The 57,671-nt window shown below is 67.7% G+C and carries 50 protein-coding genes; 18 read left to right on the top strand and 32 right to left on the bottom strand.

The features are described from left to right. Positions 1-45 precede the first annotated feature (45 nt). From tolB to LU699_RS12515, 13 genes are all read right to left on the bottom strand, one after another. The gene (tolB, locus tag LU699_RS12575) at positions 46-1,368 is read right to left on the bottom strand and encodes a Tol-Pal system beta propeller repeat protein TolB (protein ID WP_232137337.1); all 1,323 of its coding nucleotides are present in this window, start codon (positions 1,366-1,368) and stop codon (positions 46-48) included. A gap of 216 nt (positions 1,369-1,584) precedes the next feature. Further along, positions 1,585-2,562: a cell envelope integrity protein TolA gene (gene tolA / locus LU699_RS12570; protein WP_232137338.1), complete on the bottom strand. Its 978-nt coding sequence runs from the start codon at positions 2,560-2,562 to the stop codon at positions 1,585-1,587. A gap of 1 nt (position 2,563) precedes the next feature. Beyond that, positions 2,564-3,001: an ExbD/TolR family protein gene (locus LU699_RS12565; RefSeq protein ID WP_232137340.1), complete on the bottom strand. Its 438-nt coding sequence runs from the start codon at positions 2,999-3,001 to the stop codon at positions 2,564-2,566. 66 nt (positions 3,002-3,067) lie between these two features. Then, complete coding sequence (tolQ, locus tag LU699_RS12560) at positions 3,068-3,865, bottom strand: protein TolQ (protein WP_425491068.1); 798 nt, start codon at positions 3,863-3,865, stop codon at positions 3,068-3,070. A 6-nt stretch (positions 3,866-3,871) separates the two neighbouring features. Next, a complete protein-coding gene (ybgC, locus tag LU699_RS12555) occupies positions 3,872-4,321 on the bottom strand; it encodes a tol-pal system-associated acyl-CoA thioesterase (RefSeq protein WP_232137342.1) in 450 nt (149 codons plus the stop codon). A 19-nt stretch (positions 4,322-4,340) separates the two neighbouring features. Next, the gene (gene ruvB, locus LU699_RS12550; RefSeq protein ID WP_232137344.1) at positions 4,341-5,372 is read right to left on the bottom strand and encodes a Holliday junction branch migration DNA helicase RuvB; all 1,032 of its coding nucleotides are present in this window, start codon (positions 5,370-5,372) and stop codon (positions 4,341-4,343) included. 78 nt (positions 5,373-5,450) lie between these two features. Beyond that, positions 5,451-6,434, bottom strand: a complete 984-nt coding sequence (locus LU699_RS12545) for an LLM class flavin-dependent oxidoreductase (RefSeq protein WP_232580189.1) — start codon at positions 6,432-6,434, stop codon at positions 5,451-5,453. A gap of 783 nt (positions 6,435-7,217) precedes the next feature. Next, positions 7,218-9,143, bottom strand: a complete 1,926-nt coding sequence (locus tag LU699_RS12540) for a potassium transporter Kup (protein ID WP_232138222.1) — start codon at positions 9,141-9,143, stop codon at positions 7,218-7,220. Between the two features lie 37 nt (positions 9,144-9,180). Then, on the bottom strand, positions 9,181-9,771 hold the full coding sequence (gene ruvA / locus LU699_RS12535) for a Holliday junction branch migration protein RuvA (RefSeq protein ID WP_232138223.1): 591 nt from the start codon (positions 9,769-9,771) through the stop codon (positions 9,181-9,183). A gap of 115 nt (positions 9,772-9,886) precedes the next feature. Next, on the bottom strand, positions 9,887-10,411 hold the full coding sequence (gene ruvC / locus LU699_RS12530) for a crossover junction endodeoxyribonuclease RuvC (RefSeq protein WP_232138224.1): 525 nt from the start codon (positions 10,409-10,411) through the stop codon (positions 9,887-9,889). 8 nt (positions 10,412-10,419) lie between these two features. Next, positions 10,420-11,136 (bottom strand): YebC/PmpR family DNA-binding transcriptional regulator, encoded by a 717-nt coding sequence (locus LU699_RS12525; RefSeq protein WP_232138225.1) that lies wholly within the window; start codon positions 11,134-11,136, stop codon positions 10,420-10,422. A 36-nt stretch (positions 11,137-11,172) separates the two neighbouring features. Next, a complete protein-coding gene (locus tag LU699_RS12520) occupies positions 11,173-11,814 on the bottom strand; it encodes an esterase/lipase family protein (RefSeq protein ID WP_232138226.1) in 642 nt (213 codons plus the stop codon). Continuing rightward, positions 11,811-12,611, bottom strand: coding sequence for a helix-turn-helix domain-containing protein (locus LU699_RS12515; protein ID WP_232138227.1), 801 nt, complete (start codon positions 12,609-12,611; stop codon positions 11,811-11,813). The genes LU699_RS12520 and LU699_RS12515 overlap by 4 nt, the downstream gene beginning before the upstream one ends. Positions 12,612-12,725: 114 nt before the next feature. On the opposite strand from LU699_RS12515, the gene LU699_RS12510 reads away from it, so the two are divergent. Continuing rightward, positions 12,726-13,154, top strand: a complete 429-nt coding sequence (locus LU699_RS12510; RefSeq protein WP_232138228.1) for an organic hydroperoxide resistance protein — start codon at positions 12,726-12,728, stop codon at positions 13,152-13,154. Between the two features lie 79 nt (positions 13,155-13,233). On the opposite strand, the gene LU699_RS12505 is transcribed toward LU699_RS12510, so the two are convergent. The 6 genes from LU699_RS12505 to LU699_RS12480 all read right to left on the bottom strand — a co-directional run bounded on the left by LU699_RS12505 (position 13,234) and on the right by LU699_RS12480 (position 19,845). After that, positions 13,234-13,956, bottom strand: a complete 723-nt coding sequence (locus tag LU699_RS12505) for a hypothetical protein (protein ID WP_232138229.1) — start codon at positions 13,954-13,956, stop codon at positions 13,234-13,236. 24 nt (positions 13,957-13,980) lie between these two features. Next, positions 13,981-14,529, bottom strand: coding sequence for a GNAT family N-acetyltransferase (locus tag LU699_RS12500; protein ID WP_232138231.1), 549 nt, complete (start codon positions 14,527-14,529; stop codon positions 13,981-13,983). A gap of 317 nt (positions 14,530-14,846) precedes the next feature. Further along, entirely contained in the window at positions 14,847-16,643 is a 1,797-nt protein-coding gene (aspS, locus tag LU699_RS12495) for an aspartate--tRNA ligase (protein WP_232138232.1), read from the bottom strand. Between the two features lie 111 nt (positions 16,644-16,754). Further along, positions 16,755-17,102, bottom strand: a complete 348-nt coding sequence (locus LU699_RS12490) for an FmdB family zinc ribbon protein (RefSeq protein WP_232138233.1) — start codon at positions 17,100-17,102, stop codon at positions 16,755-16,757. Between the two features lie 121 nt (positions 17,103-17,223). Then, positions 17,224-17,919, bottom strand: coding sequence for a hypothetical protein (locus LU699_RS12485; RefSeq protein ID WP_232580188.1), 696 nt, complete (start codon positions 17,917-17,919; stop codon positions 17,224-17,226). A 60-nt stretch (positions 17,920-17,979) separates the two neighbouring features. Further along, positions 17,980-19,845 carry an ABC-F family ATP-binding cassette domain-containing protein gene (locus LU699_RS12480; RefSeq protein WP_232138235.1) on the bottom strand — a complete coding sequence of 622 codons (1,866 nt, stop codon included), beginning with the start codon at positions 19,843-19,845 and terminating at the stop codon, positions 17,980-17,982. Positions 19,846-20,053: 208 nt separating this feature from the next. Between LU699_RS12480 and LU699_RS12475 the strand changes: the two genes are divergently transcribed. The 4 genes from LU699_RS12475 (at position 20,054) to LU699_RS12460 (ending at position 28,015) form a co-directional block, all read left to right on the top strand. Next, on the top strand, positions 20,054-22,453 hold the full coding sequence (locus LU699_RS12475) for a TonB-dependent receptor plug domain-containing protein (protein WP_232138236.1): 2,400 nt from the start codon (positions 20,054-20,056) through the stop codon (positions 22,451-22,453). Between the two features lie 176 nt (positions 22,454-22,629). Then, the gene (locus LU699_RS12470; RefSeq protein WP_232138237.1) at positions 22,630-25,029 is read left to right on the top strand and encodes a TonB-dependent receptor plug domain-containing protein; all 2,400 of its coding nucleotides are present in this window, start codon (positions 22,630-22,632) and stop codon (positions 25,027-25,029) included. Between the two features lie 497 nt (positions 25,030-25,526). Next, positions 25,527-27,257: a YbaL family putative K(+) efflux transporter gene (ybaL, locus tag LU699_RS12465; RefSeq protein ID WP_232138238.1), complete on the top strand. Its 1,731-nt coding sequence runs from the start codon at positions 25,527-25,529 to the stop codon at positions 27,255-27,257. Positions 27,258-27,259: 2 nt separating this feature from the next. Then, positions 27,260-28,015 (top strand): SIR2 family NAD-dependent protein deacylase, encoded by a 756-nt coding sequence (locus tag LU699_RS12460; protein ID WP_232138239.1) that lies wholly within the window; start codon positions 27,260-27,262, stop codon positions 28,013-28,015. 10 nt (positions 28,016-28,025) lie between these two features. On the opposite strand, the gene LU699_RS12455 is transcribed toward LU699_RS12460, so the two are convergent. From LU699_RS12455 to clpB, 3 genes are all read right to left on the bottom strand, one after another. Next, positions 28,026-28,895 (bottom strand): AraC family transcriptional regulator, encoded by an 870-nt coding sequence (locus tag LU699_RS12455; protein ID WP_232138240.1) that lies wholly within the window; start codon positions 28,893-28,895, stop codon positions 28,026-28,028. 94 nt (positions 28,896-28,989) lie between these two features. Continuing rightward, positions 28,990-29,889 (bottom strand): TIGR01777 family oxidoreductase, encoded by a 900-nt coding sequence (locus LU699_RS12450; protein WP_232138241.1) that lies wholly within the window; start codon positions 29,887-29,889, stop codon positions 28,990-28,992. A gap of 142 nt (positions 29,890-30,031) precedes the next feature. Then, on the bottom strand, positions 30,032-32,629 hold the full coding sequence (gene clpB / locus LU699_RS12445; RefSeq protein ID WP_232138242.1) for an ATP-dependent chaperone ClpB: 2,598 nt from the start codon (positions 32,627-32,629) through the stop codon (positions 30,032-30,034). Between the two features lie 188 nt (positions 32,630-32,817). Here clpB and LU699_RS12440 point away from each other — a divergent pair, with 188 nt between their 5' ends. Together LU699_RS12440 and LU699_RS12435 are read left to right on the top strand one after the other, a co-directional pair. Further along, complete coding sequence (locus tag LU699_RS12440; protein WP_232138243.1) at positions 32,818-33,537, top strand: glutathione S-transferase; 720 nt, start codon at positions 32,818-32,820, stop codon at positions 33,535-33,537. A gap of 71 nt (positions 33,538-33,608) precedes the next feature. Beyond that, positions 33,609-34,013, top strand: coding sequence for a hypothetical protein (locus tag LU699_RS12435; protein ID WP_232580187.1), 405 nt, complete (start codon positions 33,609-33,611; stop codon positions 34,011-34,013). A gap of 89 nt (positions 34,014-34,102) precedes the next feature. Here LU699_RS12435 and LU699_RS12430 read toward each other — a convergent pair whose 3' ends face one another. Then, complete coding sequence (locus LU699_RS12430) at positions 34,103-34,537, bottom strand: thiol-disulfide oxidoreductase DCC family protein (RefSeq protein WP_232138245.1); 435 nt, start codon at positions 34,535-34,537, stop codon at positions 34,103-34,105. Positions 34,538-34,571: 34 nt separating this feature from the next. On the opposite strand from LU699_RS12430, the gene otsB reads away from it, so the two are divergent. From otsB to LU699_RS12415, 3 genes are read left to right on the top strand one after another with little or no spacing between them, the layout of a single operon-like run. After that, the gene (gene otsB, locus LU699_RS12425; protein WP_232138246.1) at positions 34,572-35,387 is read left to right on the top strand and encodes a trehalose-phosphatase; all 816 of its coding nucleotides are present in this window, start codon (positions 34,572-34,574) and stop codon (positions 35,385-35,387) included. Then, a complete protein-coding gene (locus tag LU699_RS12420; RefSeq protein ID WP_232138248.1) occupies positions 35,384-37,174 on the top strand; it encodes a glycoside hydrolase family 15 protein in 1,791 nt (596 codons plus the stop codon). Before otsB ends, LU699_RS12420 begins: the two co-directional genes overlap by 4 nt. Next, positions 37,171-38,544, top strand: coding sequence for an alpha,alpha-trehalose-phosphate synthase (UDP-forming) (locus LU699_RS12415; protein ID WP_232138250.1), 1,374 nt, complete (start codon positions 37,171-37,173; stop codon positions 38,542-38,544). Before LU699_RS12420 ends, LU699_RS12415 begins: the two co-directional genes overlap by 4 nt. Positions 38,545-38,952: 408 nt before the next feature. On the opposite strand, the gene gloA is transcribed toward LU699_RS12415, so the two are convergent. The 5 genes from gloA to LU699_RS12390 form a co-directional block, all read right to left on the bottom strand. Further along, positions 38,953-39,483 (bottom strand): lactoylglutathione lyase, encoded by a 531-nt coding sequence (gene gloA / locus LU699_RS12410; RefSeq protein WP_232138252.1) that lies wholly within the window; start codon positions 39,481-39,483, stop codon positions 38,953-38,955. 57 nt (positions 39,484-39,540) lie between these two features. After that, the gene (locus tag LU699_RS12405) at positions 39,541-40,098 is read right to left on the bottom strand and encodes a DUF4166 domain-containing protein (RefSeq protein WP_232580186.1); all 558 of its coding nucleotides are present in this window, start codon (positions 40,096-40,098) and stop codon (positions 39,541-39,543) included. Between the two features lie 54 nt (positions 40,099-40,152). Further along, a complete protein-coding gene (locus LU699_RS12400; RefSeq protein ID WP_232138256.1) occupies positions 40,153-41,772 on the bottom strand; it encodes a SulP family inorganic anion transporter in 1,620 nt (539 codons plus the stop codon). 273 nt (positions 41,773-42,045) lie between these two features. After that, the gene (locus tag LU699_RS12395; RefSeq protein ID WP_232138258.1) at positions 42,046-44,316 is read right to left on the bottom strand and encodes a TonB-dependent receptor; all 2,271 of its coding nucleotides are present in this window, start codon (positions 44,314-44,316) and stop codon (positions 42,046-42,048) included. A 26-nt stretch (positions 44,317-44,342) separates the two neighbouring features. Beyond that, positions 44,343-44,825, bottom strand: a complete 483-nt coding sequence (locus LU699_RS12390; protein ID WP_232138260.1) for a DUF3574 domain-containing protein — start codon at positions 44,823-44,825, stop codon at positions 44,343-44,345. A gap of 226 nt (positions 44,826-45,051) precedes the next feature. Between LU699_RS12390 and LU699_RS12385 the strand changes: the two genes are divergently transcribed. Beyond that, the gene (locus LU699_RS12385) at positions 45,052-47,499 is read left to right on the top strand and encodes a TonB-dependent receptor plug domain-containing protein (protein ID WP_232138262.1); all 2,448 of its coding nucleotides are present in this window, start codon (positions 45,052-45,054) and stop codon (positions 47,497-47,499) included. 230 nt (positions 47,500-47,729) lie between these two features. Here the strand turns inward: LU699_RS12385 and pgeF are convergent, their stop codons facing one another. Together pgeF and rluD are read right to left on the bottom strand one after the other, a co-directional pair. Further along, the gene (gene pgeF / locus LU699_RS12380; RefSeq protein WP_232138264.1) at positions 47,730-48,494 is read right to left on the bottom strand and encodes a peptidoglycan editing factor PgeF; all 765 of its coding nucleotides are present in this window, start codon (positions 48,492-48,494) and stop codon (positions 47,730-47,732) included. Next, the gene (gene rluD / locus LU699_RS12375) at positions 48,491-49,480 is read right to left on the bottom strand and encodes a 23S rRNA pseudouridine(1911/1915/1917) synthase RluD (protein ID WP_232138266.1); all 990 of its coding nucleotides are present in this window, start codon (positions 49,478-49,480) and stop codon (positions 48,491-48,493) included. Before rluD ends, pgeF begins: the two co-directional genes overlap by 4 nt. 90 nt (positions 49,481-49,570) lie before the next feature. Between rluD and LU699_RS12370 the strand changes: the two genes are divergently transcribed. The 6 genes from LU699_RS12370 (at position 49,571) to LU699_RS12350 (ending at position 54,880) form a co-directional block, all read left to right on the top strand. Then, the gene (locus tag LU699_RS12370; protein WP_232138268.1) at positions 49,571-50,437 is read left to right on the top strand and encodes an outer membrane protein assembly factor BamD; all 867 of its coding nucleotides are present in this window, start codon (positions 49,571-49,573) and stop codon (positions 50,435-50,437) included. A gap of 9 nt (positions 50,438-50,446) precedes the next feature. Continuing rightward, complete coding sequence (locus tag LU699_RS18340; RefSeq protein ID WP_269781269.1) at positions 50,447-50,581, top strand: hypothetical protein; 135 nt, start codon at positions 50,447-50,449, stop codon at positions 50,579-50,581. Positions 50,582-51,323: 742 nt separating this feature from the next. Beyond that, positions 51,324-52,244, top strand: coding sequence for a lauroyl acyltransferase (locus LU699_RS12365; protein ID WP_232138270.1), 921 nt, complete (start codon positions 51,324-51,326; stop codon positions 52,242-52,244). After that, positions 52,204-52,812 (top strand): PH domain-containing protein, encoded by a 609-nt coding sequence (locus LU699_RS12360; RefSeq protein WP_232138272.1) that lies wholly within the window; start codon positions 52,204-52,206, stop codon positions 52,810-52,812. Before LU699_RS12365 ends, LU699_RS12360 begins: the two co-directional genes overlap by 41 nt. Further along, entirely contained in the window at positions 52,793-54,349 is a 1,557-nt protein-coding gene (locus tag LU699_RS12355; protein ID WP_232138274.1) for a PH domain-containing protein, read from the top strand. The genes LU699_RS12360 and LU699_RS12355 overlap by 20 nt, the downstream gene beginning before the upstream one ends. An 81-nt stretch (positions 54,350-54,430) precedes the next feature. After that, positions 54,431-54,880: a beta/gamma crystallin-related protein gene (locus tag LU699_RS12350; RefSeq protein ID WP_232138276.1), complete on the top strand. Its 450-nt coding sequence runs from the start codon at positions 54,431-54,433 to the stop codon at positions 54,878-54,880. A 36-nt stretch (positions 54,881-54,916) separates the two neighbouring features. On the opposite strand, the gene LU699_RS12345 is transcribed toward LU699_RS12350, so the two are convergent. Further along, complete coding sequence (locus LU699_RS12345; protein ID WP_232138278.1) at positions 54,917-55,888, bottom strand: glycosyltransferase; 972 nt, start codon at positions 55,886-55,888, stop codon at positions 54,917-54,919. A 100-nt stretch (positions 55,889-55,988) separates the two neighbouring features. Here LU699_RS12345 and LU699_RS12340 point away from each other — a divergent pair, with 100 nt between their 5' ends. After that, on the top strand, positions 55,989-56,735 hold the full coding sequence (locus tag LU699_RS12340) for a glycosyltransferase family 2 protein (protein WP_232138280.1): 747 nt from the start codon (positions 55,989-55,991) through the stop codon (positions 56,733-56,735). Between the two features lie 57 nt (positions 56,736-56,792). Here the strand turns inward: LU699_RS12340 and LU699_RS12335 are convergent, their stop codons facing one another. Then, a complete protein-coding gene (locus tag LU699_RS12335; protein WP_232138281.1) occupies positions 56,793-57,644 on the bottom strand; it encodes a glycosyltransferase family 2 protein in 852 nt (283 codons plus the stop codon). Positions 57,645-57,671 lie beyond the last annotated feature (27 nt).

Below are 57,671 nucleotides of genomic sequence, written 5' to 3'. Positions count from 1 at the left end.
TATGGCAACAGGGCAATTGTTATTGGTCGGGGCGTGCAGGCAGCGTCAGCGCTGTTCCCGGTACGGACCCCAAGCCGGCTCGCGCACATCGCCATCGGCGAGGACGAGGCGCTGACGCACACGGCCATCCGAGGACACCGCATACAACACACCCCTGCGCCCCTCACGCGCCGCGTACAGGACCATGCCGGCGTTCGGGGCAAAGCTCGGCGATTCGTCGAGCGACCCTGGCGACAGCGTAGACCAGCGGGGCGACCCCAGGCTGCGATCCAGCAGTGCAATACGGTACACGTTGCCTGAACCTTGCGCCACGACGATTTTCTTGCCATCGAAGGACACCGACGGGTCGGCGTTGTAGCTGCCCTCGAAGGTCACGCGGGTCGCGCTGCCGCCGGACACCGGCGCCTGGTAGACCTGCGGCCGCCCGCCGCGGTCGGAGATGAAGTACAGGCTGCCGCCGTCGGCCGCCCAGGAGGGCGAGGTGTCGATGGCGAAGTGGTTGGTGACCTGGGTCAGCGCCTTGCTGCCGAGGTCCATCACGTAGATCTCGGGGTTGCCGCTGCGCGACAGCGACAGCGCCAGACGACGGCCGTCGGGCGAGAACGCCGGGGCGCCGTTGATGCCGCGGAAGCTCGAAACCAGTTCACGACCGCCGCTGGTGATGTCCTGGATGTAGATCGCCGAGTTGCCGCTCTCGAAGCTGACGTAGGCGACGCGGCGGCCGTCCGGGCTCCAGCTCGGCGACATCAGCGGCTCGTTCGAGCGCACGACCGTCTGCGGGTTGTGGCCGTCGGAGTCGGCGACGATCAACGCATAACGCGCGCTCGGGCCGACGCCGGTCTGGGTGATGTACGCGACCCGGGTCCAGAACGCGCCACGCACGCCGGTGATCTTCTCGTAGATCGCGTCGGCCATCTGGTGCGCGACATCACGCATCGCATTCGGACGCGCGGTCATCGCCAGGCCGAGCACGCGCTCCTGCTTGGCGACGTCGAACAGTTCGTACTCGACCCGGTAGCTGCCGCCGCCGGCGTCGACGACGCGGCCGACGACGAGGAAGTCCTGACGCAGCGCGCGCCACGTCGGGTACTGGACCTCGCTGCCGCGCGTCGGGCGCTCGACGATGTCGCGCTCGGGCAGCGAGCGGAACTGGCCGGAGCGGTCGAGGTCGGCGCGCACCACGGCGGCGACATCGGTATCGGGCGCGGCGCCACTGCCCTGGTAGGGCATCGGCACGACCGCGATCGGCATCGCCTGGGCGCTGCCGCCGGTGATGTCGATCTCGAGGCCCTGCTGCTGCGCACTGGCGAGCATGGGCAGGCCGAGTGCGAACAGAGCCAACAAGCAACGGATCAGAATGGGTTTCATCGGCTTACCGGTTTGAAGAGAGTGAGCCCGGGCAGCTTGGCCGCTGGACCGGGGAACAGGATGAATACCAGCGCAATCATCGCGCCGCGCAGGTGAACGGGATGGTGAGGCGGCGCGGGAACGCCGGCGCGACGCCGGCACAGGGCGACGGCGCGGCAGCCGGACACGGAGCGCATGACACCATGATCGAAGGGCGCGCGACTCGGCGCGCCGGCATCAATCCTGCGCCGTGAAGTTGAGGTTGAGCCTGCGGTTGAAGACCGACTGGAAGCCTTCGTACGGCAGCGGCTCGGCCGCGCGCACCGCGGCTTCGACCGAGCGACGGCCCTGCGCGTCATACGGACAGGACGCATCGAACTCGACGTTCAACACCTCGCCACCCGGCAACTGGGTGATGTAGAGGCGGCAGCGCTGGCCCAGCGGCACGTTGTCCGGACGACGCCAGTTGCGGCGGATCGCCTCCTGCAACGCGGCGGCGTACTTCGCAGCCAGACCGCTGTCGCCATCGGGACGACCCGGCGGCGGGCTCGCGGCGGACGCGGCGGCGCGCTGCTCGGACGCCTGCTGCGCATTGCGCTCGGCGATCTGCTTCAGACGCTGCTCCGACAGCTGCGCTTCGCGCTGGGTCTTCTCGCGTTCGGCACGCAGCTTCTCGAGTTCCTGGCGCGCGAGGCGGCGCTTCTCTTCGGCTTCCTGCTGCTTCTGCTGCTCGGCGAGTTCGACCTGCGCCTGACGGCGCTTCTCTTCCCGCTCCTTCTCGCGCTGCTCGGCAGCCAGCGCATCGCGGCGCACGGCGGCCTGCGAGACGGTATCGGGCTCGGGCACGACTTCCTGCAGCTGCGGCTGGCGCTGCTCGACGGCGTCCTCGGGTCGCGGTTCGGGCAACGGCTGCGGCGGTGCGGACGCGGGCTCTTCGACCGGCTCGGGCACCGGTTCCGGAACGGGATCGGGCACCGGCTCGGGCGCGGGCTCCGGATCAGGCAACGGCTCGGGCTTGCTGGCCAGCGCGCGCCGGTCAGCGGCGCTCAGCGCATTGGGATCGATGATGTCGGCCGAGACTGGCGAGCCCATCGCCGATTCGGGCCGCGACGACGCGCTCCACAGCGCGCCGAGAATGATCAGGCCGAACAGCAGCACATGGACCAGGATCGACAGTCCGATCGCCACTACATTGTCGGAACGCGACTCGCGCATCTCAGTTCGCGCTTTCCGCCGGACGGCTGATCAGGCTGACCTTGGTGATGCCGGCCTCGTTGATGAGGTCGATGGCGTTCATGATCCGCTGATAGCTGGCCGCGCCATCGCCGCTGACGAGGATGGTCGCATCCGGGTTTTGCGTGTGGATGCCGCGCAGGCGCGCGACGAGATCCTCACGCGTGACCGAGGTGTTCTGGCGTTCCACCATCAACGCGAGCTGCCCGTCGGGATATACGCTGACCACGACCGGATCCTGCGGCGAGCCGAGCGACATCGCGCGCGAATCCGGCAGGTTGATGTCGGTGCCCAGATTCATCAGCGGCGTGGTGACCATGAAAATGATCAGCAGCACCAGCATCACGTCGATGTAGGGCACGACGTTGATTTCGTTCTTGAGCTTGCGCCGCTTGGAACGGCGAAGGGAGATCGACGACATGGCGGAATCCGGATGCGGGGACGGTCGAACGCGGCTGGGCCGGCGCGCCTCGGCGCGCCGCGGAAATCACTCGGTGCCGGTCTGACGTTCGAGGATCGAGGAGAACTCGTCGGAGAAAGCCTCGAAGCGCGTGGCGACGCGCTCGACCTTCGTCGCGAAGCGGTTGTAGGCCCACACCGCCGGGATCGCGGCGAACAGACCCATCGCTGTCGCGATCAGCGCTTCCGAGATGCCCGGCGCGACCGTGGCGATGGTCGCCTCCTTGACGCTGGCCAGGCCGTGGAACGAAATCATGATGCCCCACACGGTGCCGAGCAGGCCGACGTAGGGCGCGATCGAGCCGACGTTGGCGAGGTATTCGAGATTGCTCTCCAGCCCGTCGAGTTCGCGTGCGCCGGCGACGCGCATGCCGCGCTGTGCACCTTCGAGATGCGTGCGCGCATCGACGCCGCGACGCTGCCGCTGACGCGAGTACTCGCGATACCCCGCCTCGAAGATGGCCTCCAGGCCCTCGATCTCACGGTTGCGCTCGGTCGCCGAGGCGTAGAGCTTGCTGATCTCGGCGCCAGACCAGAAACGCTCTTCGAAGCGGTCGGCCTCCTTCTCGGCGCGGTCCAGCAGGCGCTTCTTGCGGAAGATGATCACCCACGACGACACCGACGCAAACAGCAGCAGCAGCATCACCAGCTGCACCGGAATCGATGCGTGCAGGATCAGCTCGAGAATGCTGAGTTCGTTGGCCATCGGCGCGGTGGCAGCCGCAGCGGCGCCCGCGTTCGCGAGTTCGGTCGCGCCGGCGGCGGCCTCTTCGGGCAACGCCTGCACCTGGGCGGCGGACTGCAACAGCACGGGCATGAGGCTCATCCAGGATTACTCCGCTGACGTTTCGAGTGACTTGAGTTGTGTGTAGAGCGCGTCCGGAATGGCACGCGGCCTGAAATCGGATGACGACAATGCCGCGACACGGACCTCGGCATCGAGCAGCAGATCGCCATCGCGGCGCACCTCCTGCACGAACACCGCGCTCGCACGCCGGCACTGCCGCAGCGCCACGCTGACCTCCAGCGCATCGTCGAGCCGCGCCGGACTGCGGAAATCGATCCGCATCGCACGGACCGCGAACAACGTGCCGTGCGTATCGCGCAACATCTGCTGTCCGTAGCCATGCGCCCGCAACCACTCGCTGCGCGCGCGCTCCATGAAAGCCACGTACTGCGCGTGATAGACGACGCCACCTGCGTCGGTATCTTCCCAATAGACGCGTGTCGGCCAACTGAATAGACCGGTCGGACCGGCCCCAGGGCTGGAAATCGCTGTCAAAGCCGCACCTCGCAGGAGATCAGAACAGGTGGCCGGGGGTCGCGGTGGCGTCGCGGCGCGGCTCCAGGCCCAGATGGCGCCAGGCCTTGACCGTCGCCATGCGCCCGCGCGCGGTGCGCACGAGATAGCCCTGCTGGATCAGATACGGCTCGATGACGTCTTCCAGCGTGCCGCGTTCCTCGCTGAGCGCGGCCGCCATCGACTCGACGCCGACCGGGCCGCCATCGAAGTTCTCGATGATCAGATGCAGCAGGCGGCGATCGAGTTCGTCGAAGCCTTCCGGATCGACCTTGAGCATCAGCATCGCGGCATTGGCCACGTCGCGATCGATGCGGCCACCGGCGCGCACCTGCGCGTAATCACGCACACGGCGCAGCAGACGGTTGGCGATACGCGGCGTGCCACGTGCGCGCTTCGCAATTTCGGCGGCGCCATCGGGTTCACAGGACAGGCCGAGAATCTGCGCCGAACGGCGCACGATCCGGGTCAGTTCCTCGGTGCTGTAGAACTCCAGCCGTTGCACGATGCCGAAGCGGTCGCGCAGCGGCGCGGTCAGCAGGCCTGCGCGCGTGGTTGCGCCAATCAGGGTGAAGGGCGGCAGGTCGATCTTGATCGAACGCGCCGCGGGGCCCTCGCCGATCATGATGTCGAGCTGGAAATCTTCCATCGCCGGATACAGCACTTCTTCCACGACCGGCGACAGGCGGTGGATCTCGTCGATGAAGAGCACATCGTGCGGCTGCAGATTGGTCAGCAGCGCGGCGAGATCGCCGGCCTTCTCGATCACCGGCCCCGACGTCACGCGCAGCGCGACGCCGAGTTCGTTGGCGATCACGTGGCTCAGCGTGGTCTTGCCCAGCCCCGGCGGCCCGAAGATCAGCACATGATCGAGCGCCTCGCGCCGCTGCTTCGCGGCCTCGATGAAGATCGACATCTGCTCGCGGACCGGCTGCTGGCCGAGGTAATCGTCCAGCCGCTGCGGCCGGATGCTCGCCTCGATGGCGTCGTCCTCGCGGGTGGCGTCGGCGGCGATGATGCGGTCTGCGGTCATTCGCGCATGATCGCACGCCCCGCCGGTGACGCGCGGCGCGTGCCGCGGAACGCGCCCGGAAGCGCGCCCGCAACTGGATCAGCCGCGCATTGCCTCCGCGGCCAGCGAGAAGCTGTGCTTGCGCGCGTCGTGGTCGAAGATGTTGGCGGTCAGCATCAGCTCGTCCGGGCGATGGCGCGCGATGAATTCGGCGATGCCCTCGCGGACGTCGGCCGGATCGCCGATCACCGAACACGCCAGCGACTGCGCGACCATCGCCTTCTCGGCCGGCGTCCAGAACGCTGCGATATCGTCGATCGGCGGCGGAATCAGCCCAGGCGCGCCACGGCGCAGGCGCACGAAACTCTGCTGCTGCGTGGTGAACAACCGCTGCGCCTCGGCGCGCGTATCCGCCGCGACCACGTTGAGCGCCAGCATCGCGTGCGGCTGGCGCAGGTGCTTCGACGGACGGAAATCGCGGTGGTACAGCGCCAGCGCTTCCGACATCGCGGCCGGCGCGAAGTGCGAGGCGAACGCGTACGGCAGGCCGAGCGTCGCCGCGAGACCGGCGCCGAACAGGCTGGAACCCAGGATCCACACCGGCACGTCGAGCCCCGCGCCCGGCACGGCCTGCACCGGCTGACCGGGCTGCGCCGGCTCGAAGTAGCGCAGCAGCTCCATGACATCGGACGGAAACGCATCCGCGCCGGCGTAATAGCGGCGCAGCGCCTTCGTCGTCGGCTGATCGGTGCCCGGCGCCCGACCCAACCCGAGATCGATACGCCCCGGATACAGCGACGCCAGCGTGCCGAACTGCTCGGCCACCTGCAGCGGCGCATGGTTGGGCAGCATCACCCCGCCCGACCCGACCCGGATCGTCGACGTGCCGCCGGCGATGTGTCCGATCAGCACGGCCGTCGCCGCGCTGGCGATGCCGGGCATGTTGTGGTGCTCGGCGAGCCAGTAGCGCGCGTAGCCGAGCGATTCACCGTGCCGGGCGAGATCGAGCGACCGGGCAAAGGATTCGGCCGGCGTGCTGCCCTCGGTGACCGGGGCGAGATCGAGAATCGAGAAGGGAATCATGGCGGGACATCTTGGGGGGTGCCCCCGACCTTGGGGCGGCCGGACGGGAACACCAGCGTGGGCGGTGGGGTGCTCTGTTCCAGATCGGCTTTTGCGAATGCCCTTCGCCGCGGTGCGGCCGCGTGACCGCTGGCATTGCGCCCCGCCATCTACGCGATCGCAGCGTACGGTCCAGCAACTCCGAGCACTCGTCCAAGAGGCAATGAGCCGCAGCGGCTTTTGCTCCGGATTTCTCGCGGCGCTGACGAGCGGGCAAAGCACGTAGACCCGTAGGGCGCCGCACATGGACGTGCGGCGTTTTTCGACCGAGCCAGGATGGCGAGTCGAAAAATCCCGGAACGAATGACACGCCGGGTGAGCTTCGTCGGGGCTGGCCCTTTTCTTTGGTTCCGTTTCTTTTGGGCCAGCAAAAGAAATGAACCCGCTCGCCGCAAGGCGAGTGGAAGCGTTTGATCTTGCTTCTCGCCGTGAGAGCGAAGCGGAATAGCAACGTCAAACGCTTTCGTCCGCTGACGCGGCCGAGTTCATTTCTTTTGGTTGACCCCAAAAGAAACGGAACCAAAGAAAAACGTCTCCCCGACAAGTCCGAAGCCCGCGGCTCGTAGTGCGCAGGGATTTTCCGACTCGGCATCCTGCCTCGGTCGGAAAACACCGCCCATCCCTGGGCGGCGCCCTATGGGTCTGCGCTTTGCAAGACGGCGTTACGCCTAATGGAGGCAAATCAAAAGCAAGCGCAGCATTTTCTTCGCGCATCGAAGCGCTGACGCGAAAAACAGAGCCAAATCAGATCTGCACCTGCGACCCCAACTCCACCAGCCGATTCCCCGGAATCCGGAAGAACACCGTCGCCGGCGCCGCATTGCGGTGCATGAAAGCGAACAGCTTGTCGCGCCACACCGGCATGCCGCGCCGCGGACTCGCCACCACCGTCTCGCGACTGGTGAAGTAGGTCGTGTCCATCGGGTCGATGACGATGCCGCCTTCGATGTCGCCGCAGCGCATCAGCGCCATCGGAACGTCGGGCGTTTCCATGAAGCCGAAGCGGATCGTGACGCGGTGGAAATCGTCGCCGATCGACTCCATTTTCAGGCGCCGGTCCGGCGCGGCGTACGGCAGCGTCAGGGTCTCGACGGTCAGGAACACATTGCGCTCGTGCAGCACTTTGTTGTGCTTGAGGTTGTGCATCAGCGCGTGCGGCACGATGCCGCGGTCGCTGGTCAGGAACACCGCGGTACCGGGCACGCGCACCGGCGGGGCGAGCATCAGGCCCGGCAGGAACGTCTCGAGGCGGATGCCGTCCTTCTGGATCTCCGCGTGCAGCAGCTGGCGGCCGCGGCGCCAGGTGCGCAGCAGGGTGAACAGCGTGATGCCGAGCACCAGCGGGAACCAGGCGCCCTGCAGTACCTTGGCGCCGTTGGCGACCACGAACGCCACGTCGATGAAGATGAAGACCGCGCAGCACGGCAGCACCCAGCGGCGCCAGCGGGGCCACAGCGCGCGGGCGACGACGATCAGCAGCAGCGTGTCGATCAGCATCGTCAGCGACACCGAAATGCCGTAGGCCGCCGCCAGTGCGGAGGACGTCTGGAAGGTCAGCACCAGCGCGATCACCACGATCGCCATCGCCCAGTTGATACCGGGGATGTAGATCTGGCCGATGGTGTCGCTGGAGGTGTGCCGCACATGCATGCGCGGGATGTAGCCCAGCTGCATCGCCTGGCGCGCGACCGAGAAGCCGCCGGTGATCACCGCCTGCGACGCGATGACGGTGGCACAGGTCGCCAGCACGATCATCGGCCAGCGCGCCCACTGCGGCACGCCGATGTAGAAGGGATTCTGGATCGCGGCGGGGTCTTCGAGCACCAGCGCGCCCTGCCCCAGATAGTTGAGCATCAGCGACGGCAGCACGAAGAAATACCAGGCGTAGCGGATCGGCTTGGCGCCGAAGTGGCCCATGTCGGTGTAGATCGCCTCACCGCCCGTCACCGCCAGCACCACGGCGCCGAGAATGAAGACGCCGCCCCAGCTGTGTTCCCAGAAGAAGCGTGCCGCCCACAGCGGGTTGATCGCGTGCAGCACTTCCGGCTCGTGCAGGATGTTGAGCACGCCGAGCGCCGCGAGCGACAGAAACCACAACATCGTGATCGGGCCGAACACGCGGCCGACCTTGGCGGTGCCGTAGCGCTGGGTGGCGAACAGCGCCGTCAGGACGACGACGGTGATCGGAATGATCCAGGCGTGCAGTCCAGGCGCGACAACCTCCAGGCCCTCGACCGCCGACAGCACCGAAATCGCGGGCGTGATCACGCCATCGCTGAAGAACAGCGACGCACCGAACACACCGAGGATGCCGACCAGATACGCGGACTTGCCGCCCTTGGCGAGACAGCGCTGGGCCAGCGCCATCAGCGCCATGATCCCGCCCTCGCCGTCGTTGTCGGCGCGCAGGATGATCGTGACGTACTTGAGCGTCACCACGACCATCAGCGACCAGAAGATCATCGACAGCACGCCGAGCACGGTGTCGTGATTGGCGACCAACCCGTAGTGCGGCGAGAACGCCTCGCGCAATGTGTACAGCGGGCTGGTGCCGATGTCGCCGAAGACGACACCGATCGCGCCGGCGATCAGCCCGGCGAGACCCACCTTGCCATGTCCCGAACCGTGGGTACGCGGGCCCGTGCCGGGCTGGCTGCTGGCGTGTGACATGTAGTGTCGACCTTGCCGACGGATGTGGGGGTGGGGGTCAGCGAAGCGCGGACTGTAGCGCTTTCCGGATGATGATTTCGGGCGGGTCGCCTTCACTTGCTGCGGCCTTCGCCATCCGCACCGCATCGGCCGGTTTGTAGCCCAGCTGCTGCAGTGCCACGACCGCTTCCGACATCGGATCGGCCGGCACCTGGACACCGCCGATCGCCCCGCCTGCGCCAGCCAGATCGGCCGCGCGGTCACGCAGCTCGACGACCATGCGCTCGGCGGTCTTCTTGCCGATACCGGGAATCTTGGTCAGCGCCGCGACGTCGCCGGTCTGCACCAGCCGCGCGAACGTATCGACGCTGACACCCGACAGAATCGCCAGCGCGATCTTCGCGCCGATGCCGGTGACCTTCTGCACGTCGCGGAACAGCCGCCGCTCGGACTCGTGCAGGAAGCCGTACAGCGAGACGCTGTCTTCCTTCTGCGCGTAGTGCGTGAACAGCGCGACCTCGCGACCGACCTCGGGCAGGTCGTAGAACGTGCTCATCGGCGCTTCGAGTTCGTAGCCGACACCGTTGACGTCGATCACCAGCCAGGGCGGTGCCTTGTGGGCCAGCGTGCCGCGCAGTCTTCCGATCATCGGCTGTGCCTCTCCGGGCGGATGGAACGTGTGAGTTGAAGTGCGACAGGCACGCAAACAACGGGCCAGCACACAGCGGATCCGGCGCGGTGTGCATTTCCGACCGAGGCAGCGTTCATCCCTTCCGACCCCAGGCCTGCTTCACGCCGACGCCGAGCCGCTTCGCGGTGGCGCTGACGTGCGCGTGCGTGATCGCGACCGCCAATGCATCGGCGGCGTCGGCTTGCAGCTTGCCCGACAGCCCGAGCATCAACCCGACCATGTGCTGGATCTGCGCCTTCTCGGCGCTGCCACGGCCGACCACCGCCAGCTTGACCTCGGTGGCCGCGTATTCGCTCACCGGCAGGTCGCGCAGCACCACCGCGCCGATCGCGGCGCCGCGCGCCTGGCCGAGCTTGAGCGCCGAATCCGGATTGCGCGCCATGAAGACTTTCTCGATCGCGACTTCGTCGGGCCGATGCTCGATGATCAACGCGGTCAGCCCGTCGAGCAGGCGACGCAGGCGCGCGGGAAACTCGCCCGCGGTCACCAGCACCAGCGGCGCATGGAACACGTGCGTGACCTTTCCGGCCGCATCCACGTCGATGATGCCGACCCCGGTGCGCTGGGAACCGGGGTCGATGCCGAGAATGCGGGTCACGGGGGTCTTCAGCCCTCGAACTGCGCGTTCGAGTAGACCGCTTGCACGTCGTCGAGATCTTCGAGCAGATCGAGCATCTTGCGCACCTGCTCCGCGGTCTCGCCGTCGACGACGATGTCGTTGTCGGCGCGGAACGTCACTTCGGCATGGCCGGCGACGATGCCCGCGGCCGCCATCGCATCGCGCACGGATTCGAACGCGTCGGCGCTCGTGACCACGTCGATCGCGCCGTCCTCGGGATACACCACGACATCGTCGGCGCCGGCGTCGATCGCGGCCTCGGTCACCGTGTCCTCGTCCAGACCCTCGAAACTCAGCACACCCAGACGCTTGAACATGAAGGCGACCGAGCCTTCGGTGCCCATGTTGCCGCCGCACTTGCCGAACGCGTGGCGGACTTCGGCCACGGTGCGCACGCGGTTGTCGGTCAGCGTATCGACGATCACGGCGACCCCGCCAGGCGCGTAGCCCTCGTAGCGGATCTCTTCGTACTCGACGCCTTCGAGCTCGCCGGTCGCTTTCTTGATCGCGCGCTCGACCACGTCCTTGGTCATGTTCTGGGCCATGCCCTTGTCGATTGCCGTGCGCAGGCGCGGGTTGTTCGACGGATCACCGCCGCCGGCACGCGCCGCGACACCGATTTCGCGAATGATCTTGGTGAAGATCTTGCCGCGCTTGGCGTCGGTCGCGTTCTTGCGGGCCTCGATCGAAGGTCCTCGTCCCATGGGTGTCAGGTCTGTTGGCGTTGGAAGCCGGCGATTTTACTCCGCATGCCCGGGCCGCGCGTGTTCGAAACGGCCGTGGCGGAGGAATCCGACGGTCTGGCGCACCGCGTCGGCCGACAGCAGCAGGCCGCTGTGGCTGGCCTGCACCACGATGTGGTCGGCCAGCGCCGGCGCGCGGGTCTCCTCGACCGACACCGTGCCGTCGTGCGGGCCGTCGAACCGCGCCAGCAATGCGCCCAGTCCGCGGGGCACGCAGCCGGCGACCATGCCCACCTCGAGGCCGGCCGGCCATTCGACGCAGCCGGCATGCAGGATGTCGGCGCTGCGGCCGAAGTACAGGTGCGACATCGGCACCCCCGACAACGCATGCGCCGCGCCGCTGCCACAGACCGGCGAGCCCAGACAGACGATGCGGCCCACCGGCAGCGCCGGCGTTGAGCCCGCCGCCTGCAGCGCCGACAGGCCGCCAAGACTGTGGCCGACCACGTGGGCCGGGCCCTGTGCGAGTGCGTCGGCCAGACGTTCGGCCGCCGCATCCGGACCGCCGGCGATGCTGGGGTATCCGATGATTTCGGTCTCGAAGCCGGCCTCGGCGAGACCACGCGCGAAGCGGCGCATCGTCAGGCCGACCATCCAGATACCGTGCAGCAGCAGCACGCGCGTCGGCCCGTCACTCATGCGACAGCCCCGCTCGCCACGCGGCCCTGCCGCCAGGCCCGCGGCGACACGCCGCTGTGCGCCTTGAACGCACGCGAGAGCGCCGCCTCGCTGCCGTAGCCGACCTCGTCGGCGATCAGTTTCAGCGGCCGCCCGCGACGCAGCGCGCGTTGCGCGAGGCCGATGCGCCAGGCCTGCAGATACTGGCCGGGTGTCTGCCCGATCGCCTCGCGGAACGCATCGGCGAACGCGCTGCGCGACATGCCGGCCGCGTCCGCCAGTGTTTCCAGCGACCACGGCTGCGCCGGCGCCTCATGCATCGCGACCAGCGCGCGCCGCAAACGCGGATGCGCCATGCCGGCCAGCAATCCGCCCTGCAGCGCGCCCGCCTCCATCTGCTGGCGCAGCACCTGCACCAGCAGCGCTTCGACCAGCCGCTCGATCAGCGCGGTGCGACCGCAACGTCCGTCGAAGGCCTCTTCGAACAGCAATGCAAGCAGGCCCTGCGAACCCGGCAGCGCATCCGGCGAGACCCACAGCACGCCCGGCAACGCCGTCGCCAGCGGACTGTCGGCGCCGCCTTCGAACAGCAGACGCACGCGCATCCAGGCCGCGCCCGCCTCAGGGACGATCGCGTCGCGGACGTCCATGCGTGGCAGCAACAGCAGGCCCGGCCCCGTCCATGTGCCCGTGCCCGGCAGCGCGAGTCCGCCATCGCGCAACAGCCACAGTGCAGCTTCCGGTGCCCCGTCGCCGAGCGAATCGACGCGCGCGGCAATGGGAAAGCGGTCGAGCAATGCCGCGAGACGATCCACCATGACAGGACTCCGGGACAAGTTTCATGGACTTTGTATCACCAATCGTCGCCAGAGACCGTGCACGATGGTCACCTCGCCGGCGCATTCCGTGACCGGTCCGACAGGAGATTTCCGATGTCCATCGAAACCGTGCTTTACACCGCCACCGCCAGTGCAACCGGCGGCCGCGAAGGCCGCGCCACCTCGTCCGACAATGTCCTCGACGTCACCCTGTCGACCCCGCGCGAGCTCGGCGGCGCCGGCGGCCCCGGCACGAATCCCGAGCAGCTGTTCGCAGCCGGCTATTCGGCCTGTTTCCTCGGCGCGTTGAAGTTCGTCGCCGGCCAGCACAAGGTCGCCCTGCCGGCCGACACCACCGTCACCGGCCAGGTCGGTATCGGCAAGATTCCCACCGGCTTCGGCATCCAGGCCGATCTCAGCATTTCGGCGCCGGGCGTGGATCGCGAGCAGTTGCAGACCCTCGTCGATGCCGCGCACATCGTGTGCCCGTACTCGAACGCGACCCGCGGCAACATCGACGTGACGCTGTCGATCGCCGACTGAATCCTCTCGATGCCGGGGATGCAGATTGCATTCCCGGCGAGGCATCAGTTGTCAGGTTCGGAGTCGCGCAACAGCGTGCTCAGGAAGGCAGCGCAGAGCCGATGCCGTTCGTGATGCACTGTGTGACCCTGCCGCGGTTGAACGCGATATCCGCCAGAAAGCCGACCGCAAGCCCGAGCCAGACGATGTAGCCGTACCCGACATAGCTGTCGAACACGATCGTGTGCAGCCAGTTCTGACCGAACAGATACAGGCCGCCAGTCAGCGCGGCGCCGCCGATCAGCACGAGCGCAGGCAACAGTACGCTTCTGGCATCGCGCCACCACACGACCACGCCCAGCAACAGGAACACGCCTGTATTGCTGCCCGCGAAGATCCGCAGCTCGCGATGCAGCTTGCCTGCGGTGTCGACATAAGCCGCACGCACCGACTGCTTCAGGTGCCCGCTGCCTGTTGAAAGCTTCCCGAGCCGTTCGCCGGCAACGTCCTGTACGCGGCGCCCAATGCCTGCACGACAGGCGCAATCGCCATCACGCATCTCTGCGAGCGCGGTGGCCACCAGGGTAGGCAGAACGGCGGACGTCCTTTCAGAAGGCCACTGTGCCAGCGCGCGATGCGCGGCCCCGGCGATTCTGCCGTCCTGCGCGAACGCAATTTCTGCACCGACCCGGCGCTCGATCTCCGCACGCAGCAAGGTGCGCGCCGATGCTTCAATCCATTCCGGCTTCGCCAGCGACACGACCAACAGGCTGCCGAACAGCAGGACCCCAACCGCAGACACGATCAGCAACATACGACGCATGCCAGGCCTCCCTGCCCTTGCGGTTCAACGCGGTCGTTTGAGTATGAACTCGAGATCGTTGATCGAGCCGACCGGGAAAATGTAGTCGCCGACCTGCTCGAAACCGTAACGCGCGTAGAAGCGTTGCGCGCCGAGGTTCTCCGACCACACGCCGACCCACAGCGTGCGCGGGCCATCGCGCAGCAGCCAGTCCATCGCGGCGTCCATCATCCGCGTGCCGTTGCCGCCACCCTGGTGGCCCTGCACGAGATAGAGCCGCTTGAGTTCGCCATCGCCCTTGGCGACATCGGCGTGCGGCAGCCCGCAGGGGCCGGCCGCGACATGGCCGATCGCCTCGCCCTCATGTTCCAGCAGCCAGACCGCGTAATCGGGATGCGCAAGGATCGTACGCTGCTTCTCCACCGCGTACGCGTCGGCCAGAAACGCCGCGAGATCCTCAGCCGGATACAGATGACCGAAGGTCTCGGTGAACGTACGCGCGGCCAGCGCGGACAGCGTCTGCGCGTCGTCGACGGTGGCGCGGCGGAGCGTTGGCCGCGTGCTCGTAGAGATGTCCAGCCGATATCCGTTCATTCAAAACGCCTCTGGCACTGATTCACGCGGCAAGTCGATTGACGTCGGCCCAGCCGACGGCACCTTCGAGCCCTCCTCCGCCTGCGGGGGAGGGTTGGGTGGGAGCGAAGCGTCCGGGCACGCAAATCTCGATTCGAGCGCACAGGCCGCCTGCATCCATGCGCCCCTCGATCGGAGCGTTTGCGCCCCTCCCAGCCTTCCCCCGCGCGCGGGAGAAGGGGTGAGTACCGGCCTGCTCGAACGCCGCCGAGCCCCGACGCACATCGAGCCTGGATACATGACGCATGGGCCGCGAGACGCGCTGAAGACCGGTTCGACTACGATTCCGCAGCGGGAGTCGCCGGCACACCAGACGCCGGCTTCGGCCGGACCTGGATGTGCACTTCGGCCAGCTGCGCATCCGCGATCGGCGACGGTGCATCGGTCATCAGGCACTGCGCGCCGGTGGTCTTCGGGAATGCGATGACGTCGCGGATCGATTCCGTACCGGCCATCAGCGCGGCGATGCGGTCGATGCCGAACGCGATGCCGCCATGCGGTGGCGCGCCGTACTTCAGCGCATCCAGCAGGAAGCCGAACTTCGCCTGCGCTTCTTCGGCGCCGATGCCGAGCAGCTCGAACACCGCCGACTGCATCGAGGAGCGGTGGATACGGATCGAACCGCCGCCGATCTCGTTGCCGTTGAGCACCATGTCGTAGCCGCGCGACACGGCCGTCGCAGCGTTCGCGCGCAGGTCGGCCTCGTCGTCGACCGACGGCGCGGTGAAGGGGTGATGCAGGGCGACGTAGCGCTGCGCCTCGTCGTCCCATTCGAACATCGGGAAGTCGGTGACCCACAGCGGCGCCCAGCCGTCGGCGACCAGACTGAAATCCTTGCCGGCCTTCAGGCGCACCGCGCCCATGAAGTCGCTGACGGTCGAATACTTGCCGGCGCCGAAGAACACGAGGTCGCCGTTGCCGGCGCCGACGTGCGACACCAGCGCGGCGAACGCGGCCTCGTCGAAGAACTTCTGGATCGGCGACGAGACTTCTCCCGCCTCCGAAATCTTGATGTACGCCAGGCCCTTCGCGCCGTACTTCGCAGCGTGCGCGGCGTACTCGTCGATCTGCTTGCGGCTCAGACTCGCGCCGCCCGGAATGCGCAGCGCGCAGACGCGGCCGCCGGCTTCGTTGGCCGGGCCGGTGAACACCGCGAACTGGCTGTCCTTGACCAGATCGGCAACGTCGACCAGCTCCAGCGCGATGCGCAGGTCCGGCTTGTCCGAACCGTAGCGACGCATCGCTTCGGCGTAGGTCATGCGCGGGAATTCTGCGGCGAGCTCGACGTTGGCGACATCGCGGAACACGTCGCGGATCATCGCCTCGACGAGATCCTGTACGTCGCGCTCCGACACCCACGCGAACTCCATGTCGAGCTGGGTGAATTCCAGCTGGCGATCGGCACGCAACGCTTCGTCGCGGAAGCAGCGCGCGATCTGGTAGTAGCGGTCGAAGCCCGCCATCATCAGGATCTGCTTGAACAGCTGCGGCGACTGCGGCAATGCGTAGAACTCGCCGGGATGCATGCGCGCCGGCACCAGGAAGTCGCGCGCACCTTCCGGCGTCGCCTTCGTCAGGATCGGCGTTTCGATGTCCTGGAAGCCCTTGTCATCCAGCCAGTGACGCAGCGCGCTGACCAGCTTGGTGCGCGTGCGCATCTTGCGCTGCATGTCGGGGCTGCGCAGATCGAGATAGCGATACTTCAGGCGCGTTTCTTCGCCCGGGTTCTCGTGATGGTGGAACGGCAGCGGCTCGGCCTTGTTCAACACTTCGATCTGCGTGGCGACGATCTCGACCTGGCCGGTGCGGATCTTCGCGTTGACCGAATGCCGCGCGCGCACCGTGCCGGTGATGCGCAAGCAGTCCTCGTAACCCACCTTCTCGGCGGTCGCGACGACGGCCGCATTGCCGTCCGCGTCCGACGATTCGGCGACCACCTGCACGATGCCTTCGTGGTCACGCAGGTCGATGAAGCAGACGCCGCCGAGGTCGCGGGCGACATCGGCCCAGCCGCACAGGGTGACGGTCTGGCCGATCAGCGATTCGTCGATCAGGCCGCAGAAATGGGTACGCATGGGAACTCCGGACACGAAAGCGCGGGCGCACAGGCCGCCATGGCGACGGCCGTGCTGGATGGAAGCCCGCTAGTTTAAGGCGTCGCCGCGGCGCGCGCGGCGGCAGGGCCGTCAGTCCGCCGAGGCGGGCTTCGCAGCAGGCGTGGCGGCCGGCTTGGATTCGCTGGCCGCGGGCTTGGACTCAGTCTTGGCCGCAGGCGCATCGGCAGCCGGCTTGTCACCGCCGGATTTGGAACCGCCGTCGCCGCTCTCGACCAGATTGCGCTTTTTGTCGCCGTCCTTCTTGAAGTCGGTCTCGTACCAGCCGCTGCCCGCAAGGCGGAACGACGGCGCGGTGAGCTGCCGCTTGACCGCGGACGCGCCGCACTCCGGGCAGGTCTCGGGATCAGGATCGGACATCTTCTGCAGACGGTCGAAACTGTGGCCGCATTCGGCGCACTGGAAGGCATAGATCGGCATGGCGGACGCTGCGAGGAATTCAGGGGGACGGACATGAGGACGCCCCGGGCCGGTTCAAGCCGGCCGGGGGCGCGATTGTGCGGGATCGGAGCGGGCGCCGCATCCGCGGGCCCGCGCCGGGTCAGTAACCCCAGGGGGTCGGCGGTGCGGCGACTGTCTTGGTCAGGTCGAACTCGACCTGGAACTTGCGGCCGCCCGGACGGGCCAGCTCGTAGACGAAGCGCTTGCCGGGCTCGATGTCCATCGCCCAGGTGTTGGTGACCGAAGCGTTGAGGCCTTCCTTCTCGAACAGCGCGATCGATTCGGCATCGACCGGGAATTCCTGGCGCTGCGCGGTGCCGGCATTCTGCGATTCGCCGCCGTACATGGTCACCGGATCATCGCTGCCGTCGGGCATGCGGTGATCGTGCTTCAGACGCAGGCCGTGTTCGGTGCGGGTCAGAATCCAGGTGCGCGAATGGTCGTCGCCGACGTGGAAGGGGACGCGCAGCTCTTCCTTGCGGTTGCTGCAATCGCGCACGTGCATCACCAGTTCCTTGCCCTCGAACGGATCGGGCTCGGCGCCCGGCGCAGGCGCCGGCTCGTTGGTGATGATGCGGCCCGCGAAGGCTTCGCCGCAGTGGCGGGCGATCGCGGCGAGGAATTCATCGGCAGGCACGCGCTGGGTGGCGGCATCGACCGCAGCGGCCGCAGCGGCGGCATCGGCGGTGGGGTTGGCCGCGGCAGGCGGCGCGGGTTCGGCGGATTCCTTGCCACCGCAGGCGGCGAGCGAAATCACGGTGGCGAGCAGTGCGAGTCGGAGCGGATTCGGGTTCATCGCATCACCCTAACCGGCACCCGCAAGGGCGGCAACCCGGGCGAACCCGGGGGATCGCAATTACGCAGCTTCGTACAGCGCCAGCAGATCGCCCTCGGCCTGTTCGAGCTCGGCGCGCAGGGCAGCCTGGCGCTGGCCGAGTGTCGTGGCCTTGTCGGGATCGGCATAGGTGCCCGGATCGGCGAGTGCGCCGTCGATCTCCGACAACGCCTGCTCGAGTTCGGCGACGCGCCCTTCCGCCTTCTGCAGCTTGTGCGGATTGGCCTTCGGGCGCGACGCAGCCGGCGCGGCAGCTGCGGGCGCTGCGGCCTTGACCGGCGGCGGCGTGCGCAGTTCGCCGGCATTACCACGCGCGCGCAGCCATGCCGCGTACTCGTCGAGGTCGCCGTCGAACGGAATCACCACGCCATCGGACACGCGCCAGAAGGTGTCGCTGACCAGGCCGATGAGATGGCGGTCATGCGAGACCAGCACGATCGCGCCGGCGAAGTCGCTGAGCGCTTCGGCCAAGGCCTCGCGCATTTCGAGATCGAGATGGTTAGTCGGTTCGTCGAGCAGCAGCACGTTCGGCTGCAGCCACGCGATCAGCGCCAGAGCCAGACGCGCGCGTTCGCCGCCGGAGAAGCCGTCGATGCTTTCGAACGCGCGATCGCCCGGGAAGCTCCACTTGCCGAGGAAGTCGCGGAACGACTGGATCGACGCGGTCGGCGAGATCTCGCGCAGATGGTCGATCGGCGAGGTGCCGGCGACCAGCGATTCCACCGTGTGCTGGGCGAAGTAGCCGATGCGCAGGTCCGGATGTGCGTAGCGCTCGCCGGCCAGCAACTGCAGTTCGCCGACCAGCGTCTTGACCAGCGTCGACTTGCCGGCGCCGTTCGGGCCGAGCAGACCGATGCGGTCGCCGGCTTCGAGACCGAAGCCGACATTGTCGAGAATGACCACCCGCCCGTCCGCGGTCGGATAGCCGCAGGTGCCGTGATTGATGCGCAGCAGCGCGTGCGGCAGCTTCACCGGCGCCGGGAAATCGATCTGCACCTCGCGCTCCGCACGCACAGCTTCGGTGTCGGCCATCTTGGCCAGACGCTTGACCCGCGACTGCGCCTGCTTGGCCTTGGCCGCGCTGGCCTTGAAGCGGTCGATGAACTTCTGCAGATGCGCCTTCTCGGCCTGCGACTTCTCGTGGGTGATCTGCTGCAGGCGCAGCTGCTCGGAGCGCTGGCGCTCGAACGAGGTGTAATCGCCGGAGTACAGCTTGGCCTTGCCGCCATGCAGGTGCAGCGTGTGGGTGCAGACGTTGTCGAGGAACTCGCGGTCATGCGAGATCAGGAGCAGCGTGCCCGGGTACTTCAGCAGCCACTGCTCCAGCCACAGCACGGCGTCGAGATCGAGATGGTTGGTCGGCTCGTCGAGCAGCAGCATGTCGCTCGGCGTCATCAGCGCGCGGGCGAGATTCAGACGCACGCGCCAGCCGCCGGAGAACGTCGCGACGGCGCGCTGGTGGGTCTCGGCCGGGAAACCCAGACCGTGCAGCAGCTTGCCCGCGCGCGCGCCTGCGTCATAGGCGCCGACTTCCGCCATGCGCATGTGCACATCGGCGACGGCTTCCCAGTCTTCGGCGGCCAACGCATCGGCTTCGGCCTTGAGCACGGCGGCCACCGCGGCGTCGCCACCGAGCACGAAGTCGATCGCCGGGTCCGGCAGCGACGGCATTTCCTGGGCGATGCTGGCGAGGCGCAGGCGGTTGGGCAGGTCGAGATCGCCCTTGTCAGCCTCGACTTCGCCGCGCACGGCCGCGAACAGGGAGGACTTGCCGGTGCCGTTGCGGCCGACGACGCCCACGCGCCAGCCGGCGTGCATGGTCAGGTCCATTTCGGACAGCAGCAGCCGTTCGCCGCGCCGCAGGGCGAAATTCTTGAAAGAGATCATGCCGACGATTCTACCGGACGCCGCCTGTCGGGCGGCTTTCCGGCAGGTGCCAGCGGGGATTTCGTGCGTGGATCGCTTGAACGCGTAAGCGGGCCCGGAGCGGCCATCGATACCGATGAAACCTTTGACCGGTTTGTTACGTGCGTGTTAAAGCCGAAAGGCAGTCGTTTCGCACGCATCGCTCTCCTCACCCCACAAGGACCGCCGCATGACCCGACACCCGCTGCATCTCGCCCTGCTCGCATCGCTCGCCGCAGGCCCCGTCCTCGCCCAGGACACACCGGCCGGCCAGAGTCCGCGCACGCTCGACACGCTGATCGTCACCGGCACCCGTGTGTCCGACCGCACGGTGGCCGAATCGCAATCGCCGATCGACATCCTCACGCCGGAAACGCTGACCGCCACCGGCACACCGGAGCTGGCGACCGCGCTGTCGCGCGCGTTGCCGTCGCTGAACTTCCCGCGCCCGGCAATCAATGACGGCACCGACGCCGTGCGCCCTGCGCAGATTCGCGGCCTGTCGCCGGACCACGTGCTGGTGCTGGTCAACGGCAAGCGCTACCACTCCGGCGCGCTGGTCAACGTCAACGGCTCGCAGGGCCGCAGTTCGTCGCCGGTCGATCTCAACACCATTCCGATCTCGGCGATCGAACGCGTCGAAGTGCTGCGCGATGGCGCGTCGGCGCAGTACGGCTCGGACGCGATCGCCGGCGTGATCAACATCGTGCTCAAGGGAAGAGCCGGCAGCGGCGGCGTGTCCGCGCGCTACGGCCAGTACAGCGCCGGTGACGGCGCGCAGTACCAGGTGCTGGCGGATGCCGGCTTCGGCATCGGCAACGACGGCTTCGTGCACCTGTCCGCGCAGGGCGCGCACCAGGACCAGACCAACCGCGCGCGGCCCTTCATCGGCACGCCCGGCCCAACCACCGCGCCGCTCGGCCAGGTAGTGCAGCGCCAGGGCGATCCCGAAGTCGACCACGGCTCGGTGACGTTCAACGCCGAACTGCCGGTGACCGAATACCTGCAGTTCTACGGCACCGGCATCTATACGAAGCGCGATTCGCTCTCCAACGGCTTCTTCCGCCCGGCTGGCGACCCGCGCAACATTCCGTCGATCTATCCCGACGGCTTCCTGCCGCAGATCAACAACATCACCACCGACCATCACTTCACCGCCGGCTTCAAGGCCGAGACCGCGGGCGGCACCGCGATCGACTTCAGCTACACCTACGGCGACAGCGAGATGACGTTCGACATCCTCAACACGCTCAACCGGAGTCTGGGGCCGACGTCGCCGACCGAGTTCTACGCCGGTGCACTGGAAGTCCGCCAGCACGTGCTGAATCTCGATCTGAGCAAGCAGCTCGAATGGGGTCTGGACTATCCGGTGACCTGGTCCTACGGCGCCGAGTGGCGCGGCGACGGCTTCATCCAGTCGCCGGGCGCACCGTCGTCGTATGCGAACGGCGGCGTCGTCGCGCCGGGCCAGACCACGCCGCTGCCGGGCGCGCAGGTGTTCGCCGGCTTCCGTCCCGGCGACGGCGGCGATTTCGACCGCAACGCGCTGTCGTTCTATACGGGTCTCGAAGCCGACCTCACCGACAAGCTGTCGCTGAGCGTGGCCGGTCGCTATGAAGACTTCAGCGATTTCGGCGACACCAGCAATTTCAAGATCTCCAGCCGCTACGAGTTCACCGATGCCATCGCCCTGCGCGCGACGGCATCGACCGGCTTCCGCGCGCCGTCGCTGCAGCAGCAGTACTTCCAGTCGACGGCGACGAACTTCATCGCGACGCCGCAGGGCACGCTGCCGTTCGACATCGTGACCTTCCGCGTGACCAACCCGGCGGCGATCGCGCTGGGTGCCGAACCGCTGCGCGCGGAGGAGTCGACCAATTACAGCCTGGGCCTGGTGCTGCAGCCGGTCGACAACCTCTACGTCACCATCGACGCGTACCAGATCAAGGTCGAGGACCGCATCTCGCTGTCGGCCAACCTCACCTCGGCGCCGGTCCGCAACTATCTCCAGGCCAACGGCTTCGCCGGTGTCGGCGGCGGTCGCTACTTCACCAACGCCATCGACACCACGACCAAGGGCGTGGACCTGGTCGGCACCTACGGCTGGGCGCTGGCGAACAGCCAGCTCGATCTCACCCTGGGCTACAACTACAACAAGACCACGATCGACCGGGTGGCCGAGAACCCGGCCACGCTGACCGCGATCGATCCGACCGCGGTGCGCTTCGACCGGGTCGAACGCGGCCGCTTCGAGGTCGGCGCGCCGCGCGACAAGATCCTGCTCGGCGGCACCTGGACCGTCGGCGGCTTCGAAGCGACGGCCAATGCCACGCGCTACGGCGACTTCAGCGTGCTCGGCAGCACCGCCGCGCTCGACCAGACCTTCGATGCGGCCTGGACGCTGGATCTGGCGTTCTCCTACGCGCTCGACAAGTGGAAGTTCACCGTCGGCGGCGACAACGTGCTCAACGAGTATCCGGACGAAGTGCTGTTCGCGAACTCCACCGGCGGTCAGCTGCCGTGGAGCGGCAGTTCGCCGTTCGGCTTCAACGGCGCCTTCGTCTACGCGAACGCCGCGTACCGCTGGTAAATCCCCGCGTCACACCGCGAGTCCTCGACGCCCCGGCCTGCCGGGGCGTCGTCGTTTGCGACTGATACCGTCGTTCCACAAAATGAACGATTGGATCGCATTTTTATGATCATTGACGGTTTCAGGACAACGCGCTCCAATCGCCTTTACGAATTTCCAACAACAGGCCTCCCCCGATGCTTCGCCCCCACCGTTTGACTCTCGCCGTCGCCGCGGCGCTGGTATTCCCGACCGCCGCATTCGCCCAGCAGGCGCCCGCCGACACGCAGGCGCGCACCTCCACGCTCGACACGCTGATCGTCACCGGCACCCGCGTCAGCGACCGCACCGTCGCCGAATCGCAGTCGCCGATCGACATCATCACGTCCGAGACGCTGACCGCCTCCGGCACGACGGAACTGGCGACCGCGCTCGCCCGCGCCCTGCCCTCGCTGAACTTTCCGCGCCCTGCGCTGACCGACGGCACCTCGGCGATCCGCCCGGCGCAGCTTCGCGGCCTCGCGCCCGACCAGGTGCTGGTGCTGGTCAACGGCAAGCGCCGCCACACCTCGTCGCTGCTCAATCTCAACGGCACGATCGGCCGCGGCTCGTCGCCGGTCGACCTCAATACCATTCCGATTTCGGCGATCGACCGCGTCGAAGTGCTGCGCGACGGCGCCTCGGCGCAGTACGGCTCCGATGCGATCGCCGGCGTCGTCAACGTGGTGCTGAAGGGATCGTCCGAAGGCGGCAGCCTGTCGGTGAGCGCGGGCCAGTACTCGGCCGGCGACGGCAAGCAGACCCAGATCGCCGGCGACACCGGCCTGGCGCTCGGTGAGCGCGGCTTCCTGCATCTGTCCGCGCAGGTCGGCCAGCAGGAAGAGACGAACCGCGCGCGTCCGTTCGCGGGCACGCCCGGCGTCACCCAGCCTGCGCTCGGCCAGAAGGCCTTCGTGATCGGCGAGCCGGAAGTCGATTTCGGCGCGGTGGGTTTCAACACCGACATCGCCCTGACCGACAGCATCAGCGTCTACGGCTTCGGTACCGCGAGCAATCGCGACATCACCTCGTTCGCGTTCTTCCGCGCGCCGGGCAACACCGCGCAGAACATCCGCAGCATCTATCCCGACGGTTTCCTGCCGGAGATCAACAACATCTCCAAGGACCGGTCGCTGGTCGCCGGCGTCAAAGGCCACGCGGGCGAGTGGAACTGGGACCTGAGCTACAACTACGGCTACAACCATCTCGAGTTCTATACGCGCAACACGCTCAACGCGAGCCTGGGCGCGACCTCGCCGACATCGTTCTACGACGGCGCGCTCGAGACCACGCAGAACATCGTCAATCTCGACATCAGCCGTCCGCTGGAACTCGGCCTGGCCTATCCGGCGACGCTGTCGTTCGGCGTGGAAGGTCGCAACGAGAAGTGGAACCAGTCGCCGGGCGAGTTCGGTTCGTACGCGAACGCCGGCCGCGGCGTGCCGGGTGCGGGCGCAGGCGCGCAGGGCTTCGGCGGCTTCGCGCCTGAAGTCGCCGGTGCCTTCGACCGCGACAGCCACGCGGTGTACGCGGGCCTGGAAGCGGACCTCACCGAGAAGTTCTCGGCCGGCGCCGCCGCGCGTTACGAGGACTACGACGATTTCGGCAGCCAGGTCTCGGGCAAGCTCTCGGCGCGCTACGCGTTCAACGATGCCATCGCGTTGCGTGGCACGGTGTCGAGCGGCTTCCGCGCACCGTCGCTGGCACAGCAGTATTTCCAGACCGTCAGCACGACGTTCATCGCCGGCGTCACCACGCCGTTCGAGATCCGCACGTTCCCGGCCAGCAGCCCGGTCGCGCAGGCGTTCGGCGCCGAGGCGTTGAAGCCCGAGGAATCGCTGTCCTACAGCCTGGGTCTTGTGCTGCAGCCGGTCGACAATCTCTACGTCACCGTCGATGCCTACCAGATCGATGTCGACGACCGCATCGCGCTGTCGTCCAACCTCACCGGTGACGCGGTGCGCCGCCTGCTCGAATCGCAGGGCATCTTCGGCATCACCGGCGGCCGTTACTTCACCAATGCCATCGACACGCGCACGCGCGGCATCGACGTCGTCGGCAGCTACCGCTGGGATCTCGCCGCCAGCAGCCTCGATCTGACCGCCGGCTACAACCACACCAAGACCGAGATCACCCGCATCGCGGCGAACCCGGAAGCGCTGACGCAGAACGGCCTCAACCTCGAACGCATCGACCGCGTCGAGATCGGCCGCATCGAGGATGGCTTCCCGCGTAACAAGCTGCTGCTGTCGGGCACCTGGAACGTGGACGACTGGAGGTTCGCGCTCGCGACCACGCGCTACGGCAGCGTGCGCACCACGCCCAACAACGCGGCGCTCGACCAGAAGTACGGCGCCAAGTGGCTGCTCGACCTGTCGGCGACGTTCAAGCCGGGCGACAACTGGGCCCTGACGCTGGGCGCGGACAACGTGCTCAACGAGTACCCGGACGAGAACATCTTCGGCAACTCGACCAACGGGCAGTTCCCCTACAGCAACCTCTCGCCCTTCGGGTTCGGCGGCGCGTTCGCCTACGCGAAGGTCGCCTACAACTGGTAATCGGCATCTGCTGACTGCGCTTCGATGCCCCGGCTTGCCGGGGCATCGTCGTTTCGGGGTTCTGGATTTCTTCCGGACGCTGGCGAGCCCTGATCGAACGGCATGACTTGGGAGACCCGGCGGCCGGGCGGGCGCGAACCGCTCTTCCCTCGGTCAGGGCGTCATGCCCTGACTCGGGCGCGCACCATCCATGGCGCGCTCGGCGCGGCCCGCGCCCGCCCGGCCGCTGTCGAGTCGTCGGGTTCTGCTGCTTCGGATGTTTGGTTCCACCGAGCGCCATCGCCCAAGAGGGGCCCTGGCAGCACTCACGCATGTCCAAGGGTGAACACAGACATTCGATGCAATATCGATCCCATCCGTTTGAGCCGCACATTCCCGCCCGTTCCCGGCCTTTCCCACCGCCAACACCGAAATTCGACGAAGAACGCACACATTGCTGCTTGCCCCTGTCGCAATGCGTCGGCGACACTGCACGACCAGTCCAGCGCGAAGTCTCGATGCCGCATAACACCGACCTGATCAACATCGTCGCCGTCGGCCTCGGCATGGCCTTCGTGTTCGGTGCGCTCGCCAACAAGTTGCGGCTCTCGCCGCTGGTGGGCTATCTCGTTGCGGGCATCATCGTCGGACCGTTCACCCCCGGCTTCGTCGCCGACCAGGATCTCGCCAACCAGCTCGCCGAGATCGGCGTGATGCTGCTGATGTTCGGCGTCGGCCTGCACTTCTCGCTCAAAGACCTGATGGACGTGAAGTCCATCGCGATTCCCGGCGCCATCGCGCAGATCACCGTCGCCACCGTGCTCGGCTGGGTACTGGCGTGGCTGATGGGCTGGCCGATGGTCAGCGGCTTCGTGTTCGGTCTCGCGCTCTCGGTCGCCAGTACCGTGGTGCTGCTGCGCGCGATGGAAGAGCGGCGACTGCTGGACACGCGGCGCGGCAAGATCGCGGTCGGCTGGCTGATCGTCGAGGATCTGGTGATGGTGCTGGCGCTGGTGCTGCTGCCGGTGCTGGCCGACATCTACACCGATCGCGGTGGCGACACGCCGCCGGGCGCCGGCGCGATCACGCTGATGATCCTGTGGACGCTGGTCAAGGTCAGCGCGTTCGTCGCGGTGATGCTGCTGGTCGGCCGCCGGGTGATTCCGTGGGTGCTCGAGCGCATCGCCGGCACCGGCCAGCGCGAACTGTTCACCCTGTCGGTGCTGGCGATCGCGCTCGGCGTGGCTTTCGGCGCATCCGCGCTGTTCGGCGTGTCGTTCGCGCTGGGCGCATTCTTCGCCGGCATGGTGCTCAACGAATCGGAGTTCAGCCACGAGGCCGCGAACGATTCGCTCCCCCTTCGAGACGCGTTCGCGGTGCTGTTCTTCGTCTCGGTGGGCATGCTGTTCAACCCGATGATCCTCGTCGAGCATCCCTGGCAGGTGCTGGCGACGTTCCTGATCATCGTGGTCGGCAAGTCGATCGCCGCGTATTACATCGTGCGGCTGTTCAAGCATCCGCGTTCGACGGCCCTGACGATCTCGACCAGCCTCGCGCAGATCGGCGAGTTCTCTTTCATCCTCGTCGGCCTCGGCGTCGCGCTGAAGCTGCTGCCCGAAACCGGGCGCGATCTGGTGCTGGCCGGCGCGCTGCTGTCGATCGTGGTCAATCCGCTGCTGTTCGGCTGGCTCGATCGCTGGCAGGCGAAGCAGGAACTCGCCGCGCGTGCTGCGTCGGCCGCGCACGAAGCGCCGCTGCCGCCCGAGCACGGCGTGCCGGACGACCTCCACGGCCACGCGATCCTCGTCGGCTACGGCCGCGTCGGGCGCCAGTTGGCCGATTTGCTCAAGCAGCGCGGCGTGCCGCTGGTCGTCGTCGAGGACGACAACGAGCTCGTGCGCCGCGGCCGCGAGCGTGGCTTCACCGTCGTGCGCGGCAACATCGCATCGGAGCCGGTGATGCTCGACGCCGCGCCCGATCGCGCGGCGCTGGCGATCTTCGCGATTCCGCAGGCGCTGGAAGCCGGCGAGGCGATCGAACGCATGAAGGCGGTCAACCCCGCGCTCACCGTGCTCGCCCGCGCGCACAGCGACGGCGAGGTCAAGCATCTGCTGCAGCACGGCGCCGACGGCGCGGTGCTGGCCGAACGCGAGCTGGCGTATTCGCTGGCGGAGATGGTGATGTCGACGCCGCCGTTCCGCCCGGTGCGTCCGGGATCGGTGCCGGTCGAGGCGCCACAGCCGGGCTGACGATGCGCCTGGTCGTGCTCAGCGGTGCCGGCATCTCGGCCGAGAGCGGTATTCCGACGTTTCGCGATGCGCTGACCGGCCTGTGGGCGCGCTTCGACGCCGAGCGCCTGGCGACCGAAGATGCGTTCCGCGCCGATCCCGCGCTCGTCTGGGGCTGGTACCGCTGGCGCGCGGCGATGGTGGCCGCAGCCGCGCCGAATGCCGCGCACGTTGATGTCGCTGCGCTCGCCCGCGACGGTCACGCGCTGACCGTCGTCACCCAGAACGTCGACGATCTGCACGAACGCGGCGGCGCGCGCGACGTGCTGCATCTGCATGGCCGGCTGCTCGCCTCGCGCTGCAACGGCTGTGGTGCGCGCATCACGCCTGATCCAATTCTCGCGGCGCCGTCGCCACCCGAAGGCGGCACGCGCGAAACGCCGCCTGCGTGCACGGTCTGCGGCGCAGCGTTCCGCCCCGATGTCGTGTGGTTCGGCGAATCATTGCCGGCCGACGCCTGGGACGCGGCCGAAGCGGCTGTCGACGCCTGCGATCTGCTGGTCGTCGTCGGCACCTCGTCACTGGTGTGGCCGGCCGCCGGCCTGCCCGAACGCGCACTGCGCGCCGGCACGCCGATGCTCGACATCAATCCGCAGGCGACGCCGCTGTCATCGCGCGCGACAGCGCACTGGCCACTGACTGCGACCGTCGGCATGGCGCACTTGCGCGCGCGTCTGCAGCAGACGCCGGACGATGCAATGCACGTCCTCGCGCGCTGAGCGCCGCGCCTCAGTCGTCCAACGGCAACAGGATGTCGGCGCGAAGATCGGCTTCTGCCACCTGCTCGGGATCGTCGAGGAAGTGGTAATGCAATGGCGCGTCGCGCAGGCGCTCGCCGCTCGCCGGCCACCACTGCGACAGCAGGCGATCGGTCATGTCTTCCAGACCCGAATATGCGCCGACGTGGCGCACGCGTGCGTGGCGACCACCGCCGATCGTCAGCCTGCGCAGCGGCCGCGACACACTCGCCGGAATCGACAGCCGCACCGCGGCATCGAACTGCAGCGCGTGCGGCGGCAGGTCGCGGTGATCGCCCAATGGCACGCCGATCAGCGCTTCGATGCCGTCCACCAGACCGGCCGTTTCGGCCCAGCCGAACAGACGGCCGAAGGCGTCATCGAGATCATCGAACGCGCCGCGCGCACGCAGCGCCACGACGTCGAACGGTGCGATCTCGACCAGCTCCACGGCCGGCGGCTCGAACGTCTGCGGCGAGGGCGGTTGCAGCCGATCCAGCAACGCAGTCGCCTGTGCCATCCGGCCGCGCAACTCTGCAGGCGTGACGTCGAGCGTCTGCCGGAACGTGCGGGCCAATGCCTGCGGACTGGCATAACCGACCGCGAGCGCGGCCTGTGTGACCGTCTCGCCTGCGGCCAGCAACTGCAGCGCGCGCGACAGGCGCAGTCGCGTCAGGGTGCGGCCCAGCGTTTCGCCGGTCGCCGCGCGCCACACGCGATGGAAGTGGAACGGCGACAGGCTGGCCTGGCGCGCGAGCGTCTCCAGCGGCGGCAGCGCCGTGCCCTCGGCGACGATGTCCTGCAGGTGCCCGGCGACGGCGGCGATGCGCGGTGCGAGACGGGTCCGGGTGTCTGCTTTCATGGGGGCACTCGCGATGGGCTTGCCGCGAGTATCCGGTTCCGGCGACCGGCGCGCGTACCCGATCTTGCGCAGCGCGGCCTCGGCGCAATGCAAATCAGCGCAGCGCGGATTCCAGATACGGCTCCAGCGTCGGCCAGGCGAACGCGTGCCCACGCTGCTGCAGTCGCGTGGGCAGCACGCACTGGCCGTCGACGAGCAGCGTCGCCATTTCGCCCAAACCGAGTTCGAGCGCCTTCGCCGGCACTGCCAGCAGCGCAGGACGCCGCAGCGCATCGGCCAGTGCGCGGGTAAACCGCGTATTGGCGACCGGTTCGGGCGCGGTGAGATTGAAGGCGCCGGTCGGCGCATCGGCTGCGCCATCGAGATGCGCGCGCAGCAGCGACACGGCCGCATCGATCCAGTCCTCGCGCGCGATCCAGCTCAGCACCTGACGACCATCGCCCAGACGCGCACCGAGTCCGAACTGGAACGGCATCCGCAGGCGCTGCAGCATGCCGCCGGCCGGATGCAGTACGACGCCGGTGCGCAACAGCACCACCGGCACGCGGTCCTCGGCCGCACGCGCGGCGTCTTCCCAGTCGGCGCACAGGCGATGCTGGAATTCGTCGTGCGGCGCGCTGTCTTCGTCCAGTGGCGCATCGCCCTGCGCGCCGTACCAGCCGATCGCCGAACCGCTGAGCAGAACTTTCGGCGGCGTGTGCACCGAGCGGATCCAGTCCGTCAGCACGCCGGTCGGAATCAGCCGGCTGTCGCGCAGCGTCTGCTTGCGCGACGCGGTCCACCGCGCGTCGGCGATGCCCGCGCCGGCGAGATTCACCACCGCATCGAAACGATCGTCGGCCCACAGCGAGGCGTAGTCGCGCACTTCGACGCCTTCGGGCGACGGCGTGGACGCGCGCCGCGACAGCCAGGTGACGTGCGCACCGTCGCGTTGCAGACGGGCAGTCAGCGCGCTGCCGATGAAGCCGCTGCCGCCGGTGATCAGGATGCGCATGGACGTGCCTCGGGCCGCGAACGAACGTCATCGTGGCAGCCGCCGCGTGAGCATGCGTCAAGGCGCTGTGCTTCTGATCACGCGATCGCATCGCGACGCCGGCCACCTCGACTGCGGTGGACCGGCGTCATTGCGGCGGGTGTCAGCCCTGCTCGAACGCCAGCTGCCCGCCGGCGGCATCGACCTTGATGGTGTCGCCGCTGACGAACGCGCCCGACAGGATGCGCTGCGCCAGCGGATTCTCCAGCTGCTGCTGGATCGCGCGCTTGAGCGGACGCGCGCCATAGACAGGATCGAAGCCGACATTGCCGAGCAGATCGAACGCGGCATCCGAGACTTCGATGCGCAGCCCGCGCTCGGCCAGACGCTTGTCGAGGCCACGCAGCTGGATCTTCGCGATCTCGCGGATCTGCGCCTTCTGCAGCGGATGGAATACGACGATGTCGTCCAGCCGGTTGATGAACTCCGGGCGGAAATGCGCCTGCACCACGCCCATCACCGCCGCCTTCATCTGCGTGTAGCCCTCGGCGCTGTCGGCATCGGTGCCGCGCTCGCTCATCTCCTGGATCTGGTGCGAGCCGAGATTCGAGGTCATCACGATGACGACATTGCGGAAGTCGACCGTGCGGCCCTGCCCGTCGGTCAGACGGCCGTCGTCGAGCACCTGCAGCAGGATATTGAAGACATCCGGATGCGCCTTCTCCACCTCGTCGAGCAGGATCACGCTGTACGGACGACGGCGCACGGCTTCGGTCAGATAGCCGCCTTCCTCGTAGCCGACGTAGCCCGGAGGCGCACCGATCAGGCGCGCGACCGAGTGCTTCTCCATGAACTCGCTCATGTCGATGCGCACCATCGCGTCCTGGCTGTCGAACAGGAATTCCGCCAGTGCCTTGCACAGCTCGGTTTTGCCGACACCGGTCGGGCCCAGGAACAGGAACGAGCCGGTCGGACGATCAGGATCGCTGAGTCCGGCGCGCGAGCGGCGCACCGAGTCGGACACGACCTTGATCGCTTCTTCCTGGCCGATCACGCGCGTGTGCAGCTGCGATTCCATCGCCAGCAATTTCTCGCGCTCGTCCTCGAGCATCTTGCTGACCGGAATGCCGGTCCAGCGCGCGACGACCTGGGCGATTTCTTCCGCCGTCACCTTGTCCTGCAGCAGCGTGAAGCCCTGGGTTTCGGCTTCCTGCGCGGCCTGCAGCTGCTTTTCCAGCGCAGGCAGCCTGCCGTACTGGATCTCGCTCATGCGCGTGTAGTCCTGCGTGCGCTGCGCAGCCTCGAGATCGTGCTTCGCGCTTTCGATCTGTTCCTTGATCTTGGTCGCGACCTGCACCGTGGCCTTCTCGGCCTTCCAGATTTCTTCCAGATCGTTGTACGCACGCTCCAGCGTGTCGATCTCTTCCAGCAGATCCGCCAGGCGCTGCTTCGATTCGGCGTCCTTCTCCTTCTTCAGCGCCTCGCGCTGGATCTTGAGCTGGATCAGCCGGCGTTCCTTGCGGTCGAGCTCCTCGGGCTTGGAGTCGATTTCCATGCGGATACGCGACGCCGCCTCGTCCATCAGGTCGATGGCCTTGTCGGGCAGCTGGCGGTCGGCGATGTAGCGGTTCGACAACGTGGCCGCGGCGACGATCGCCGGATCGGTGATCTCCACACCGTGGTGCACCGCGTAGCGTTCCTTGAGGCCGCGCAGGATCGCGATCGTGTCTTCCACGCTCGGCTCGCCGACGAACACCTTCTGGAAGCGACGCTCCAGCGCGGCATCCTTCTCGACGTACTTGCGGTACTCGTCGAGCGTGGTCGCGCCGATGCAATGCAGTTCGCCGCGTGCGAGCGCGGGTTTGAGCATGTTGCCGGCATCCATCGAACCTTCGGCTTTGCCGGCGCCGACCATCGTGTGCAGCTCGTCGATGAAGAGGATGATCTGGCCTTCGTTCTTCGACAGATCGTTGAGCACGCCCTTGAGGCGCTCCTCGAATTCGCCGCGGTACTTCGCACCGGCGATCAGCGCGCCCATGTCCAAGGAGAGCACGCGCTTGCCGCGCAGGCCTTCGGGGACCTCGTTATTGATGATGCGCTGGGCCAGGCCTTCGACGATCGCAGTTTTGCCCACGCCCGGTTCGCCGATCAGCACGGGATTGTTCTTGGTCCTGCGCTGCAGCACCTGGATCGTGCGACGGATCTCCTCGTCGCGACCGACCACCGGATCGAGCTTGCCGCTCTCGGCGCGCGCGGTCAGATCGATCGTGTATTTCTCCAGCGCCTGACGCGCGTCTTCGGCGTTCTCGTCCTTGACGCTCTCGCCGCCGCGCACCTTGGTGATCGCGGTCTCGAGCCGCGCCTTGTCGGCGCCGGCCGCCTTGAGCGCCTTGCCGGCGTCGCCGCTGTCATCGAGCGCCGCCAGCACGAACAGTTCGGAGGCGATGAACGCATCGCCGCGCTGCTGGGCCAGCTTGTCGGTCACGTTGAGCAGGCGCGACAGATCGTTGCCGACCGACAGCTGTCCGGCCTGGCCGGTGACCTTGGGCAACCGGTCCATTGCTTCGGTGAGGCGCTCGCGCAGCACCGGCACATTGACGCCGGCCTGGCCGAGCAGCGGCCGCGTGCCGCCGCCCTGCTGGTCGAGCAGCGCCAGCAACAGATGCACCGGTTCGATGAAATTGTGATCGCGGCCCACGGCCAGCGACTGTGCGTCGCTCAGCGCCTGCTGGAACCGCGAGGTGAGCTTGTCCATCCGCATCGGGAAATCCTCGGGAGATCGGGGCCGGCAGCGCCGGCAATGTCCAACAGATGCGGTCGAAGCGGCGTGTTGCAAGCGGGTCGGGGCCGGGCCGGCGTCCCGGCCTTGACGGAATCCTGCCGCCGCCCTCACCCGCTGCTTGCGCGGGCGGCCCTACGGTGGCTGCCTTTCCTCTCGTGGAGCCGCGCATGACCTACCAGCTCTATTACTGGACCGGCATCCAGGGCCGCGGCGAGTTCGTGCGGCTCGCGCTGGAGGACGCCGGCGCCGACTACACCGACGTGGCCCGGGTGGACGGCGACGACGCGATGCAGCCCTTCCTCGAAGGCGACCGCAAGGGCGCCCACCCGTTCGCGCCGCCCTTCCTGACATCGGGCGATCTCGTCGTCGCCCAGGTCGCCAATATCCTGCACTTCCTCGGCCCCCGGCTGGACCTCGTGCCCGAAGGCGAAGCCGCGCGGCTGCAGGCGCTGCAACTGCAGCTCACGATCGCCGACTTCGTGACCGAGATCCACGACAGCCACCACCCGATCGCCAGCGCGGAGTACTACGAAGACCAGAAGGACCCCGCAAAGCGACGCGCGGCTGATCTGCGCCAGCATCGGTTGCCGAAGTTTCTTGGCTACTTCGAACAGGTGGTCGATCGCGGCAACGGGCATGCGCTGGGTGCGCATTCGTATGTCGACCTGTCGCTGTTCCAGATCGTGCGCGGGCTCGACTACGCGTATCCGAACGCGATGCAGGCGCTTGCACCGAAGATTCCACAGCTGCGTGCGCTGGAAGCGCGGATTGCGGCGCGGCCCAACATCGCCGCGTATCTCGCATCGGAGCGCCGGCTGGCGTTCAACACCAACGGGATCTTCCGGCATTACCCGGAGCTGGATGGTGGGATTACAGACGACGCCTGAGGCAACTCGCAATGCGCCGACATGGAGGATGTTCAATGCGACGGGGATGGCAGACGACGGCGAGACATGCAGTGCTGCTCTCGCTCCTGGTTCTGGTCGGCGCCTGCGCGCATGGACCCGATGGAGCAACGGATCCGGAAGGCCTGATCCGGTCTGCGCCGCCATCAGCCGGCATGGACGTGATCTACCTGACGGGTTCGAAGACCGGGCGACTCGTCTGGCGCGACGGTTGTTTCCGGATCGTGACCCCGCAGCAACGCGACGGCGGGACCACTCTGATCTGGCCGCATGACTATGTGGCGGTCGTGCGCGATGGACGCCGGGGTGTCATGGATTCCGAAGGGCGCACGGCCTTCGACGGCGATCGCGTCACGCTGGGTGGCGGCTCGGGTGGCGGGCTGCCCGACGACACGATTAACCACGCGCGTGCCGCGGCCTGCGGAGGGCCCTATGCAAGTGCGTGGTTGCCGTACTGATCACGCATGCACTACCCGACTTCCGCCGCGAGCAGACGATGATGCGGCAGTCCCGCCAGCCTGGTCTGACAGGTTCCAGCAGCCTTGGCCTACAGAAACCGTGCCCGCACTTCAGCAGGCGGCACCATACACGTCTCCCGACGGCCGAACATGCGATACCGGTTGCGCGCAAGCAGGCGATAGGCCGGATCGCGCAACGCGCGCGGCACGACGCGCAGAGCACCCGCAACGCGCCACACGCCACCAAGCCGCCGCAGCACTTCGATCACGCCATCGCTGTCGTGCCAGCCGGCATCGCCGTCGACCAGCAGGAACGAGACCGGATCGTCCGGATCGATTCCGTGCGCGACCAGCAGGTCGCGGCCCACGCGGTCCTGCATCGCGGCAAAGCGGAAACCGGCACGGTGATCATGGCGCAGCAGGAAGTGCACCCACCCGCTGCACAGCGCGCAGACGCCGTCGAACACGACGATGGGGCCATCGTGCGGTGCAGTGGATGACGCGTGTGGGCTGGCAGGGTTCACATCGGTTTTCCGGACGCGTGGCCATGATGCTGCAATGCGCCAATCACCGGAAGCCACCCCACCCTTCCTGACGCCGGCCGCGACCGCGCTGCCCCCGCCGCCCACGCTGCCGGCGAACGCGGCGTTGTTTCTCGATGTCGACGGCTGCCTGTTGCCGTTCGCGCCGCGCCCTGACGCGGTCGAAGTTCCATCTGCGCTGCTTGCACGACTGACGGTGTTGCAGCAGGCACTGGGTGGCGCGCTGGCGCTGGTCAGCGGTCGCAACCTCGCCACGCTCGACCAGTTGTTCGCGCCGCAGATGTTCGCGGCTGCCGGCCTGCATGGCGTGGAGCGACGACGTCTCGGCCACACCGGCACCGCCGGCGACGTGCCGCCCGCGCTGGTGCGCGCACGCGACGCGGCGATCGCGCTGATCGACGCGCATCCCGGCGCGCTGGTCGAAGACAAAGGCGCGGCGCTCGGTCTGCACTGGCGGATGGTCGCGCCCGAGCGCAAGGCCGCGGCCGAACTCGCGCTGCGCGCATTCGCGGCCGGTGCGCTCAGTGGATTGCCCGACTACCAGTTGCAGCCTGGCGACCACGTCATCGAACTGCGCCCGCGCCACGCCGACAAGGGCAGCGCGATTCTCGCGTTCCTCGATGAAGCGCCGTTCAAAGGTCGCGTGCCGGTGTTCGCCGGCGACGATCTCACCGACGAGCCCGGCTTCTCGGCCGTCAACGCCCATGGCGGCATCAGCGTGCTGGTCGGCGATCGCGCCGGCAGTGCCGCCCGTTTCCGTCTGCCCGATCCCGCTGCGATCCACGCGTGGCTCGGCGTGCCTGCAGACCCGAATCCGGAGAGTTCCCGATGACCCAACCGCTCGCTCCCAGCCTCGATCTCGGCCTCGTCGGCAACGGCAGCTTCGGTGCGCTGTTCGACCGCAATGCGCGTCTGGTGTGGTCCTGCCTGCCGGCGTTCGATGGCGATCCCGCGTTCTGCGCGCTGCTGTCGCCGAAGGACGGTCACGGCGACTGGTCGATCGAACTCGACGACTTCGAACGCAGCGAGCAAAGCTACGTCGAGAACACTGCGATCCTGCGCACCGTGCTGTACGACCGCCATGGCGCGTCGCTTGAGATCACCGATTTCGCGCCGCGCTGGCGCCAGCACGACCGCTTCTACCGTCCGGTGATGCTGATGCGACGCGTGCGTCTGCTCTCGGGCAGCCCGCGTATCCGCGTGCTGTTGCGTCCGCTGGCCGACTGGGGCGCGCGCGTGCCCGACAGCACCTGGGGCAGCAACCACATCCGCTACGTGCTGCCCGGTTTCACGCTGCGCGCGACCACCGATCTGCCGATCCGCCTGCTGCGCGACGGCCTGCCGTTCGTGCTCGATCGCGACCTGCACTTCCTGCTCGGCCCCGACGAGACCGTGACCCAGCCATTGCCGGAATTCGTGCGCGACGCGATCCACCGCACGACGAATTATTGGCGCGAATGGGTGCGTTACCTGTCGATCCCGCTCGACTTCCAGGAAGCCGTCATCCGCAGCGCGATCACGCTGAAGCTGTGCCAGTACGAGGACAGCGGCGGCATCATCGCGGCGATGACCACGTCGATTCCCGAGGCCGCCGACACCGAGCGCAACTGGGACTACCGCTATTGCTGGATGCGCGACTCGGCGTTCGTGGTGCGCGCGCTCAACCGGCTCGGCGCGACGCGCACGATGGAGGAGTACATCCGCTACATCTTCAACCTCACCGTCAGCGACGACGGCGACATGCAGCCGCTGTACGGCATCGGCTTCGAACACACGCTCACCGAGGAAACGATGCCGGCGCTGGCAGGCTATCGCGGCATGGGCCCGGTGCGTCGCGGCAATCTCGCCTACGTGCAGCGTCAGCACGACACCTACGGCAGCGTGGTGCTCGCGTCCACGCAACTGTTCTTCGATCGCCGGCTGGAGCACCGCGGCGACGAGGCGACGTTCCGCAAGCTCGAACCGCTGGGCGAACTTGCGTTCAAGCTCTTTGATCAGCCCGACGCCGGCCTCTGGGAATTCCGCGGCAAGGCACACGTGCACACCTACTCGGCCGTGATGTGCTGGGCGGCCTGCGACCGGCTCGCGCGGATCGCCGGGCAGCTCGGCATCGACGACCGCATCGGCTATTGGCGCGAACGCGCCGAGGGCATGCGCGAACGGATTCTCGGTGAAGCATGGAATGCCGAGCTCGGCCACTTCGCCGATGCCTTCGGTGGCGACCGGCTCGACGCCTCGCTGCTGCTGCTCGCCGATCTCGGCTTCGTGACGCCGGAAGACCCGCGCTTCATCGGCACGGTCGAGGCGATCGGCCAGTCGCTGCGCCATGGCGACGGCCTGTTCCGCTATGTCACGCCCGATGACTTCGGCACGCCGGAGACCAGCTTCACGATCTGCACGTTCTGGTACATCGACGCGCTGGCGTCGATCGGCCGCACGCACGAGGCGCGGCAGCTGTTCGAGACCCTGCTGTCGCGCCGCAACCATCTCGGCCTGCTCTCCGAAGACCTGTCGTTCGAAACCGGCGAGGCCTGGGGCAACTTCCCGCAGACGTATTCGCATGTCGGTCTGATCATGGCGGCGATGCGCCTGTCGCGGTCCTGGCAGGAAGCGGCATGAGCCGCCTGGTCGTCGTCTCCAATCGTGTCGCGCTGCCGGGCGCCAGCCAGAACGGCGGCCTCGCGACGGCGCTCGACGCGGCGCTCAAGGAGACCGGCGGCCTGTGGTTCGGCTGGAGCGGCAAGGTCGCGCGTGCGCACTCGGGCGAGATGCACCACCAGCAGGCGGACGGCATCGAGTACCTCACAGTCGATCTATCGCGCGAGGATTACGAGGGCTACTACAACGGTTTCTCCAACCGCACGCTGTGGCCGCTGCTGCATTTCCGACTCGATCTCGTCGACTACAACGCGCTGACCCAGGCCGCCTATCGCGGCGTCAATGCGCTGTTCGCCGAGAAGCTGTCGAAGGAGCTGCGCGATGACGACATCGTCTGGGTGCAGGACTATCACCTCTTCCCGCTCGCGCAGGAGCTGCGTAAGCGTGGCGTGCGCGCGCGCATCGGTTTCTTCCTGCACGTGCCGTTTCCATCGGCAGACATCGTCGCCGGCCTGCCGCATCACGAGAAGACGTTCGGTGCGTTGTCGTCCTACGACCTCGTCGGTTTCCAGACCGAGCGCGATCTCGAGCGCTTCCAGGATTACATCCGCCTGTTCCGCGGCGGCCAGGTCGCCGGCCAGGGCGATCTGCGTGATCACGACGGCCGTCGCTTCAGCGCAGCGGCCTTCCCGATCGGTATCGACGCCGGCGTGATCGAGTCCCTGGCCGAGACCGCATCGCGCAGTGCGACGACCAAGCGCATGCATGCCAGCCTCAACGGCCGCGCTCTGGCGATCGGCGTCGACCGGCTGGACTACTCGAAAGGCCTGCCGGAGCGCTTCCGCGCGATCCAGCGCTTTTTCGAACGCCATGCCGACCAGCGCGGCAAGATGACGTATCTGCAGATCGCGCCCGTCTCGCGCGGCGGCGTCGCCAGCTACCGCACGCTGCGCCGTGAACTGGAGCAGTACGCCGGCCACATCAACGGCGCGCATTCCGAGCCCGACTGGACACCGGTCCGCTACGTCAACCGGACGTATCCGCATCCCGCGCTGACCGGTTTCTACCGCCTGTCGCGCATGGCGCTGGTCACTCCGCTGCGCGACGGCATGAATCTGGTCGCCAAGGAATACGTGGCCTCGCAGGATGGCGATGATCCCGGCGCGCTGGTGCTGTCGATCTTCGCCGGTGCCGCGCGCGAACTCGATGGCGCGCTGCTGGTGAACCCCTTCGACAGCGACGGTGTCGCCGATGCGATCGCCGCGGCGATGGCGATGCCACGCGAGGCAAGACGCGAGCGCTGGCAGTCGATGATCACCCGCATCCGCGAGTACGACATCCATGCGTGGCGAAAGGATTTTCTGTCGCGGTTGGCGGCGACGCGGGGCTGAGCCGTCGCGTTTCGTAGGAAGGGTATTGCGAAGCGAAACCCATCGCTTCTCGCACGCGAAGGTTGATCGTCTGGTTCGCGATGCCGCGAATCCGTAGGCGTCGCTGCTGACGTTCAGCCCTCACCCGACGCACTGCGTGCGTCGACCTCTCCCGGAGGGAGAGGTGCCAGTTCGCTGCGTGCGAGTTGTGCATCGGGGTAGATCTCGACGTGCCGAGCCTCACGCGCTCTGAGCCCCTCTCCCTCCGGGAGAGGGGTTGGGGTGAGGGCGCTTTTGGCGGTATCTGAAAAAACCAATGCATTACCGGCAAAGCCCCTGCCCTCACCCCACCACCGGCATCCGCCGATGGTCCTCCCCCTCTCCCGGAGGGAGAGAGGCCAACGCGTCATCCGCCAGCAGCGAACGACATCAGAGCTTCGCAGGCTGGATGATCTCCACCCAGTAGCCGTCCGGATCCTTGATGAAGGCGATCGACTTCATCGTGCCGTCGGTCAGCCGCTTCTGGAACGTCACACCCAGCTCTTCGAAACGCGCACAGGCGGCGCGTACATCCGGAACGCTCACGCAGATATGACCGAAGCCGCGCGGGTCGCTGTTGCCGTCGTGATAGACCGGGCCGTCCTGCGATTCGGTGCCGTGGTTGTGGGTGAGTTCGAGCACGCCGGGCTGGCGCGCGAGCCATTCGCGGCGGGCGTCTTCGTCGTCCGGGATGCCGGCGGTGTCGTCAACCAGTGCGAGGAAGAACAGCGAGAACTTCGCCTGTTCGAAATCGGCCTTGCGCACCAGGGTGAAGCCGAGCACACGGGTGTAGAAGTCGAGCGAGGCCACCGGGTCCTTGACCCGCAGCATGGTGTGGTTGAACACGAAATCGCGGGTCGCGGTGTCGCGCGGCGCAACGCCGGGGACGTTGGCGAGATCGGCGAGGGTCTGTGCGGTCATGGCACGGGTTCCTGAGACGGGCCGTCCATTATCGGCGAAGCCACCGCAAGGTCGCGGTCACGCGGCGCCGGGGTCGTCCGGCAGCAGCCAGCCGTGGTAACGCACCAGTTGACCGACGAGCGGAAGCGCGGCTTCGACCTCGAACGCGTAGCGCCCGTCGATCTCGCGTTCGTTGCAGCGCACGTCGCGGAACAGCGCGGCCGGCAGCGGCACCACGCCGAGCAGGCGTGCGCCGGCGACGTTCCAGAAGATCGTGCCGTCCCAAGTGTGCAGCACGAAGCGGAACTGCACCGGGCCGAGCCGCTCGCGCAGTTCGCCATCGCGATGCGACAAGCGCGAGCGCATGCGCGAGGCCTTGGGCGGCGTGCCGAACACGCGCGACCAGACCTCGCCCTTCGGCCCGCTGGCGAAATCCACCGTCACCGGTGCATCGGTCATCGCGCGCGGCAGGCCTGCAAGGCGTGCGCACAGCCGCGACAAGAGCCCTGTACCACGTACCACAGTGACCTGTCCGCTGTAGCGCGCCGTGCCGTGCACGCCATGCAGCGCGCGCAAGGCGTCGGGCAAACGGAAAAACGCAGCGCCGAGCAGGTTCTGGTAAAGGGTCGGCGTCATCGCACGCAGGTCATATCCGGGCGGCGCAGGATAGCGCCTGCGCGCCCGCTTCGATCAGTCGAGGACCGCGGGCTTGCGCTGGCGTTGCAGCGACAGAAGGCCCACCAGCGCCGCCAGTACCGCATACGCGGCCGCGAAGTTGAACGCGATCGCCTGGCGCAGGCCGTCGAGTTGCCACGGCAACACCAGCGCGCCGGTCGGATGGACCGAGTGGATCACGCCGAACAGCGTGGCCACCGCGGCCGCCAGCAGCGTCGCGACCGCGACGCCGGTCCGCTTGTCGACCAGCGCGACCAGCGCGGTCGCCCAGAGCATCGCGGTAATGATGAAGCCATTGCCGAGTACGACGATCGTCGCCATCTCCGGCAGGCCGTGACCCGCAACGACCTGCGCATACAGCGCAGCCATGCGCTCGGGATCGATCCACGCCGGATTGCCGAACTTGATGTTGAGCAGGTAGGCGATCGCCGGCAGGAACGCCAGCGACACCGCGATCGCGTGTTCGCGCTTCGTGCTGTGGAAAGCCTGCACGGTGATGTCGATGCCGACGAAGACGATGATCGGCGCGAGCACCGCGACCGGCAGCCACTGCACCAGACCGGACACCAGGCCGAGCATGCCGCCGATGCCGATGAAGAGACCCGTCAGCAGCGTGTAGCCGGTGCGCGCGCCCATGTGCTTGTAGGCCGGCTGGCCGATGTAGGGCGTGGTCTGCGCGACGCCGCCGCAGACGCCGGCGACCAGCGTCGACACCGCTTCGACCAGCAGCACGTCGCGCGTGCGGTAGTCGTCACCGGCCGCGCGCGCGCTCTCGCTGACATTGATACCGCCGACCACCATCAGCAGCCCGAACGGCAGCAGCAGCGAGAGATACGGCAGCGTCGCCGGCAGACCGTCGACGAAGCCGAGATTCGGCCACGGCAGTGCGGGCGCCGGCCAGCTGGCCTCCGGCAAAGCGAAGCCCGGCGACAGACCGGCGAGACCGAGTCCGTAGTACAACGCGAGGCCGACGAGCAAGGCGAACGGCACGCCGGGCAGGCGGAACGGCACCGGGCCGCGCGCGACCAGCACGTAGAGCAGCAGGCCCAGCGTCGCGAAGCCGGCGATCGGCGACCGCAGCGTTTCGATCAACGGCAAAAAGCCGAGCAGCATCAGCGCCGCGCCACCGATCGAACCCAGCAGCGCCGCACGCGGCACGACTCGGGTGATCCAGTCGCCGGCGAACGACAGCACGAGTTTCAGCACGCCCATCACCACCAGCGAGGCCATGCCGAGCTGCCAGGTCGCAATGCCGGCGGCGTTCGCGTCCAGACCTTGCTGGCGGAACGCGACGAACGCGGGCCCGAGCACCAGCAGCGCCATGCCGATGCTGGTCGGCGCATCGAGGCCGAGTGGCATCGCGGTGACATCGCTGCGGCCGGTGCGCTGCGCGAGGCGCCGCGCCATCCACGTGTACATCAGGTTGCCGACCAGCACGCCGAACGCCGTGCCCGGAAACATGCGCCCGAACACGATGTCGGCCGGCACCCCGAAGATCCCGACCAGCGCCGCGGCGATGAAACCGAGGATGGACAAATTGTCGACGACGAGGCCGAAGAAGCCGTTGATGTCGCCGGGGACGAACCAGCGGGGCGATGCGTGCGAAGCGCGTGCGGGATTCGGCGCAGAAGACATAGCGGTCCTTGAAACTGTTTTCAGAAGTCGCCGGACTTGCAGCCGACGACGCGCCTCGGGATATCAATTGAAGCGTCATTCCGGCGAAAGCCGGAATCCAGCGCCTAATACATTTCGTATTGACCCGCGCGCAGGGTGGGTAGCAAGCGGACGTCACTGGATTCCGGCTTTCGCCGGAATGACGAGGGCAGGATTCACGCGCAACCGTCATCTGGTCGCACGCTCCAACAGTCTCGAGTTCCGTTACGGAAGTCGTGATTGAGGCAAACCGCCTCAGAACTTCGCCGTGAACTCCACACCCCAGGTCCGCGGTTCGTTGATGAAGCCGGTCAGGTTGTTGAAGTCGATGCCGCCGACGATGCGCGTGCTGTCGGTGATGTTGCGGCCGAACACGGCGAGATCGTAGTTGCCCTGGTTCCAGTTCGTGCCGACACGCAGACCGCCTTCCAGCGTCGAGCGGCCGCGGAATTCCGGCGATTCGTACAGGAAGAAATTGACCTGGCCGCGATACGCCCAGTCGGTGTAGACGTAGAACTCGGCATCGTCGCCGACCGGCACGCCCCAGCGCGCGGTGAGGTTGTGGATCCACTTCGGTGCCTGCGGCAGCGGATTGCCGTCGACGAGGGCGAAGCCGTTGACGGTGGGATCGGTCACGGTGCAGCCGCCGCCGCAGACTGCCACCGCGAGATTCGGATCGCGGATTTCGGTGTCGTTGTAGCTCGTGCCCCAGGTCACCAGCAGCGTGTCGGTCAGCCAGGCCTGCAGATCGAGTTCGGCGCCCTGCCCGATCGACTTGTCGGCGTTGAGCAGGATCGCCTGGTTGGTCGCGCCGCCGACGGCGATCAGCTGCTGGCCGTCGACGTTGTAGCGGAACAGGTTGAAGCCGATGCGGCCGCGGCGGTCCCACAGGTCGGCCTTGATGCCGACTTCGTACGAGATCACTTCTTCCGAATCGGCGACCGAGATGCCGCCGAACGCGAGACGGCCCTGGATCGACGGGGCGCGGAAGCCCTTGGCGACACGGCCGTAGACGTTGACGTCGTCATTGAGTTCGTAGACCGCGCTCGCGTCCCAGCTGATGTCATCGACATCGGTGTTCTCGGAGAACGGGCCGCCGACCGGCGTCCCGAACGGCACCGTCTGCAGCACGCTGGCGCTGAAGTCCTTCTTGTCCTGCGTGTAGCGCAGGCCGCCGCGCAGCTTGAGCTTGTCGCTCACGTCGTATTCGCCGGATGCGAACAGTGCCCACGCGGTATTGCGCTGTTCCTGCACGGCATGGCCGGTCTGCGGATTGCCGGGGCTGAGCGAGTCGTAGTTGAGGCTGTCGACGGTCAGCTCTTCGCGGAACCAGAACGCGCCGGCCTGCCAGTCGAAGGGGCCGTCGAGATTCGACTCGATGCGCACTTCCTGGGTGATCTGCTTGTGGTCGGGAATGCCGTCGGCCGACTCGGCCGCGAACGGAATGAAACCGGGACCGGAATCTGGCAGGAACGCCGCGCCGTAACCACCGTCGATGTCACCGCGGTTCAAGGATTCCAGCGTCTCGTAGCCGGTGATCGAGTACAGACTGTACTGCCCGAAATCCCAGCGCAGGCGGGCGCTGCCGCCCCAGGTTTCCAGATCGGAGAAATTGACGCCGTCGACCGAGACCGAATCGCGATCGAAGCCAGGCACGAACCGGTTGCTGCCCGGCTCGACGAGGTTCGCGCGGAACAGACGCGCGGTGCCGTTGAGATCGCGTCGGTGCAGATTGAATAGCCCTTCGAAACCGTCGCCTTCGTACAGGAACTGCACGCGCGCGGCGGATTCGTCGTAACCCTCGAAGCCGTCGTTGGGCGCACCGGCCAGGGTGTTGCGCACCGAATCGTCGCGACGCTGGTACAGCGCCGACACGCGCGCCGACCAGCGCTCGGTCAATGCGCCGCCGACGGCGCCTTCGAAGTTCCACATGTTGTCGCTGCCGTAGGCCAGCTTGCCGTAGCCCTCGAAGTCCTGGCTCGGGCGCACCGAATCGAACTTCACCACGCCGGCCGGCGTGTTGCGGCCGAACAGCGTGCCCTGCGGGCCGCGCAGCACTTCGACGCCGGCGATGTCGAATACCGGGAAGCCCTTCAGCAGCGGGTTCTCCAGCACGACGTCGTCGTAGATCAGCGAGACCGGCTGCGACGCATTGAGATCGAAGTCGGTATTGCCGAGACCCCGGATGTAGAAGCGCGGAAACGCGCGGCCGTAGCTCGATTCGATGTTGAGGCTGGGCACGCGACCCGACAGGAAGCGGATGTCGGTGCCGCCGCTGCCGAGCACGCCGAGCTTCTCGGCATCGAGCGTGGTGATCGACACGGGCACGTCCTGGATGTTCTCCACCCGGCGCTGCGCGGTGACCTGCACCGCGTCGAGCGTGGCGGCGCGTTCCTGCGGCGCGGCGGCGGGCGTGGCCGCGTCCTGGGCGAGGACCCCCGCCGGCAGGGCGCACGCGAGTGCGAAGGCAAGGCGGGCGGGACGGAGCACGGTCTGGCGGGCGCGGCTGGACGACATGGGGAACACCTCGGCGGGCAGGTGACGCGGGATGATCAGAACGAGACGTCGGCGTGCAGCTGCGAGCGCAGCACCGACAGATGACCGGTTTCCTGCTTCCATGCGGTGCGGATGGCCTCGATCGCGGCGGCCTGCTCCGGCGTATCGGGATGATGCACCACCAGCTCCTTGGAGCGCAGGCGCGACGGCGTGCTGGCGCCCGGCGGCAGCCACTGGCCGTAGACGTCGATCACGCTCAGGCCCTTGGGAAAGCGCGGGGTGACTTCGCGATCGAGGAAGTCGAGCCAGCGCTGTTCCGATGCCGCGGTCTCTTCGGGCGAGGCCACCCACTGGCCGGTCGCGAAATACAGCTCGGTGCGCACCCAGCCGATGCCTTCGGCCGGTCGCGCGGCATCGCCGTGATAGGCCGAGGTGACGACCTTCTCCGGCACCCCGGGCGCGGACGTGGGCGCGCTGGTGGCGCAGGCGGCGATCGCAGACGCGGCGAGGATCGACAGCAACGGACGGAACAGGGACATGGCCACGGCCGGGATGTGCGGGGCCGCCATGCTAGAGGCGTGGGCGGCCGGGAATTGTTGCAGTGCCGCAACACTGTATCGCTCGATCCGGATGGACGTATGAATTGGAAGCGTGCCCAATGGTGGACCGGCCGCGCCCAGCGCGGTCGCGGTGCCGGGCGCCCCGTCGCCCCTCCCCAGCTCGGCGCCCGGCACCGCCCTCTCCCCGCCTCCGCCAGGAAATTCCATGCCCATGCCGTCCGCCCGCCGCCTCGTCTCCACCCCTCTGGCGCTGGCCATCGCATGCGGCCTGGCCCTGCCGGCCGCGGCGCAGACCGCCGACGCCGATGGCGCGACCCGCCTGGATGCGGTGATCGTCACCGGCACGCGCGCGACCGACCGCACGGTGCTCGAATCGACGTCGCCGATCGACGTGCTCGACGAAGACGACCTGCGCCGCGCCGGCGCGGTCAACGGTGAACTCGGTGCTGCGCTGCAGGCGCTGCTGCCGTCGTTCAACATCCCGCGCCAGTCGAACTCCGGCGGTGCCGACCACATCCGCGCCGCGCAGCTGCGTGGCCTGTCGCCGGACCAGGTGCTGGTGCTGGTCAACGGCAAGCGCCGGCATGTGTCCTCGCTGGTGACGACGGGTTCGAAGGTCGGCCGTGGCACCACGCCGGTGGACTTCAACGCGATCCCGCTCAGTGCGATCAAGCGCATCGAAGTGCTGCGCGACGGCGCGGGCGCGCAATACGGCGCCGATGCGGTCGCCGGCGTGATCAACATCATTCTCGACGACGGCGGCGATGGCGGCGCGATCGAGGCCAGCTACGGCGCGCACCACACGAAGTTCGAGCCGACCGACCAGCGCATCACCGACGGCCAGAGCGCATCGCTCGCGGCGAAGGTCGGCACCGCGCTCGGCGACGACGGCTTCCTGCGCGTGGGCCTGGAGTACAAGGAACTCTCGCCGACCAATCGCGCCGGCTTCGACCAGATTCCGCCGTGGGACCAGACGCCGCGCAACCTCGCCCTGCAGGGCCAGCGCAACTACCACCACGGCAACGGCGCGGCCAAGGACATCAACGGCTGGCTCAACACCGAGATCGCACTCGGCGACTCCGCGACCTTCTACGCGTTCGGCACCTACAACCAGCGCGATACCGAAGGCGCGAACTATTTCCGCTATCCCGACGGCGAAGCGAACTGGCTCGAGGTGTATCCCAACGGCTTCCGGCCGGTGTCGATCGGCGAGAACCTCGATGTCGCGGGCGTCGCCGGTGTGCGCACGCAGTGGGGCGACTGGGATGTCGACGCCAGCCTCAATCACGGCCGCAACGAATTCACCTATCGCCTGCGTGATTCGATCAACGCCTCGCTCGGCCCGTCCAGCCCCACGCGCTTCAAGACCGGCGACTACGCGTTCGACCAGACGCTGGCCAACGTCGACGTCAGCCGTCTGTTCGCGCAGGGCGACAACCTGCACACCTTCGCCACCGGCGTGGAATTCCGCGTCGAGAACTACGAAACCGGCGCCGGCGATCCGGCGAGCTACGCAGCCGGCCCGTTCACCGATCGCCCGACCGGCTCACAGGCCGGCGGCGGCCTGACCCCGCAGGACGAAGCCGATCTCGACCGCGATGTCGCCAGCGTCTACGCCAGCGTGTCGAGCAGCTTCGGGGAGAAGCTCAGCACCGACGCCGCCGTGCGCTACGAGCACTACAGCGACTTCGGCGGCGAAGTGACCGGCAAGCTCGCCGCGCGCTACGAGTTCGTGCCGGCGTTCGCGCTGCGCGGCGCGCTGTCGAAGAACTTCCGCGCGCCGTCACTCGGCCAGATCGGCTACGAATCCACGGGCACCGGCTACAACGCCGCCGGCCAGCTGATCCAGAGCCGTCTGCTGTCGGTGAACAACCCGATCGCCCGCGCGCTCGGCGCGACCGACCTCACGCCCGAACAGTCGATCAACGCCAGCCTCGGCTTCACCAGCCGCGTCGGCGAGAATTTCGACTTCTCGCTGGATCTGTTCCAGATCGACATCGACGATCGCGTCGCGCTGTCGGAAGCGATCACCAGCGATGCGCTGACCGACTTCATTGATGCGGAGTTCGGCGTGCCGGGCGTGCAGAGCGTCAGCTTCTTCACCAACGCCGCCGACACCCGCACGCGCGGCGCCGAAGCCGTCGCCAACTGGCGCCATCCGCTGGCCGGCGGTTCGCTGCTGCTGACCGGCACCTGGAGCTACGCCGACACCGAGATCAAGCGCATCGTCGCGACACCGGCCGCGCTGTCGGCCGTGGTGCCCGACGCAGTGCTGTTCGGCGTCGAGGAGAGCAACACGCTGACCGACGCCGCCCCGCGCACGCGCTCGGCGTTCACCGGCAGCTGGACGAACGACCGCTGGAACCTGCTCGCCCGCGTGACCCGCCACGGCAGCACCAAGCGCGTTTTCAACTTCGGCGGCGGCTTCGAGCCCGAGCAGGTCTACGGCGCGAAGTGGCAGCTCGACGCGGAGGCCGAAGTGCGCCTCGGTGACAGGTGGACGCTCGCCATCGGCGGCCAGAACCTGACCGATGAATACGCCGACCTGTCGAACGAAGACATCTTCTACTTCGGCAATCTGCCCTACGACGTGCTGTCGGGCATCGGCAGCAGCGGCGCGTACTACTACACGCGGGTGCGGTACGCGTTCTGATCGAGCGCGATCCAAAGACATTCCGTGCCTGACGACAGTCCCTCGGCTGCGCGAAGGCGTCACGGATTGCCAGGGATCACGGCTCCGTCATTCCGGCGAAAGCCGGAATCCAGTGACTTGTGCCCTGAAGGAACTGCGAAAAACGCTGGGTTCCGGCTTTCGCCGGAACGACGGCTTGAAGGCACGCGTTGCGATGTTGCGCGGGGACGCTCCACGGCGCGACGCTGTCCTCAGGCCATCCACACCAGCGTCGCGATCCGCCCCGTGCGCGCATCCCGACGATGCGAAAAGAATGCTTCGGATTCGGCGATCGTGTCCCGGTCGCCACCATGGATCGCATCGCCGCGGATGCCCACCGCTTCCAGACGCCGCCGCGCCAGCGCGTACAGATCGACGCGCCAGTGACCGTCACGCGTCGCCACGAACGCAGCCTCCGCGCCCGGATCACCCGCGACGAACGCATCGCGCACCTCCGCACCGATCTCGTAGGACGCGGGTCCCGCGGCCGGGCCGAGCCACACCCGCAGCTGCGACGGCGAGGTCCGCATCGCCGCGACCGTCGCTTCGAGCACGCCCGCTGCGAGTCCACGCCAGCCCGCATGCGCGGCGCCGATTTCGCTGCCGTCATCGGCGGCGAACACCACCGGCAGGCAATCCGCGGTCAGGATCGCGAGCACCACGCCCGGTTCCGATGTGACCGATGCATCGGCCTCGACCAGCGCCTGCTGCGCAGCGCCTGCCGGCGCGACGAAGCGCGCGACCTCGACGCCGTGCACCTGCTGCAGCCAGTGCGGCGGCGACGGCAGGCCGGCGATGTCTACCAGCACGTCGCGATTACGTGCGACCGCATCGGGCGCGTCACCGGCAGCGCTGCGGTGGTTGCCGAGATTGAAACTGTCGAACGGCGCCTGCGACACCCCGGCGCCATGGCGCAGCGTCGTCAGCGCGCGCACGCCGTGCGGCGCGGGCCAGTCGGCGTGCAGCAGCGCACTCACCGGCGGCCCATCTCCGCGTGCTGGATCGCATCCGCACGCAGCACTTTCAGCAGCACCTGCATGTCCTCGGGCAGCGGCGCGCTGCAGCGCACGGCCTCGCCGGTGACCGGATGCTTGAACTCCAGCGTCTCGGCGTGCAGCGCCTGGCGGCGGAAACCGCGCAGCGTCGCGATCATCTCGTCCGACGCGCCCTTGGGCAGCTTCAGCGAACCGCCGTAGAGCGGGTCGCCGAGGATCGAATGCCGCAGATGCGCCATGTGCACGCGGATCTGGTGCGTGCGGCCGGTTTCGAGCCGGCATTCGAGCGCCGTGTGCGCGCGGAAGCGCTCGCGCAGGCGGTAGTGGGTGACGGCTTCGCGGCCGTCCTCGCGCACGCCCATGCGCAGGCGGTCGCGCGGGTGGCGGTCGATCGGCGCATCGGCGGTGCCGCCCGACACCAGCGCGCCGACCACGACGGCCAGATACTGGCGATGCACGTCGCGCGCCGACAGCTGCTCGACCAGCGCGTTGTGCGCTTCGAGCGTGCGCGCGACCACCATGACGCCCGAGGTGTCCTTGTCGAGCCGGTGCACGATGCCCGCGCGCGGCAGCGTCGCCAGCGAGGCGTCGCGGAACAGCAGCGCATTGACCAGGGTGCCGTCGTAGTTGCCGGCGCCCGGGTGGACGACCAGTCCGGCCGGCTTGTCGACCACGATCACCTGATCGTCTTCGAACAGCACCGACAGCGGGATGTCCTGCGGCTCGGCCGTGGTCTGGGTCTCGAGCACGACGTTCAGGCTGACGGTCTCCCCGCCCACCACCGCGTCGCGCGGGCGCGGCACTTCACCGTTCAGCAGCACCTCGCCGGACTTGATCCAGGTGGTCAGCTTGGAGCGGGAGAACTGGGGGAAGAGTTCGGCGAGCACGGCGTCGAAACGGCGCCCTGCCGCGGCATCCGGCACCGTGGCGGTGCGGTGGTCGGGGTGGTCGCTGGGGTCTTGCTGCATCGGGACGGCTCGGGTTCAGGCGGGGAAAGCCGGGCGATCCACCCGGACTGTTATTATCCGCGGTTCGTGCCCATACGCCCAATTGCCCCCATGACCCCACGCCTCGCCTCGCCGATCCGCGCCCTGGCCCGCACTTCGATGCTCCTGTTGCTGGTCGTCATGGTCGCCGCGGGCTGCTCCCGCAACACCAAGGACGACGAGAACGAGGGCGTGCCCGTCGCCGAGCTCTACCAGAAGGGCCACGACTCGATGCGCAAAGGCAACTGGAGCAACGGCGCCACGTCGTTCCGCCGCCTCGTCGCGCAGTACCCGTACGGCCCCTACACCGAGCAGGCGCTGGTCGAGACCGCGTACGCCAACTACAAGATGGGCAACAACGAGGAAGCGATCTCGGGCATCGACCGCTTCATCCGCACCTATCCCACGCACCGCAACATCCCCTACATGTACTACCTGCGCGGCCTGGTGAACTCCAACCGCGACACGGTGTTCCTGCAGCGCGTGTGGAGCCTGGACAGCAGCCGTCGCGATCTCGCCTCGCCCAACCAGGCGTACGCGGACTTCAACACCGTGACCGACCGTTACCCGAACAGCCGCTACGCCGCCGACGCGCGCAACCGCATGGCCACGCTGCGCAACACCTTCGCCCGCCACGAGATCGAGACCGGCCTGTACTACCTGCGCCGCGAGGCCTACGTGGCCGCCGCGCAGCGCGCGACCTACCTGCTCGAAACCTACCCGCAGAGCGAGTACCAGAACGACGCGGTCGCGCTCCTGGCAGCGAGCTACGCCAACCTCGGCAACGACACCCTCGCCGCCGACGCCCGTCGCGTGCTCGAGCAGAACGAGCCCGATCACCCGTCGCTGACCGGCAACTGGCCGAACGAGCCGTGGAAGATCCGCCGCCTCAACCCGTTCGCCACCGAGCGCACCGCGATCGACAACGACCGCGACTGAGGTCGCTGGTTGTTGGATAAAAACGCCGCCTTCGGGCGGCGTTTTGCGTTGTGCTGTCTGCAGGTCTTCGGCTTTAGTTTTGGCTTTGGCTTTGGCTTTGGCTTTGGCTTTGGCTTTGGCTTTGGCTTCCAGCTTTTGATCTGAAATCGAGCCGTAGAGCGAGCCGAGCACCGGAGCCTGGCGTGGCCGTAGAGCAGCCCATGTCTAAGCGCAGCGAGTTTGGGCTGCGTGCCGCGTCAGGCGAGGAGCGGAGGGCACCGGCGCGGCTTCATCGCGTCGGATCGCGTCCGGCGAAGGGACCTTTTGGTTCCTTTTGGGTCCATCCAAAAGGGACTCGCGCGCGCAGCGGGCGAAAGCCGTGCACTTGCTTGCGCATCTCCGCTTGTCGCTCTGCGACCTCGACGTTCCAAGCAGAGAATCAACCGCAGGAGCGAAGATCAAGTACAGGGCTTCCGCGCTGTCGCGCGGCTTACTTTTGTCTTGGCAAAAGTAAGCAAAAACCGTCTTCGCCGGACGCGATCCGCCGCGATACAGCCGCGGCGGTCCCCTGCGCTTCTCGGACGACGGGGCACGCAGCCCAAACTCGCTGCGCTCAGACATGGGCTGCTCTTCGACCCCGTCGCCCTGCGATGCTCGGCTCGCTTTACGGCTCGATTGAGATCAGAGCCAAGAGCAAAGCGAAAAGCCGAAGCAGGAGCAAGCGCGAAAGCCAAGCCAAGGCGCAAGCCACAACCAAAGCCAAAGCCAAAGCCGAATCAAAGACACCGCAGAACGCCCATGCGACGCAACGGCGTCCGCCCAGCGATGTACCTGCGAAGAGAACGTTGAAGCAAAGCCGACTTTCGGCACCTATCCCCACCCGCGCGACACCGCCTAGACTTCGGGCATGCCGGATCTGATCGCACGCACTCTTTATTTGCTCGCCACCCTCGTCGGCGCACTGCCAGCGCCGGTGCTGCGCGGCATCGCCGGCGCGGCCGCTGCGCTCGGGCGACTGACGGGCAGCCGTGAGAGCCGGGTTGCGCTGCGCAATCTCGAACTCGCCTATCCCGAACTGACCGACGACGAACGCGCGGCGCTGCAGAAGGCGATCCTGCGCACGACCGCGCTGCAGACGCTGGAAACGCTGCGCCTTTGGACGCGGCCACATGCGCGCAATCTGCGGATGCTGCGTGAGCAGCACGGCGTCGGCCTGTTCGACGCGGCACTGGCCGATGGCCGCGGCCTGATCGTTTGCGCGCCGCACTACGGCAACTGGGAACTGCTCAACCAGTGGCTGGCCGCGCGCACGCCGATCTCGATCCTCTATCGCGCACCGGACTCGGCCGTCGGCGAAGCCTTCCTGCGCCGCGTGCGCGCCGGCGTGCCGGACCGGGTGCGCCAGGTGCGCGCCGAAGGCCCGGCCGTGCGCCAGTTGTGGAAGACGCTCAAGGATGGCGGCGTGGTCGGCATCCTGCCCGACCAGCAGCCCAAGGCCGGCGACGGCGAGTTCGCGCCGTTCTTCGGGATGCCCGCATTGACGATGACGCTGGCCTCGCGCCTCGCCGAGCGCACCGGCGCGACCCTGCTGTTCGCGTATTGCGAGCGCATCGGCGACGGTCCGGATTTCGCGTTGCGCATCGAACCCGCGCATCCCGCGATCGCCGATGCCGATCTGGTGCGCGCGACCACCGCGCTCAACGCCGGCGTCGAACACATCGCGCGGCGCGATCCGGCGCAGTACCAGTGGACCTACAAACGCTACAAGGCCCGACCATCCGGCTCGGGTGACGACAATCCCTATCTCGACCTCGAACGTCGACGATGAGCACGCGCCGATGACCGCCAGCGAAGACCACGTGTCCACACCGCCGCCATTGCCCGTCGAACCGGCGGTGCCTGCCCCACAGGTCGAAACCGACGTCTGGCAGCCGTTGCCGCTGCGGGCGCGCACGCTGGCGACGATCGCGACCTTGATCGGCACCCTGATTCCGCTGGCGATCGCGCTGGGCGTCGGCCTGATCGCCGCCGATCGCCAGCCGCTGTCGTTCGCGATTGCAGGCGCGCTGCTGCTGGTGATTCCGGCGTGGACGGTGTGGATCGCGCGCCGGCGCTGGCTGCGCACGCGCTGGCGGCTCGACGACGATGGTTTCGGCGTGCGCCGCGGGCACATGTGGCGCAGTGACACGCGCGTGCCCGGCAATCGCGTGCAGCATCTCGACGTGCGCCGCGGGCCGCTGGAACGCGCGTTCGGACTGGCGACGCTGATCGTGCACACCGCAGGCACCCGCAACAGCGCGCTGTCGCTGTCGGGTCTGGACTTCGAAGAGGCCGAACGTCTGCGCGACACGCTGGCCGCGCGCGCCGCCCGCGACGATGACCATGACGACGCCTGAGCCGGCTGCGCCCGAGGCGCTGCTGCCCGAGAACCACGAGCGCCGGCTGCACCCGGGCTCGTGGCTGTTCGTGCTGCTGCAGAACCTGCGGCAGTTCATCGTGCCGCTGGCCGTGCTGCTGTTCGCCGGCGGTCGCCGCGACGACGGCTATCCGTGGTGGCTGCCGATGATCGGCGTCGGCGCGCTGGTCGTCGTGTCGGTGTGGCAGTACCTGACCTTCCGCTACCGCATCGACGACGATCGTCTGATCGTACGCAGCGGCCTGCTCGAGCGCAGCGTGCGGCAGATTCCGTACTCGCGCATCCACAACGTCGCCATCCACCAGACCCTGCTGCATCGCCTGATGGGCGTGGCTGAAGTCCGGCTGGAATCGGCTGGCGGCACGAAACCCGAGGCACAGATGCGCGTACTGCGTATGCCGGAGGCACTGGCGCTCGAACAGCTGATCCGCGATCGCGGCCGCGCCGATGCAGCGGTTGCCGCGCCTGACGGCACACCGGTCGCCGCGCCCGAAGGAACCACGTTGTTGGCGCTGTCGACCTGGGAAGTGGTCAAGCTCGGCCTGATCTCGAACCGCGGCCTGATCGTCGTCGCCGGTGCGGTCGCGCTGTCGTTCCAGGTCATGCCCGAGCGCGCGATGGGCCGGTTGCTGGTCGAGTACGGTCGAGAGGCCTTCGGCTACGCCAGCGGTTTCGCGACGACGTGGATGGCCAAGGGCGTGGTGCTGATGGGCGTGCTCGCAACGGCGCTGGTGCTGATCCGCGCGTTCTCGGTGCTGCTGTCGCTGCTGCGCTATCACGGCTTCCGGCTGCAACGGCAGGGCCGACGCCTGACCGTCGAGCGCGGCCTGCTGGGCCGGTCGCGGAGCAGCGTGCCGCGTCGACGCATCCAGGCCTGGACGCAACAGGAAGGCGTGCTGCACCGCCTGTTCGCGCGGCGCACGCTGGAGATCGACACCGCCAGCGCGCGCACCAGCGACGGCCAGGGCAATGCGAACGCGCAGCACGGGCTCGATGCCCTCGCGCCGATCGCCCCGCCCGACACCTGCGATGCGATCGTGCGCGACATCGCCCTGCTGCCGTCATGGCCGCCGCAGCACTGGCAGCCGCTGCATCCGCGCGCCTGGCAGCGGTTGATGCTCGGCGATCTGTTCGTGACCGTCGGCCTGTGCGCCGCACTGGCGTGGTTCTTCCACTGGTGGGGCGCGCTGGGCCTGCTGTGGCTGCCGTGGTCGATGTTCGTCGCCCGCCGCCACGCCGCGCGCGCCGGCTACGCGGTCGACGATGCCCTCGTCGCGGTGCGCGAAGGCTGGTGGTCGCGCACCTGGCGCTTCGCCGAGCTGGGCAAGCTGCAGGCCGTCGAACTGCGCCAGTCGCCGCTGGACCGCCGCTTCGGCATGGCCTCGGTGTGGCTCGACACCGCAGGCGCCAATCCGCTGACCACACCGCTGCGGCTGCGCTTCCTGTCGCTGGACGATGCCGAGCGCATCCATGCGACGCTCGCGCATGCGATCGCGAGGCGACCGCTGCGCTGGTGATCCGGACCCGGAATCCGGCCAGCCACTCTTCAGCTGGCGCTGGATAACGTGAGGCCTGTCCGTCCCACCACTGGAATCCGCATGCCCATCCGCCTGCTGCCTGCATTGACCCTTGCCGCATTCGCGCTGTCGATGGGAGGCGTCGTGCACGCCGCGCCCCAGGACCACGACCGCCGGAATTCCAGTCACGACCGCGACGGTCGATATGACCGTGATGGCCGCTACGACCGCGAACGGGATCGCGGGGGCCGCGGGGACCGCAACAGCGGTTCGATCACGGTCTACGAACATGCGGACTTCCGCGGCCGCTCGCAGTCGTTCGATCGCGGGATCCGCAACCTCAAGAGCGTGGGCATGAACGACATGATCAGCTCCGTCCAGTTGCGGGGCACCTGGGAGGTCTGCGAGCACGAGGATTACAACGGCCGCTGCGAAACCCTGTCGCGCGACGTCCGCAACTTCGAGCGCGGCGGCTTGAACGACCGCATTTCCTCTCTGCGCCCGGTCGAAGGGCGTCGCCGCGGTCGCTGATGTCCGTGGTCGTCCGAGGGCCGGTCCCCACGGCCCTCAGGCAGCTGCGATCGCCAGGCACTCGGGCACCAGTCTGCTCCGGAAACGCCTGTCGCCATCGACGAAACGCGCCCGCGCGGCATCGGACATGCGTGCGACCGCCGCCGCGTCGAGTGCGAGCGCCTGTTCCACGCCCGCCTCGATACCGGCGACGTCGACGATGAAGCGCTCCACCAGCCCTTCACTGCGACGGGCGGCAGGCGCCAGCAGCACGCCGCACTCCGGCGTCACCAGTTCGTGCATCGGTGCGCCGTCCGTCGCCAGCACGATGGCACCAGCTGACAGTGCTTCGTTGAGGTAGTGGCCGAATCCTTCCATCTCCGATGGGCACAGATGGAAGAGGCTGCGGTTCTGCAGTCGACGCAGCGTCCCGGCATCGATGTACTCCAGCCGGTGCGCGACATTGGGGCGCTCGACCCGGCGGGTCGCCGTCTTCGGGTTCTGGACGACCGTGAGCTGCGGCCATTCGGGATGCTTGGCCCACGCGTCGAGTACCGCCTCGGTGCCTTTTGCGCTGCTGCGCCCGGCGAGATGGAAGAACTCGGGCGCCCGCTCGACCGTCGGGTCGTAGATGTCGTCGCTGGTGAACCCGATCTCACGCACGTCGCAGCCCAGCGACGAGAAGATGCCCGCGCCATGCCGGGTCTTGCAGAGCACCGCGTCGAAGCGGGGCAGGAACCGGTGCCACCCGTCCTGGAACCACTCCGGGTTCGGTATCAGCAGATTGCAGCGGGCGAGTGGCAGAAGCCGGGGGTATACGCGCTCGAGGAAGATCTGCACGTCCACCCGTTTGCCCGTTGCATGCCGCAGCCGCTGCCCGAGCTCCATGCACCGGTCGAGCATCCGGTTGCCGCCGTAGGCGATGACGTCCACATCGTGTCCGGCGTCAGTGAACAACCCGGCGACCAGCGCCATGTCGCGGGTCAGCCCGACGCCGTTGTCTCGGGAAATGATGCGGATGTGTGCCATTGGCCGATCGTCGTGCAGGAAGTTCGTGCCGCGCAGGATGCACGATGCGTTACGTCATGGCGATCAGCGACGCCCCTGCGCCTCCGATATCATCGCGCCCATGTCCCAAGCGCTTCCAATATCCGGCGTCGTCATCACGAAGAACGAGGGCGACCGCATCGGCCGCTGTCTCGATTCGATGCGCGCGCTGTGCGCCGAGCTGATCGTGGTCGATTCCGGTTCGACCGACGACACCGTCGCGGTCGCCACCGCACATGGCGCACGTGTCGTGCAGCAGGACTGGCTGGGCTACGCCGCGCAGAAGACCTTCGCCAACACGCTGGCCGTGCACGACTGGCTGCTGCTGCTCGACGCCGACGAATGGCTGTCGCCGGGCACTGATGCAGAGATCCGCGCGCTGTTCGCGGACGGGCGTGTCGAGACCGCCGACGCCTGGCTGCTGACCCGCCGCAACTGGTTCCTCGGCCAACGCCTACGCGGCGGCGAGCCGATGGAGCGGCTGGTCCGCGCGGGCTGGCGCTACCTGCCCTCGCAGGTGCACGAACGCCCGGATCTTGCAGGCAAGACAGTCGCGAAGCTCGATGCGGATTTCGAACACGACACCTCGCGCAGCCATGCCGAGCACGTCGCCAAGCTGTCCAAGTACGCCGCGCTGTGGGCGCAGCAGCGTCGCGATGCGGGCAAGCGCGCCAACGGGCTCGATGGCCCGCTGCATGCGGCCGCCTATCTGCTCAAGCAGTACCTGCTGCGCGGCGCGTTCCTCGACGGCGCGCCGGGCTGGCGCTTCCACAAGGCGCAGGCCGATTACGTGCTGGAGAAGTACCGGCGGTTGCGCGAGTTGTCCTGAGCGGCGCAACGGGAGCGGCGCAACGATTCTCCGGAACGGATCGCGCGTCGTACGCGGCTATCGCGCCGAACCGGCCTGACGCTTCGGTCCGTGCATCAGACCGAATTCGGTCCACGTCAGCCGTCCGGCGGCGACCGCATCGCGGATCGCCTGATTGGCCGCCTTCATTTCCGGCTTCACGTAGCCACGTGCGTGATCGAGATGGATGCACACCGCGGAGAAGCGGATCTGCTTGCCGGTCACGCCAGCATTCGCCAGCCGCTCGCCGAGCTCGAGATCCTCGCCGCCGTAGGTCATGCGCTCGTCGAAACCGTTGACGCGCACGAGGTCCGCTTTCCAGCCCGACGCATTGTTGCCGGCCCATCGCGGTTTCGTCGGCGTCGTTGCATTGAGCACGCGCTCGCGCCAGCCCGGGCGCGCCCACAGTTTCAGCGAACGCTTCTTGCGCGGCAGGCCGTTGGCCTTGAGCCAGTCGAGATCGGTATGCAGGCCGCGCGCGATGACGTCGCGGTCGATCTTGAGGCTCAGGTCCATCGGCAGCTTGCAGTAGCCACCGCCGAGATAGCGCCCCGGCTCGCGCAGGCGCAGATGCTGGCTGACGAAGTCCGCGCGCGGCACGCAGTCGCCGTCGGAGAAGACCAGGTAATCGGACCGCGCATCCTCGATGCCACGATTGAGGATCGTGCATTTCCGGAAGCCGGCGTCCTCGTGCCAGACGTGCCGCAGCGGATACGGGAGGTCCGGCGTGATCGCCGCGAGCATTTCCCGCGTCGCCGGACCGGAACCATCGTCGGCGACGATCAGTTCGAAATCCTGCCGGTCCTGCTGCGCATAGCCCCACAGGCACCGCTGCAGCCAGTCGGTGTTGTTGTAGGTGCTGATGATCAGGCTAGCGGCGGGTGTCTGCATGACGGTGATTCTAAGCGAGCGCCCCGT

It is taken from the genome of Luteimonas fraxinea (assembly GCF_021233355.1).
Lineage (GTDB): Bacteria > Pseudomonadota > Gammaproteobacteria > Xanthomonadales > Xanthomonadaceae > Luteimonas > Luteimonas fraxinea.
The sequence above is the reverse complement of the archived record's forward strand: the minus strand, read 5'-3'. Positions and strand labels throughout refer to the sequence as shown.

Bases quoted from the DNA above. Each gene is read 5' to 3' on its own strand.
- ruvA (WP_232138223.1), bottom strand. From the start codon at position 9,771: ATGATCGGAAGACTGCGCGGCACGCTGGCCCACAAGGCACCGCCCTGG.
- rluD (WP_232138266.1), bottom strand. From the start codon at position 49,480: ATGCAGCAAGACCCCAGCGACCACCCCGACCACCGCACCGCCACGGTG.
- LU699_RS12485 (WP_232580188.1), bottom strand. From the start codon at position 17,919: ATGAACCCGAATCCGCTCCGACTCGCACTGCTCGCCACCGTGATTTCG.
- LU699_RS12520 (WP_232138226.1), bottom strand. From the start codon at position 11,814: ATGAGTGACGGGCCGACGCGCGTGCTGCTGCTGCACGGTATCTGGATG.
- ybaL (WP_232138238.1), top strand. From the start codon at position 25,527: ATGCCGCATAACACCGACCTGATCAACATCGTCGCCGTCGGCCTCGGC.
- tolQ (WP_425491068.1), bottom strand. From the start codon at position 3,865: ATGAGCCTCATGCCCGTGCTGTTGCAGTCCGCCGCCCAGGTGCAGGCG.
- LU699_RS12415 (WP_232138250.1), top strand. From the start codon at position 37,171: ATGAGCCGCCTGGTCGTCGTCTCCAATCGTGTCGCGCTGCCGGGCGCC.
- LU699_RS12420 (WP_232138248.1), top strand. From the start codon at position 35,384: ATGACCCAACCGCTCGCTCCCAGCCTCGATCTCGGCCTCGTCGGCAAC.
- LU699_RS12510 (WP_232138228.1), top strand. From the start codon at position 12,726: ATGTCCATCGAAACCGTGCTTTACACCGCCACCGCCAGTGCAACCGGC.
- gloA (WP_232138252.1), bottom strand. From the start codon at position 39,483: ATGACCGCACAGACCCTCGCCGATCTCGCCAACGTCCCCGGCGTTGCG.
- LU699_RS12390 (WP_232138260.1), bottom strand. From the start codon at position 44,825: ATGTCCCTGTTCCGTCCGTTGCTGTCGATCCTCGCCGCGTCTGCGATC.
- clpB (WP_232138242.1), bottom strand. From the start codon at position 32,629: ATGCGGATGGACAAGCTCACCTCGCGGTTCCAGCAGGCGCTGAGCGAC.
- tolB (WP_232137337.1), bottom strand. From the start codon at position 1,368: ATGAAACCCATTCTGATCCGTTGCTTGTTGGCTCTGTTCGCACTCGGC.
- ruvB (WP_232137344.1), bottom strand. From the start codon at position 5,372: ATGACCGCAGACCGCATCATCGCCGCCGACGCCACCCGCGAGGACGAC.
- otsB (WP_232138246.1), top strand. From the start codon at position 34,572: ATGCGCCAATCACCGGAAGCCACCCCACCCTTCCTGACGCCGGCCGCG.
- LU699_RS12335 (WP_232138281.1), bottom strand. From the start codon at position 57,644: ATGCAGACACCCGCCGCTAGCCTGATCATCAGCACCTACAACAACACC.
- LU699_RS12350 (WP_232138276.1), top strand. From the start codon at position 54,431: ATGCCCATCCGCCTGCTGCCTGCATTGACCCTTGCCGCATTCGCGCTG.
- aspS (WP_232138232.1), bottom strand. From the start codon at position 16,643: ATGCGTACCCATTTCTGCGGCCTGATCGACGAATCGCTGATCGGCCAG.
- LU699_RS12515 (WP_232138227.1), bottom strand. From the start codon at position 12,611: ATGGTGGATCGTCTCGCGGCATTGCTCGACCGCTTTCCCATTGCCGCG.
- LU699_RS12370 (WP_232138268.1), top strand. From the start codon at position 49,571: ATGACCCCACGCCTCGCCTCGCCGATCCGCGCCCTGGCCCGCACTTCG.
- LU699_RS12440 (WP_232138243.1), top strand. From the start codon at position 32,818: ATGACCTACCAGCTCTATTACTGGACCGGCATCCAGGGCCGCGGCGAG.
- LU699_RS12475 (WP_232138236.1), top strand. From the start codon at position 20,054: ATGACCCGACACCCGCTGCATCTCGCCCTGCTCGCATCGCTCGCCGCA.
- LU699_RS12545 (WP_232580189.1), bottom strand. From the start codon at position 6,434: ATGATTCCCTTCTCGATTCTCGATCTCGCCCCGGTCACCGAGGGCAGC.
- LU699_RS12365 (WP_232138270.1), top strand. From the start codon at position 51,324: ATGCCGGATCTGATCGCACGCACTCTTTATTTGCTCGCCACCCTCGTC.
- tolA (WP_232137338.1), bottom strand. From the start codon at position 2,562: ATGCGCGAGTCGCGTTCCGACAATGTAGTGGCGATCGGACTGTCGATC.
- LU699_RS12450 (WP_232138241.1), bottom strand. From the start codon at position 29,889: ATGCGCATCCTGATCACCGGCGGCAGCGGCTTCATCGGCAGCGCGCTG.
- LU699_RS12455 (WP_232138240.1), bottom strand. From the start codon at position 28,895: ATGAAAGCAGACACCCGGACCCGTCTCGCACCGCGCATCGCCGCCGTC.
- LU699_RS12480 (WP_232138235.1), bottom strand. From the start codon at position 19,845: ATGATCTCTTTCAAGAATTTCGCCCTGCGGCGCGGCGAACGGCTGCTG.
- LU699_RS12400 (WP_232138256.1), bottom strand. From the start codon at position 41,772: ATGTCTTCTGCGCCGAATCCCGCACGCGCTTCGCACGCATCGCCCCGC.
- LU699_RS12525 (WP_232138225.1), bottom strand. From the start codon at position 11,136: ATGGGACGAGGACCTTCGATCGAGGCCCGCAAGAACGCGACCGACGCC.
- LU699_RS12540 (WP_232138222.1), bottom strand. From the start codon at position 9,143: ATGTCACACGCCAGCAGCCAGCCCGGCACGGGCCCGCGTACCCACGGT.
- LU699_RS12460 (WP_232138239.1), top strand. From the start codon at position 27,260: ATGCGCCTGGTCGTGCTCAGCGGTGCCGGCATCTCGGCCGAGAGCGGT.
- LU699_RS12345 (WP_232138278.1), bottom strand. From the start codon at position 55,888: ATGGCACACATCCGCATCATTTCCCGAGACAACGGCGTCGGGCTGACC.
- LU699_RS12500 (WP_232138231.1), bottom strand. From the start codon at position 14,529: ATGAACGGATATCGGCTGGACATCTCTACGAGCACGCGGCCAACGCTC.
- LU699_RS12340 (WP_232138280.1), top strand. From the start codon at position 55,989: ATGTCCCAAGCGCTTCCAATATCCGGCGTCGTCATCACGAAGAACGAG.
- LU699_RS12505 (WP_232138229.1), bottom strand. From the start codon at position 13,956: ATGCGTCGTATGTTGCTGATCGTGTCTGCGGTTGGGGTCCTGCTGTTC.
- LU699_RS12490 (WP_232138233.1), bottom strand. From the start codon at position 17,102: ATGCCGATCTATGCCTTCCAGTGCGCCGAATGCGGCCACAGTTTCGAC.
- LU699_RS12470 (WP_232138237.1), top strand. From the start codon at position 22,630: ATGCTTCGCCCCCACCGTTTGACTCTCGCCGTCGCCGCGGCGCTGGTA.
- LU699_RS12355 (WP_232138274.1), top strand. From the start codon at position 52,793: ATGACCATGACGACGCCTGAGCCGGCTGCGCCCGAGGCGCTGCTGCCC.
- LU699_RS12385 (WP_232138262.1), top strand. From the start codon at position 45,052: ATGCCCATGCCGTCCGCCCGCCGCCTCGTCTCCACCCCTCTGGCGCTG.
- LU699_RS12405 (WP_232580186.1), bottom strand. From the start codon at position 40,098: ATGACGCCGACCCTTTACCAGAACCTGCTCGGCGCTGCGTTTTTCCGT.
- LU699_RS12565 (WP_232137340.1), bottom strand. From the start codon at position 3,001: ATGTCGTCGATCTCCCTTCGCCGTTCCAAGCGGCGCAAGCTCAAGAAC.